General features: G+C 61.7%; 55 protein-coding genes and 1 tRNA gene (2 of these 56 only partly in view). 28 read left to right on the top strand and 28 right to left on the bottom strand.

What is annotated here, in order from left to right:
- Positions 1-280 carry the 5' portion of a PilZ domain-containing protein gene (locus BM216_RS27000; RefSeq protein ID WP_093002437.1) on the bottom strand. The gene continues 77 nt to the left of window position 1, outside the view, so only the first 280 of its 357 coding nucleotides appear in the window; it begins with the start codon at positions 278-280; its stop codon lies off the left edge, out of view.
- Between the two features lie 240 nt (positions 281-520).
- On the opposite strand from BM216_RS27000, the gene BM216_RS26995 reads away from it, so the two are divergent.
- From BM216_RS26995 to BM216_RS26960, 8 genes are all read left to right on the top strand, one after another.
- On the top strand, positions 521-1738 hold the full coding sequence (locus BM216_RS26995) for an NAD(P)/FAD-dependent oxidoreductase (RefSeq protein WP_093002435.1): 1218 nt from the start codon (positions 521-523) through the stop codon (positions 1736-1738).
- Between the two features lie 51 nt (positions 1739-1789).
- Positions 1790-2590: an aldolase/citrate lyase family protein gene (locus BM216_RS26990; RefSeq protein ID WP_093002433.1), complete on the top strand. Its 801-nt coding sequence runs from the start codon at positions 1790-1792 to the stop codon at positions 2588-2590.
- A 102-nt stretch (positions 2591-2692) separates the two neighbouring features.
- Positions 2693-2783 (top strand) — tRNA-Ser (locus BM216_RS26985).
- A gap of 391 nt (positions 2784-3174) precedes the next feature.
- A complete protein-coding gene (locus BM216_RS26980) occupies positions 3175-4221 on the top strand; it encodes a porin (RefSeq protein ID WP_093002431.1) in 1047 nt (348 codons plus the stop codon).
- A 782-nt stretch (positions 4222-5003) separates the two neighbouring features.
- On the top strand, positions 5004-6059 hold the full coding sequence (locus tag BM216_RS26975; protein ID WP_093002429.1) for a porin: 1056 nt from the start codon (positions 5004-5006) through the stop codon (positions 6057-6059).
- Positions 6060-6378: 319 nt separating this feature from the next.
- Positions 6379-7461, top strand: a complete 1083-nt coding sequence (locus BM216_RS26970; protein WP_093002427.1) for a porin — start codon at positions 6379-6381, stop codon at positions 7459-7461.
- 317 nt (positions 7462-7778) lie between these two features.
- Positions 7779-8852, top strand: a complete 1074-nt coding sequence (locus BM216_RS26965) for a porin (RefSeq protein WP_093002425.1) — start codon at positions 7779-7781, stop codon at positions 8850-8852.
- A 279-nt stretch (positions 8853-9131) separates the two neighbouring features.
- On the top strand, positions 9132-10196 hold the full coding sequence (locus BM216_RS26960) for a porin (protein ID WP_093002423.1): 1065 nt from the start codon (positions 9132-9134) through the stop codon (positions 10194-10196).
- Between the two features lie 113 nt (positions 10197-10309).
- Here BM216_RS26960 and BM216_RS26955 read toward each other — a convergent pair whose 3' ends face one another.
- The gene (locus BM216_RS26955) at positions 10310-12430 is read right to left on the bottom strand and encodes a lytic transglycosylase domain-containing protein (RefSeq protein ID WP_093002421.1); all 2121 of its coding nucleotides are present in this window, start codon (positions 12428-12430) and stop codon (positions 10310-10312) included.
- Between the two features lie 227 nt (positions 12431-12657).
- Between BM216_RS26955 and dapA the strand changes: the two genes are divergently transcribed.
- The 3 genes from dapA (at position 12658) to BM216_RS26940 (ending at position 14640) form a co-directional block, all read left to right on the top strand.
- Entirely contained in the window at positions 12658-13542 is an 885-nt protein-coding gene (gene dapA, locus BM216_RS26950; RefSeq protein ID WP_093002419.1) for a 4-hydroxy-tetrahydrodipicolinate synthase, read from the top strand.
- A 110-nt stretch (positions 13543-13652) separates the two neighbouring features.
- Positions 13653-14129, top strand: a complete 477-nt coding sequence (gene smpB, locus BM216_RS26945; protein WP_093002417.1) for an SsrA-binding protein SmpB — start codon at positions 13653-13655, stop codon at positions 14127-14129.
- Between the two features lie 154 nt (positions 14130-14283).
- Entirely contained in the window at positions 14284-14640 is a 357-nt protein-coding gene (locus BM216_RS26940; protein WP_093002415.1) for an HNH endonuclease, read from the top strand.
- Positions 14641-14805: 165 nt separating this feature from the next.
- Here BM216_RS26940 and BM216_RS26935 read toward each other — a convergent pair whose 3' ends face one another.
- The gene (locus BM216_RS26935) at positions 14806-15039 is read right to left on the bottom strand and encodes a hypothetical protein (RefSeq protein ID WP_093002413.1); all 234 of its coding nucleotides are present in this window, start codon (positions 15037-15039) and stop codon (positions 14806-14808) included.
- A gap of 321 nt (positions 15040-15360) precedes the next feature.
- Here BM216_RS26935 and BM216_RS26930 point away from each other — a divergent pair, with 321 nt between their 5' ends.
- Entirely contained in the window at positions 15361-16329 is a 969-nt protein-coding gene (locus tag BM216_RS26930; protein ID WP_093002411.1) for a lysylphosphatidylglycerol synthase transmembrane domain-containing protein, read from the top strand.
- Between the two features lie 69 nt (positions 16330-16398).
- Here BM216_RS26930 and BM216_RS26925 read toward each other — a convergent pair whose 3' ends face one another.
- Positions 16399-16974: a LabA-like NYN domain-containing protein gene (locus BM216_RS26925; protein ID WP_093002409.1), complete on the bottom strand. Its 576-nt coding sequence runs from the start codon at positions 16972-16974 to the stop codon at positions 16399-16401.
- Between the two features lie 281 nt (positions 16975-17255).
- Between BM216_RS26925 and rpoZ the strand changes: the two genes are divergently transcribed.
- Entirely contained in the window at positions 17256-17660 is a 405-nt protein-coding gene (rpoZ, locus tag BM216_RS26920) for a DNA-directed RNA polymerase subunit omega (RefSeq protein WP_093002493.1), read from the top strand.
- Between the two features lie 230 nt (positions 17661-17890).
- Positions 17891-20134: a RelA/SpoT family protein gene (locus BM216_RS26915; RefSeq protein WP_093002407.1), complete on the top strand. Its 2244-nt coding sequence runs from the start codon at positions 17891-17893 to the stop codon at positions 20132-20134.
- Here BM216_RS26915 and BM216_RS26910 read toward each other — a convergent pair.
- Both BM216_RS26910 and BM216_RS26905 read right to left on the bottom strand, forming a co-directional pair.
- Positions 20125-20643 carry a hypothetical protein gene (locus BM216_RS26910; protein ID WP_093002405.1) on the bottom strand — a complete coding sequence of 173 codons (519 nt, stop codon included), beginning with the start codon at positions 20641-20643 and terminating at the stop codon, positions 20125-20127. The genes BM216_RS26915 and BM216_RS26910 overlap by 10 nt on opposite strands.
- A gap of 222 nt (positions 20644-20865) precedes the next feature.
- A complete protein-coding gene (locus tag BM216_RS26905) occupies positions 20866-21909 on the bottom strand; it encodes an SMP-30/gluconolactonase/LRE family protein (protein ID WP_093002403.1) in 1044 nt (347 codons plus the stop codon).
- Positions 21910-22292: 383 nt separating this feature from the next.
- On the opposite strand from BM216_RS26905, the gene BM216_RS26900 reads away from it, so the two are divergent.
- The 8 genes from BM216_RS26900 to BM216_RS26865 all read left to right on the top strand — a co-directional run bounded on the left by BM216_RS26900 (position 22293) and on the right by BM216_RS26865 (position 29165).
- Entirely contained in the window at positions 22293-24221 is a 1929-nt protein-coding gene (locus tag BM216_RS26900; protein ID WP_093002401.1) for a methyl-accepting chemotaxis protein, read from the top strand.
- A gap of 277 nt (positions 24222-24498) precedes the next feature.
- Positions 24499-24654 (top strand): DUF3563 family protein, encoded by a 156-nt coding sequence (locus BM216_RS26895; protein ID WP_093002399.1) that lies wholly within the window; start codon positions 24499-24501, stop codon positions 24652-24654.
- A gap of 257 nt (positions 24655-24911) precedes the next feature.
- A complete protein-coding gene (locus BM216_RS26890; RefSeq protein WP_177230930.1) occupies positions 24912-25481 on the top strand; it encodes a DUF2062 domain-containing protein in 570 nt (189 codons plus the stop codon).
- Positions 25482-25520: 39 nt separating this feature from the next.
- Entirely contained in the window at positions 25521-25928 is a 408-nt protein-coding gene (gene acpS, locus BM216_RS26885; protein WP_093002491.1) for a holo-ACP synthase, read from the top strand.
- A gap of 136 nt (positions 25929-26064) precedes the next feature.
- Positions 26065-26814, top strand: a complete 750-nt coding sequence (gene lepB / locus BM216_RS26880; RefSeq protein ID WP_093002395.1) for a signal peptidase I — start codon at positions 26065-26067, stop codon at positions 26812-26814.
- Complete coding sequence (gene rnc / locus BM216_RS26875) at positions 26814-27524, top strand: ribonuclease III (protein ID WP_177230929.1); 711 nt, start codon at positions 26814-26816, stop codon at positions 27522-27524. Before lepB ends, rnc begins: the two co-directional genes overlap by 1 nt.
- Positions 27525-27534: 10 nt before the next feature.
- Positions 27535-28479, top strand: a complete 945-nt coding sequence (gene era / locus BM216_RS26870) for a GTPase Era (protein WP_093002394.1) — start codon at positions 27535-27537, stop codon at positions 28477-28479.
- 173 nt (positions 28480-28652) lie between these two features.
- A complete protein-coding gene (locus tag BM216_RS26865; RefSeq protein WP_093002392.1) occupies positions 28653-29165 on the top strand; it encodes a PAS domain-containing protein in 513 nt (170 codons plus the stop codon).
- Between the two features lie 100 nt (positions 29166-29265).
- Here the strand turns inward: BM216_RS26865 and BM216_RS26860 are convergent, their stop codons facing one another.
- A complete protein-coding gene (locus BM216_RS26860) occupies positions 29266-29658 on the bottom strand; it encodes a hypothetical protein (protein WP_093002390.1) in 393 nt (130 codons plus the stop codon).
- Between the two features lie 180 nt (positions 29659-29838).
- Here BM216_RS26860 and recO point away from each other — a divergent pair, with 180 nt between their 5' ends.
- Positions 29839-30591: a DNA repair protein RecO gene (recO, locus tag BM216_RS26855; RefSeq protein WP_093002389.1), complete on the top strand. Its 753-nt coding sequence runs from the start codon at positions 29839-29841 to the stop codon at positions 30589-30591.
- Positions 30592-30609: 18 nt separating this feature from the next.
- On the opposite strand, the gene BM216_RS26850 is transcribed toward recO, so the two are convergent.
- The 17 genes from BM216_RS26850 to BM216_RS26770 form a co-directional block, all read right to left on the bottom strand.
- A complete protein-coding gene (locus BM216_RS26850; RefSeq protein WP_093002387.1) occupies positions 30610-31839 on the bottom strand; it encodes an MFS transporter in 1230 nt (409 codons plus the stop codon).
- Positions 31840-31953: 114 nt separating this feature from the next.
- The gene (locus BM216_RS26845; protein WP_093002385.1) at positions 31954-32850 is read right to left on the bottom strand and encodes a DMT family transporter; all 897 of its coding nucleotides are present in this window, start codon (positions 32848-32850) and stop codon (positions 31954-31956) included.
- 158 nt (positions 32851-33008) lie between these two features.
- Positions 33009-33857 carry an MOSC domain-containing protein gene (locus BM216_RS26840; RefSeq protein ID WP_093002383.1) on the bottom strand — a complete coding sequence of 283 codons (849 nt, stop codon included), beginning with the start codon at positions 33855-33857 and terminating at the stop codon, positions 33009-33011.
- Positions 33858-33882: 25 nt separating this feature from the next.
- Positions 33883-34533, bottom strand: coding sequence for an HD domain-containing protein (locus BM216_RS26835; RefSeq protein WP_093002381.1), 651 nt, complete (start codon positions 34531-34533; stop codon positions 33883-33885).
- Positions 34530-37310 (bottom strand): DUF2339 domain-containing protein, encoded by a 2781-nt coding sequence (locus BM216_RS26830; RefSeq protein ID WP_093002379.1) that lies wholly within the window; start codon positions 37308-37310, stop codon positions 34530-34532. Before BM216_RS26830 ends, BM216_RS26835 begins: the two co-directional genes overlap by 4 nt.
- Positions 37311-37493: 183 nt before the next feature.
- Positions 37494-38288 carry an alpha/beta fold hydrolase gene (locus tag BM216_RS26825; protein ID WP_177230928.1) on the bottom strand — a complete coding sequence of 265 codons (795 nt, stop codon included), beginning with the start codon at positions 38286-38288 and terminating at the stop codon, positions 37494-37496.
- Between the two features lie 314 nt (positions 38289-38602).
- Positions 38603-39493: an alpha/beta fold hydrolase gene (locus tag BM216_RS26820; protein WP_093002375.1), complete on the bottom strand. Its 891-nt coding sequence runs from the start codon at positions 39491-39493 to the stop codon at positions 38603-38605.
- Between the two features lie 335 nt (positions 39494-39828).
- Positions 39829-40638 (bottom strand): mechanosensitive ion channel family protein, encoded by an 810-nt coding sequence (locus BM216_RS26815; protein ID WP_093002373.1) that lies wholly within the window; start codon positions 40636-40638, stop codon positions 39829-39831.
- A gap of 103 nt (positions 40639-40741) precedes the next feature.
- Positions 40742-41290: a tyrosine phosphatase family protein gene (locus tag BM216_RS26810; RefSeq protein WP_093002371.1), complete on the bottom strand. Its 549-nt coding sequence runs from the start codon at positions 41288-41290 to the stop codon at positions 40742-40744.
- The gene (locus BM216_RS26805; RefSeq protein WP_093002368.1) at positions 41287-41868 is read right to left on the bottom strand and encodes an HD domain-containing protein; all 582 of its coding nucleotides are present in this window, start codon (positions 41866-41868) and stop codon (positions 41287-41289) included. The genes BM216_RS26810 and BM216_RS26805 overlap by 4 nt, the downstream gene beginning before the upstream one ends.
- 32 nt (positions 41869-41900) lie before the next feature.
- A complete protein-coding gene (locus BM216_RS26800) occupies positions 41901-42743 on the bottom strand; it encodes a CAF17-like 4Fe-4S cluster assembly/insertion protein YgfZ (protein ID WP_093002366.1) in 843 nt (280 codons plus the stop codon).
- Between the two features lie 104 nt (positions 42744-42847).
- On the bottom strand, positions 42848-43930 hold the full coding sequence (locus BM216_RS26795; RefSeq protein WP_244530349.1) for a siderophore-interacting protein: 1083 nt from the start codon (positions 43928-43930) through the stop codon (positions 42848-42850).
- Positions 43927-45927: a Fe(3+)-hydroxamate ABC transporter permease FhuB gene (gene fhuB / locus BM216_RS26790; RefSeq protein ID WP_093002362.1), complete on the bottom strand. Its 2001-nt coding sequence runs from the start codon at positions 45925-45927 to the stop codon at positions 43927-43929. Before fhuB ends, BM216_RS26795 begins: the two co-directional genes overlap by 4 nt.
- Complete coding sequence (locus BM216_RS26785; protein WP_093002360.1) at positions 45911-46783, bottom strand: ABC transporter substrate-binding protein; 873 nt, start codon at positions 46781-46783, stop codon at positions 45911-45913. Before BM216_RS26785 ends, fhuB begins: the two co-directional genes overlap by 17 nt.
- A gap of 138 nt (positions 46784-46921) precedes the next feature.
- Positions 46922-49024 (bottom strand): TonB-dependent siderophore receptor, encoded by a 2103-nt coding sequence (locus BM216_RS26780; protein WP_093002358.1) that lies wholly within the window; start codon positions 49022-49024, stop codon positions 46922-46924.
- Between the two features lie 145 nt (positions 49025-49169).
- Entirely contained in the window at positions 49170-50054 is an 885-nt protein-coding gene (locus BM216_RS26775) for a helix-turn-helix transcriptional regulator (protein ID WP_093002356.1), read from the bottom strand.
- Between the two features lie 94 nt (positions 50055-50148).
- On the bottom strand, positions 50149-51864 hold the full coding sequence (locus BM216_RS26770) for an ABC transporter ATP-binding protein (RefSeq protein ID WP_093002354.1): 1716 nt from the start codon (positions 51862-51864) through the stop codon (positions 50149-50151).
- 121 nt (positions 51865-51985) lie between these two features.
- Between BM216_RS26770 and BM216_RS26765 the strand changes: the two genes are divergently transcribed.
- The gene (locus tag BM216_RS26765) at positions 51986-52798 is read left to right on the top strand and encodes an ATP-binding cassette domain-containing protein (RefSeq protein ID WP_093002352.1); all 813 of its coding nucleotides are present in this window, start codon (positions 51986-51988) and stop codon (positions 52796-52798) included.
- Positions 52799-52956: 158 nt separating this feature from the next.
- On the opposite strand, the gene BM216_RS26760 is transcribed toward BM216_RS26765, so the two are convergent.
- The 4 genes from BM216_RS26760 to BM216_RS26745 all read right to left on the bottom strand — a co-directional run bounded on the left by BM216_RS26760 (position 52957) and on the right by BM216_RS26745 (position 55077).
- Positions 52957-53685 (bottom strand): hypothetical protein, encoded by a 729-nt coding sequence (locus BM216_RS26760; protein WP_143102871.1) that lies wholly within the window; start codon positions 53683-53685, stop codon positions 52957-52959.
- A gap of 92 nt (positions 53686-53777) precedes the next feature.
- The gene (locus BM216_RS26755; RefSeq protein ID WP_093002348.1) at positions 53778-54035 is read right to left on the bottom strand and encodes a hypothetical protein; all 258 of its coding nucleotides are present in this window, start codon (positions 54033-54035) and stop codon (positions 53778-53780) included.
- A 102-nt stretch (positions 54036-54137) separates the two neighbouring features.
- Complete coding sequence (locus tag BM216_RS26750; RefSeq protein ID WP_093002346.1) at positions 54138-54587, bottom strand: TIGR02301 family protein; 450 nt, start codon at positions 54585-54587, stop codon at positions 54138-54140.
- Between the two features lie 76 nt (positions 54588-54663).
- Positions 54664-55077, bottom strand: coding sequence for an NUDIX hydrolase (locus BM216_RS26745; protein ID WP_093002344.1), 414 nt, complete (start codon positions 55075-55077; stop codon positions 54664-54666).
- A gap of 116 nt (positions 55078-55193) precedes the next feature.
- On the opposite strand from BM216_RS26745, the gene BM216_RS26740 reads away from it, so the two are divergent.
- The 4 genes in view from BM216_RS26740 to BM216_RS26725 are tightly spaced (at most 55 nt apart) and all read left to right on the top strand, a layout consistent with a single transcriptional unit that may run on beyond the window.
- A complete protein-coding gene (locus BM216_RS26740) occupies positions 55194-55454 on the top strand; it encodes a type II toxin-antitoxin system ParD family antitoxin (protein ID WP_093002342.1) in 261 nt (86 codons plus the stop codon).
- Positions 55438-55752 (top strand): type II toxin-antitoxin system RelE/ParE family toxin, encoded by a 315-nt coding sequence (locus BM216_RS26735; protein WP_093002340.1) that lies wholly within the window; start codon positions 55438-55440, stop codon positions 55750-55752. The genes BM216_RS26740 and BM216_RS26735 overlap by 17 nt, the downstream gene beginning before the upstream one ends.
- 8 nt (positions 55753-55760) lie before the next feature.
- A complete protein-coding gene (locus BM216_RS26730) occupies positions 55761-56087 on the top strand; it encodes a YnfA family protein (RefSeq protein WP_093002338.1) in 327 nt (108 codons plus the stop codon).
- Positions 56088-56142: 55 nt separating this feature from the next.
- On the top strand, positions 56143-56497 hold the start of the coding sequence (locus BM216_RS26725) for an SOS response-associated peptidase (protein ID WP_093002336.1). 410 nt of this gene lie beyond the right edge of the window; only the first 355 of its 765 coding nucleotides appear in the window; its start codon is at positions 56143-56145; the stop codon falls past the right edge of the window.

Here is a 56497-nt window from a genome sequence, read left to right as displayed (position 1 = left end):
TAACTTTTTCCTCCTCGCGTGAGACGACCGTGCAGCCGATATCGTCGCGAATGCCGAGAATATTCAGGAAGAAGTTCGTCGGCACCGGCACGTGCGGACTGACATCCAGCTCGGCGCCCTGCAGGGAGATCGTGCGAATCAGGCAGCGGATCGAGGTCGTCGTGCTGAGGTGATGGCCGACCAGCACGACCTTGCCCGGCCGGTCGATCGTGAACTTTTCGAACCGGCGCTCGGCGGCACCCTGCGCTTCGGTGTCTGTCTGTAGTGGCGTTGGGGCCATTCTATCCTCCCTTTTCTCTCCCATGGATGTGACTTTATTCCTTCCTCCGCTGACGCATTCTGAAACGGATTGGTAAATTTTTATCGAGCCGCGACATTTTGGCGTAGCTCAAACAGGCGGCACGGACCGCATCGGGCGTGCATGTCGCGTTGTTGACGGTTGGGCGTCGCGGCGATACCCCTTCAAGCCTCCTCATCGGTGCTATGCCGGTGGGAGACGAATTCGGAATGGGAGTGTCACGTGGCAGGCAGATTGGTGATCGTCGGGGCAGGGCAGGCGGGTTTCGCGCTGGCTGCGAAGCTGCGGGCTTTAAAGGATGCGCGGCCGATCACCATGATCGGCTCGGAGGAGGTCATTCCCTATCAAAGGCCGCCGCTGTCGAAGAAATACCTGCTCGGCGAAATGACCTTCGACCGGCTGACCTTCCGGCCGGACACGTGGTTTGCCGAGAACGACGTCGAGATCCGCCTCGCGACATATGTCGAGGAGATCGACCGCGAAGCCAAGCGAATCCGCATGCAGGACGGTTCGACGCTCGACTACGAGACGCTGGCGCTGACGACCGGTTCGACGCCGCGTACACTTCCAGCCAGCATCGGCGGTGATCTGGACGGTGTCTTCACTGTTCGCGACAAGCGCGACGCCGACAGGCTTGCCGACGAGATGAAGGCCGGCCGCCGGCTGCTTATCATCGGCGGCGGCTATATCGGCCTTGAGGCTGCGGCCGTTGCCCGCCATCTCGGCCTCGAGGTGACGCTGATCGAGATGGCCGACCGCATCCTCGCGCGCGTCGCATCGAAGGAAACAGCTGATATCATGCGCGCCATCCACGATGGGCGCGGCGTGGTGATCCGCGAAAAGATCGGCCTCACCCGCCTAATCGGTGATGACGGCAAGGTGCGCGCAGCCGAGCTCTCGGATGGTACGGTGATCGATGTCGACTTCGTCATCGTCGGTATCGGCGTGACGCCGAATGACCGCCTGGCCCAGGATTGCGGGCTGGGGGTCGGCAACGGCATCACCGTCGACGAATTCGCCCGCACCTCGGATCCCTCGATCTTCGCCATGGGCGATTGCGCCATGCTGCCCTGGCAGGGCGGCCGCATCCGGCTGGAATCGGTGCAGAACGCTGTCGACCAGGCCGAATCGGTTGCCGCAACACTTGCCGGCGGCAGCGAGGCCTATGATCCAAAACCCTGGTTCTGGTCCGACCAGTATGACGTGAAGCTGCAGATCGCCGGCTTCAATCTCGGTTACGACGAGACGCTGGTGCGCCCCGGCGCCCGCGAGGGCAGCGTGTCCGTCTGGTATTTCCGCGATGGCAGGCTGATCGCCGTCGACGCCGTCAATGATGCCAAGGCCTATGTCACGGGCAAAAAGATGCTGGAGAGCGGCATCAACCCGGACAAGTCCGTGCTGGCGGATCCGGCTGCCGATCTCAAGCAGCTGCTCGCCTGACGGCCACGCAACTCCTTCAAAAGACGAGAACGGGAAGAGGATAGAGAAAACATGCCCGCACCGAAGAACGCGTTCAAGGCAGCCCTGCAGGCCGGCCGTCCACAGATCGGCCTCTGGCTGAACACCGGCGAGGCTCTTCCGGCCGAGATTGCGGCGAGCGTCGGTTTCGACTGGCTGGTGATCGATTCGGAGCATGGCCCCAACGACCTGCGCAGCATCATCGACCAGTTGCGCGCCATTTCCCCTTCTGGCTCCGAGCCGGTCGTCCGCCCGCCCTCAGGAGAAACCTGGTTCATCAAGCAGCTGCTCGATGCCGGCGCACGCACGCTTCTTATTCCCATGGTCGATTCTCCGGAACAGGCGCAGGCCCTGGTTCAGGCCGTGCGTTATCCCCCACGCGGCGGCCGCGGCCTGGGTGCTGCCGTCGCTAGGGCGTCAGGTTTCAACGCGATTGCCGATTACGCACAGACCGCCGATGACGAGATCTGCCTGCTCGTTCAGGCCGAGACGAAGACGGCGATCGCCAACATCGAGGCGATTGCCGCGATCGACGGCATAGACGGCGTGTTCATCGGTCCTGCCGATCTCTCCGCCGACCTCGGGTTCCTTGGCCGAATCGAGGCGCCCGAGGTCCAGGAAGTCATCGAGAGCGCGATCGGCCGAATCGTTGCCGCCGGCAAGCCCGCCGGTATTCTGACCTTCAGCGAGACGCTCAACCGCCGCTATCTCGATCTTGGCGCGACCTTCGTGGCCGTTGGTGCCGACGTGACCGAGCTGGCTGTGGCTCTGCGAGGGCTTGCCGCCCGCTACGGTCGAGGGGCTGGAAGCGTCGGTTCCGGCGCCGGTTATTGAGCCCTGTTTTCGTCCTGCCCCCATAATCATCATGGGGTAGGGCGCTTCTTTTTATTAAAAGACCTTGCCATCGCAATTCTTTCGCAATAATCAGGCCGCACCGGAGAGGTGGCCGAGTGGTCGAAGGCGCTCCCCTGCTAAGGGAGTATACGTCAAAAGCGTATCGAGGGTTCGAATCCCTTCCTCTCCGCCATTGCTGCCCTGTTTGCACGGGTGCTCAATCTCTCGCTCAAGGGGTGCCGCTTTTTTCCTGATGTTGCCGGTTTGCAACGGAATCGCTCCCCGCTCCGCGACCTCCCCTGAATTTCTAAAGTGCTGCTGCGTAAGCGTTTTCTTAACGGAACGTAAAATTTTACCGATCCCGGCAAGCGGCTTTGTGTCCTTTTCGCAACATCCCGATCAGAAGCATGGTGGGCATCTGTCCGGACCACCACTTCACGATTGCATGATCAGCCGCCTTTTGTATTTTCGACCTCGGAAACGGCGGTGGTTCGTCAGTTTTCAAAGTCGTGGGGATGGGCAGGGAACAAACGCCTCTGGCAAAGTAACCCAACCTCGAATTAAACTTTGACTGGAGGTCAAAAATGAACATCAAGAGCCTTCTTCTCGGCTCCGCTGCAGCTCTCGCAGCAGTATCTGGCGCCCAGGCTGCCGACGCTATCGTCGCTGCTGAGCCTGAGCCCATGGAATACGTTCGCGTTTGCGACGCTTTCGGCACCGGCTACTTCTACATCCCGGGCACCGAGACCTGCCTCAAGGTCGGCGGCCGCGTTCGCTTCGACGCCAAGTACGGTGATGTTTATAACGGCGACGACGGCACCTTCACCAACACCCGCGCTGAAATTTACCTCAACACCGCTTCGGACACCGAGTGGGGTGCTCTGAAGACGAACATCGTTGCTCGTTTCGACTACAACCCGCATAACGATGACAGCAACGGCGGTGCATTCAACGATGCGACCCGCACCCGTCTGATCGGCGCTAACATTCAGCTCGGCGGCTTCCTCGTCGGTCTCGCTGACTCTTACTACTCCTCGTTCATCGGCTACGCTGGCGACGTCATCAACGACGACGTGATCTCCTACGGTCCGTTCGAACTGAACCAGGTCGCTTACGTATTCGACGCCGGCAACGGCTTCTCGGCTTACGTTGCTGCTGAAGACGACGGCCAGAACGACGACGACATCCCGGGCCCGGCCAGCGATTGGGTCGACGTAACGGCTGGTGTTAAGTTCGACAACGGTACGTTCATGGCAGGTCTCGTCGGTGGTTACGACGAGTCGGTCGAAGAGGGCGCTATCAAGGCTCGCATCGGTGGCAAGTTCGGCGCTCTGTCGGCCTTCATCATGGGTGGCTGGAACACTGATGGCGACTCCGCCAACAAGTACGCTGCTGCTACCTGGGGCGATTGGGCTCTTTGGGGCGGTGTTGGCTACCAGTTCACCGACGCTGTCAAGGCTAACATTCAGGTTGCCTACACCGATGAAGAAGTTCTGGCTGCTACTGCCAACGTCAAGTGGACCCCGGTTTCGGGTCTCCTGATCCAGCCGGAAATCTCCTACACGGACTTCGGCAACACTGCCGACGGTGACCAGTTCGGTGGCATGATCCGCCTGCAGCGCACGTTCTAATTCCGCGAGGAATGATGGTGGAAAGGCCCGGCTTTGCTGGGCCTTTTTGCGTTCGGGGATTTAATCTTGCGTTCTTCGCCTCGCTTCGGATGTCGCCTGCCTACGAGGGCGGAGGCCGCGCTGATGTCGTCGGAATTCTCCGAGGTGTGAGGGTGGCCATTGAATGGCTGCACTGGGGGAGACCGTTTAGCGGGCGGCAGCTGTGGTCCCGACCAGTCTCGATGAGCCAAGGCGCGCTTCCTGCCCCGAGGGTGGCCATCTTCACGCTGGCGACGCGTTATCGGTAGCGGCTGTGCCGTAGGCCGTCTGCCGCAGCACTCAGGCGGTGATGTTTGTCACAAAGTTCGCTGTAAACCGGCCGCGTGTCCAGGGCTAATGACGGCGCATCACCCAAAGGTTGAAAAAGCGACATCTGATCAATGGGTGGGCATCTGCGCAGATGTTGAGCGTCTATGAATCCATGGTTGTGCCGCTTGAGCGATTCTATAGTCGGGATACTCTGATACGGAACGGATCCACTCTTCTGCGCCCGTTTGTAAACAAGGCGTAAACGAAACCGGCCCGCGCTATGGTTGATAGCGGAAAGATTGCAACACTTTGCAAGAAACACCGCACGGAACGCCCGAATTGCGTGTTGACAATCTTGTCACAATTGCTCGGCCTCGGTTAGCTTGATTTCTGGAAGCGCGGCGTTCGCGTCGGTTTTCTTAGTTCGCGGATCTGGCTCAGAAGCGCTGGCAATAGCTGAGCCAAATCTCCTCAACTTTGACTGGAGGTCAAAAATGAACATCAAGAGCCTTCTTCTCGGCTCCGCTGCGGCGCTCGCAGCAGTATCCGGTGCTCAGGCTGCGGACGCTATCGTCGCCGCTGAGCCGGAGCCGATGGAATACGTTCGCGTTTGCGACGCTTTCGGCACGGGCTACTTCTACATCCCGGGCACCGAAACCTGCCTCAAGGTAGGCGGTCGCGTTCGCTTCGACGCTTGGTATGGTGACGTTTACGATAACGAAGACGGCACCTTCACCAACACCCGCGCTGAGATCTACCTCGATTCCGCTTCGGACACCGAGTGGGGCGCTCTGAAGACGAGTATCGTCGCTCGTTTCGACTACAACCCGCATAACGATGACGGCAACGGCGGTGCATTCAACGATGCGACCCGCACCCGTCTGATCGGCGCCAACATCCAGCTCGGCGGCTTCCTCGTCGGTCTCGCTGACTCTTACTACTCTTCGTTCATCAACTACGCTGGCGACGTCATCAACGACGACGTTATCTCCTACGGTCCGTTCGAACTGAACCAGGTTGCCTACGTGTTCGACGCTGGTAACGGCTTCGGCGCTTATATCGCTGTTGAAGACGACGGTCAGAACGACGACGACATCCCGGGGCCGGCGAGCGACTGGGTCGACGTAACCGCTGGTGTCAAGTATGACAACGGTACCTTCATGGCAGGTCTCGTCGGTGGTTACGACGAATCGGTTGAAGAAGGCGCGATCAAGGCTCGCATCGGCGGCACCTTCGGCGCATTCTCCGCTTTCATCCTCGGTGGCTGGAACACCGACGGCGATACGCTCAACAAGTATGCTCCAGGGGATAGCCTCGGCAATCCTTGGGGTGACTGGGCTCTGTGGGCCGGCGCTGGTTACAAGTTCTCCGACAAGATCGCTGCAAATGTGCAGGGCTCCGTCACGGACTTCGGTACCTGGGCGATCACTGGTAACGTTCAGTGGACACCGGTTTCGGGTCTCCTGATCCAGCCGGAACTCTCCTACACCGATTGGGAAGACGGTGGCGATCAGTTCGGTGGTCTGATCCGTATTCAGCGCACCTTCTAATTCCCCAGAGAATCACTTTGGAAAGGCCCGGCACTGCCGGGCCTTTTTTATGCGCGGTGAGGCTGTGGCGGGTGCATGAAGCATTCCTTTTACGTGCAGGAATGTCATCGGCCGGTCATAAACTGCGGAGTCTTTGCAACAGATCGTGATCCCTGTGTGGTCATAAAACGATTTGCGTAGCCGCCTCCGCTTGCGGTGGTGAGAGGCGCCGCATAGTTTCCGGCCCGAAGCCGAGATCACTTGTTCGGCTTTAAGTTTTCGGGTTTGACTTGGCGATCTAGCCCAACGTCTGCCTCACGAAGTTCGATTGGAGATTTCTATGAACATCAAGAGCCTTCTTCTCGGCTCCGCTGCTGCCCTCGCAGCAGTATCCGGCGCTCAGGCTGCCGACGCCATCGTTGCCGCCGAGCCGGAGCCGATGGAATACGTACGCGTCTGCGACGCGTTCGGCACCGGCTACTTCTACATCCCGGGCACGGAAACCTGCCTCAAGGTTGGCGGCCGCGTTCGTTTTGATGCCCAGTACGGCGATGTCTATAACGTCGACAGCGACGGCACCTACACCAACACCCGCGCGGAAATCTACCTGTCGTCCGCTTCGGACACCGAGTGGGGCGCTCTGAAGACGAACATCACTGCTCGCTTCGACTACAACCCGCACAACGACGATGCCAACGGCGGCGCGTTCAACGACGCAACCCGCACCCGTCTGATGGTTGCCACGATCGAACTCGGCGGCTTCACCGTTGGTCTGCAGGATTCCCTCTATGAATCCTTCATCGGCTACGCTGGCAACGTCATCAACGACGATGTCATCAACTACGGCCCGAGCGAGCGTAACATGGCTGCCTACACCTACAAGGGTGGCAACGGCTTCTCCGCTTACGTTGCTCTTGAAGACGACGGCCAGAACGATGACGACATCCCGGGTCCGGCAAGCGACTGGGTTGACGTAACGGGTGGCGTTAAGTTCGACAACGGCACGTTCATGGCTGGCGTCACCGCTGGTTACGACGAATCGGTTGAAGAAGGTGCGATCAAGGCTCGCCTCGGCGGCAAGTTCGGCGCGTTCTCGGCATTCGTCATGGGTGGCTGGAACACCGACGGCGACACCGTCAACGCTTACGCTCCGGGCAGCAGCTACAACGCTGGCAACGGCCCGATCGGCTGGGGCGACTGGGCTCTGTGGGGCGGTGCTGGCTACAAGTTCACGGACACTGTAGCTGCTAACATGCAGGTTGCTTACACCGATTCCGAAATCTTCTCTGCTGCTGCAAACGTGCAGTGGACGCCGGTTTCGGGCTTCCTGATCCAGCCGGAAGTCGCTTACACGAGCATCGACAACGGCCCGGTCGACGAAGACATGTGGTCTGGCATGGTTCGCATCCAGCGCACCTTCTAATCCTTATCCAAGGGTTAAGGTGGAAGGGCCCGGCATTGCCGGGCCTTTTTGTATCCAAACGTAAGGTCGCGCGTTTCTCGCGGTCCCGTTACCTAGCGTTGCTCCCCTGTGATGAAGTGAGGAAAGTCTGCAACACGCGATCGGAGACTTCTCCGTTTAGCCAGCGCAGGCAGTGCTTTATGACTGTCTTATTCGCAATCCCGGATTAAATTAACTGTCGAAGTGTAGGCCAGATAGGCTGAACATTTCTTACTATGGGTCTCTACCTCACTGGCCTTCGCCGAGGCACGCCCAATCAATGTCGATTGGAGATTTTAATGCACATCAAGAGCCTTCTTCTCGGCTCCGCAGCAGCACTCGCAGCTGTATCCGGAGCCCAGGCCGCAGACGCGATCGTTGCTGCCGAGCCGGAGCCGATGGAATATGTTCGCGTCTGCGACGCGTTCGGAACTGGCTATTTTTATATTCCGGGCACTGAGACCTGCCTGAAGGTCGGCGGCCGCGTTCGTTTCGACGCTCAGTACGGTAGCGTCTACGATGCAGATGCCGACGGCACCTACACCAACACCCGCGCTGAAATCTACCTCGATTCCGCTTCGGACACCGAGTGGGGCGCCCTGAAGACGAGCATCGTTGCCCGCTTCGACTACGATCCTCATAACGACGACGCAAACGGCGGCGCCTTCAACGACGCAACCCGTACCCGTCTGATGCAGGCCACCATCAGCCTCGGCGGCTTCACCGCCGGTCTGCAGGATTCGCTGTATGAATCCTTCATCAACTACGCTGGCGACGTTGAAAACGACGACGTCATCAACTACGGCCCGAGCGAAGTTAACCAGCTGTCCTACACCTTTGACGCCGGCAACGGCTTCTCGGCTTTCGTTGCTCTTGAAGACGACGGCCAGAACGATGACGACGTCCCGGGTCACGCGAGCGACTGGGTCAACGTATCGGGTGGCGTTAAATACGACACCGGCACCCTCATGATCGGCCTGACCGGCGGTTATGACGAGTCGATGGAAGAAGGCGCCATCAAGGCCAAGATCTCCGGTAACTTCGGCGCATTCAACGCCTTCGTCATGGGTGGCTGGAACACCGACGGCGACAGCTTCAACGACTACGCTCCGGAAGTTGCCGGCACGGACGGCGAAGGCTGGGGCGATTACGCTCTATGGGCTGGTGCCGGCTACAAGTTCTCCGACACGCTGGCTGCCAACGTGCAGGTTTCCTATGCCGATATCGACGTATTCTCGGCAGCGGCCAACCTTCAGTGGACCCCGGTCTCGGGCCTCCTGATCCAGCCGGAAATCGCCTACACCAACTGGGATACCGCGACCGTCAACGACGACGCTTTCTCGGGCATGCTGCGCTTCCAGCGCACGTTCTAATCCTTATTCAAGGATTATTTTGGAAAGGCCCGGCATTGCCGGGCCTTTCTTGCGTTTAGGCAGTCGCTATCACTCGCAGACCTAGGCGCGACGGATCCGTCCGGGCGACAATGGCGTAGTTGCGTCCAATACTTTTGCGATGGACGATTGCATTCTTTTCCCACGGGTGAGCGGGAGCAGCGTTTCTCAAAGTTCAGGCGTCCGCTTCGCGCCTCTCCGTTGGCCTGGCGCCATATTCGCGCAGGGCAAGACTATCCGCAAAAGTCATTGGAGACTGAGATGAGCGTAAAAGGCCTATTGATAGGGTCTGCGGCTGCCCTTGGCATGACGTCTGCGGCTCAGGCTGCCGACGCGATCGTCGCGACCGAACGCGAGCCGCTGGAATACATGCGTGTCTGCGATGCGTTCGGCCCGGGATATTTTTACATCCCAGGCACCGAGACCTGCCTCAGGGTCGGCGGTCGCGTTCGTTTCGATGCGACTGATAACTCTCCTCACGATCCGGACGTCGACGGCACCTTCACCAATACCCGCGTCGAACTCTACATATCTTCCGCCTCCGATACGGAATGGGGCGGGTTGAAGACTGACATGACGGCGCGCTCTGATTTCGACCCGCATCTCGACGATGCCAACGACGGCGATTTTCCCGATTCAACGCGCACCCGCCTGATTGTCGCCACGGTGGAGTTCGCAGGCTTCACTGCCGGTCTGCACGATTCCTTCTATGAATCCTTCATCGACTACGCCGGCAATGTCGAGTTCGACGACGTCATCGATTATGGCCCGAGCGAAGTTCCGATGCTTGCCTATACCTACGACGCGGGCAACGGCTTTTCGGCCTTCGTCTCCGTCGAGGATGACGGCCAGAACAACGATGACATTCCCGGCCACGCCAGTGATTGGCCCAATTTTGTGGGAGGCGTTAAGTTCGACAACGGCACGATGCTGGCGGGCATCACCGCTGGTTATGACGAGTCGGCCGAAGCCGCCGGGATCAAGGGACGCGTCGCCGGTAAGTTCGGCAATTTCAACGCCTTCCTCATGGGGGCCTGGAACACCGACGGAAACGAGCGGCATTCCTACGCGCCCGGCGATGGCCTTGCCAGCTGGGGGGATTGGGCCCTTTGGGCGGGCGGCGGCTACAAGTTCTCCGAGAAGCTCGCCGCCAACTTGCAGGTTGCCTATACGGACAACAAGACCATAGCGGCCACCGGCAACCTGCAGTGGACCCCGGTTCCCGGCCTGCTGTTCCAGTCGGAGCTTGCCTATACGAGCTGGGACAACTCGGTCCTCGACGAGGACACCTTGGCTGGCCTGCTGCGTGTCCAGCGGACGTTCTGATTGCGGCCATGGCGCAAGAAAAAGCCCGGCATTGCCGCGCTTTTTGCGTTGGGTCACCAGCTGGACTGGCGCGTATGTGACCACCTGAGCGAGCGCGTCGCGCCTTCGCAGGCCTATTGGCGTCCGTATCTCAGGTCGCTGACGATATCGGCCTTCTGGCCGAGCCTTGTCTTGTAGACCTGGTAATTCTCCAGCACGCGCTGGACATAGTTGCGCGTCTCGGGGAAGGGGATGCGTTCGACCCAGTCGATCACCTCGTCGAGCGATTTTCCGCGCGGATCGCCATAGCGCGCGATCCATTCGGGCACCCGCTTAGGGCCTGCATTATAGGCGATGAAGGTGAGGACATAGGAGCCGCCGAACGTATCGATCTGTTCGCCGAGATAATGGGCGCCGAGCGTCGCGTTATAGCCGGCGTCGCTGGTCAGCCTGTCGGCCTTGAAGCTCATCCCGTGACGCTTGGCGACGCCCTGTGCCGTTCCGGGCAGGAGCTGCAGCAGGCCGCGGGCATTGGCGGGCGAAACGGCGGCCGGGTTGAAGGCGCTTTCCTGCCGCGCGATCGAATAGGCGAGCGCCTTGCCGGATCCGGCAATATTGGCGGCGGCGGGGATGACGCCGATCGGGTAGGCGAGTGCCGCAACGTCGACGCCGCGTGAAAAGGCGGCCTTGCCGATCTTCAGCGACAGCGCATGGTCGCCCCGCGCTTCCGCGCGTGACGTGAGCAGCGCCAGTTCGCCGGGACTGTCGATCTGTTCGGCAAGTGCGGAATAGAGCGCCGCGGCCCGCCGGTCGTGGCCGACCGCATCGAGCCTTGCGATGGCACGCACCACGTCGCGGTTCTCGAAACGCTGCCGGTCCGCCGCCGAGGGGGAGGGGTAGCTGACGTCGAGCGTCGACTTGCCGAGTTTCGCCGCCGCAAGCTGGCCGTAGAAGGTGCCGGAATAACGGGCGGCGGATTCGTAGAAGGAGCGGGCCTGCCCGGGACCACCGGCTTCCGCCGAACGGCCGAGCCAGTAGAGCGCGCGGGAAGCTGAAAGCGGGCGGCTGGACGCTTCCTGGATCTTGCGGAAATGCGTCTCGGCGGCGGTCGGATCGTGCAGCGCCCGCAGCGCATACCATCCGGCATGAAACTCGGCATCAGCCTTGTCGACGGCCGTCTGCGCCACATGGGCGGCAACCAGCCTGTAGGCGGCCTTGAAGTCACCCTGATCGGCGAGGCCTCGAGCGATGATCCGCCGCTCGTTCCACCACTCGTTGGAATTGATCAGCTTGGCCGGGTCGCGCGGCACTTTTTCAAGCAGCTTCGCCGCTTCCTCGTATTTGTCGAGGCGACGGGCATATTCGATGCGGATGAACAGATAGGCGGGATCGCTGGCCCAGGATTTGTCGACCGCGTCGATCAGCGCGCTGGCATTGCGCGCGCCGCCCGCCACGGCGGTCCAGGCCTTGTAGAGCGACTGGGCATTGCCGAGGCCGGAGAAGCGCTTCGCCTGCGCTGTCCGGCTGCGATACATGAGATAGTCCATGCGCGACTTGTGGTCGCTCGCACCGAGCAGGCTGCCGAATTCGGCCATCACCTTGTCTTCGGTCGAAACATCCAGCGCCTCGGAGGTCCAAAGCCCGCGGATCGTCTTTGCAGCATCCGCCGCGCGGCCGCTTGCAACCTGCGCCCGTGCAAGGATGATCGCACCTTCCGGCGTCTGTGGCTTATATGGGCCAAGCGCCGACAGCACGGCCGCGGCCGGCGGATTTTCGCGGTAGAGCGCCCGTTCTTCCTTTTCCCGCAATCCGCCGAGCCCGGGCCAGCCGGTCAGCTCCTGCTGGGCTGCCGCGATCTCGCGATAAGGCACGTCCCGAAGGCCGGAATTGGCAATCGCCCAGGTAAGGATGCGTCGGTCGATCGAGCCCACGGGCAGCTGGTTGCGCACGGCAAGCGCCTCCGCCGCATCATTGCCGGACAGGGCATCGAGACCGGATTTCAGTGCGGTCGAGGCAAGTGGTCTGTCGATGCGCGGAATGGAGCCGGTAATATCCGGCACGGGCATTGCCGCGGGCACGGGGGCTGCGGACTGACCGGTCGAATTGTGGGGAGGTTGGATCGGCATCGGCACGCTGGTGGGCGCGTCCGGCCGTGCGAAAGGCAACGGAACGATGCCGTCGCCGGCCGCCGAGGCCAGGCTCGCTATACATGCTGCACCCAATCCCAAAGTGAGGACCAGCGCTGGCTTCTTCATCCGGCAACTCGCGAGAAAGACATTAACCCCTATCGGGCTCCCCCATTACGCTCCGCCTTGGTTAAGGGAACCTTACTACATTTCAGCAATGGTGCGTTTTCGGCACGTGAGCGTGATCATAAACCCGTGAGCTTTGCGCTTGTCGGCGATCTGCCACCGCTCTATGGTGCGCGACCTTATCTATTGATTGCGGCCGAAGCGTGGACTGCGGCCATGGGAGTTTATGCATGTTCAAGGGATCCATCCCCGCACTCGTCACCCCTTTTGACCAGAAGGGAGCCGTCGACGAGAAGGCGTTTGCCGCGCATGTCGATTGGCTGATCGCCGAGGGGAGCAGCGGTCTCGTTCCGGTCGGCACGACGGGTGAATCCCCGACGCTGTCCCATGACGAGCACAAGCGGGTAGTGGAACTCTGCGTTCAGGTCGTCGACAAGCGCGTACCGGTCATCGCCGGCGCCGGATCCAACAATACGCGCGAGGCGATCGAGCTTGCCCAGCATGCCGAACAGGCAGGCGCCGATGCGCTGCTCGTCGTCACGCCCTATTACAACAAGCCGACCCAGAATGGCCTGATCGCGCATTTCTCGGCGATTGCCGAGGCGACCGAGCTGCCGATCATCATCTACAACATCCCGCCGCGTTCGGTCATCGATATGCTGCCAGACACGATGGGCGCGCTGGTCAAGGCGCACAAGAACATCGTCGGCGTCAAGGATGCGACCGGCAAGATCGAGCGCGTCTCCGAGCAGCGCATCGCCTGCGGCAAGGATTTTGTCCAGCTGTCGGGTGAGGATGCGACGGCGCTGGGCTTCAACGCCCATGGCGGCGTCGGCTGCATCTCGGTCACGGCCAATGTCGCGCCGCGCCTCTGCGCAGAATTCCAGGCGGCAACCGCTGCCGGCGATTATGCCAAGGCGCTCGAATACCAGGATCGCCTGATGCCGCTCCACAAGGCGATCTTCATGGAACCCGGCCTCTGCGGCGCCAAGTACGGCCTCCACAAGCTGCGCGGCATGAACCGCACGGTCCGCTCGCCTTTGGTCTCGACGCTCGAGCCGGCAACGGAAGCGGCGATGGACGCGGCGTTGCGCCATGTCGGCCTTTTGAACTGAGCCGGCTGAGCTTCACTTTCGGCACATGCCGCATTACATAAACCTCATCAAACCCCGTCTGCTGCCCGCAGGCGGGGAATAATCGTTAGATAGGGGCACGGAAGAAGAAAATGGCACCCAAAGGCAGCCAGCGCGTGGTGAACAAGGTCGTGGCGGAGAACCGCAAGGCCCGCTTCAACTATGAGATCATCGATACCTATGAGGCAGGCCTGGTGCTGACCGGCACCGAGGTCAAGTCTCTGCGCGAAGGCAAGGCCAACATCGCAGAATCCTACGCCTCCGATGAAGGCGAGGAAATCTGGCTGATCAACAGCCATCTGCCGGAATATCTGCAGGCCAACCGCTTCAACCATGAGCCCCGCCGCCGCCGCAAGCTGCTTCTGTCGAAACGCGAGATTAACCGCCTGCGCAACAGCATCAACCGCGAGGGCATGACGCTCGTACCGTTGAAGATCTACTTCAACGACAAGGGCAGGGCGAAGCTCGAACTGGCGCTCGCCAAGGGCAAGAAGCTGCATGACAAGCGTGAGACCGAGAAGGAACGCGACTGGAACCGCCAGAAGTCGCGATTGCTGAAGACGGGCTGACGCCTCGTCGCGCCGTAACAGGCGCTTTTCTGCGCAGCGGCATCGCCGCCGTTTCTCGTCTTTGAGGCGGACGAATAATGGTTGTTTTTTGCCTTGAAGCGTTTGCAGATGCCGGCGGGCTAGTTTGGCTGGCACCACTTGGAAAGATCGACAGATGGCCCGCAAGAACAGAGATGACGTGGCTTCATGGCGCGTGGCGGAGCCGGAGCCGGTGCTTTGCCCGATCTGCGAGCGCGTGATACCGGACGAGCAGAAAGACGACCATCATCTTGTCCCGAAGAGCAAGGGCGGCAAGAAAACCGTTTGTCTGCACCGTATCTGCCACGACCAGATACATGCGACTTTCACGGTTTCCGAACTCGCGAAGAAGTTCTCGACGATCGAGGCCATCCTTGAAGACCCTGCCATGCAGAAATTCGTCGCATGGGTAAGAAGCAAGCCACCCGGTTTTTTCGACTCGGCAAAAGAACCACGGCATGCGCATGGTTCGGGCAGTGGGCGCAAACCGTGATCGATAAAACCTCCGCAATCAGCCGGGAGCTGCAGCGCCGTCTATCCAGATTCCGAAGCGGGCCGTGCCTCATTCACATCGGAAAGTCAGGGCTTCATGTCAGGACATCGTTGGCGGCGATCCGGCCAGCCTGATAGCTCAACCGGTCTGGCCTGTTAGGAGCCGCTAAGCCAGGAAGCTCACCTTGACGCCCCGCTGCCGAAAATAGGCCTGCATCAGTTTCCTGCCGGAGCGATTGTTCTGCACGAGCCTGGACGGGTCGAACACAGCTTCATTCATATCAGCTCGCGCCAGAGCTGCCTTGAGGGTCGCGATATGCGCGTCGATGTCAGCATTGTCGGCTTGGAGCGATTCATAAATACGGTCGGTTGCCTCTGCTACGGTCATTTCGCTCACTATTACGCTCCTGTCGCTGTTCGGCTGCGCCGCCGCTTTTTCCTGAACCTATCGAGGCTAAAAGTGCGCTCGTCAATGGCGGCGATGAGCCTCAGCATTTGGGGCATCATATAAAAGATGCGACATGGAAGGCAGAGCCGCACAACAGGCCCCTCGGCGGGCGAACCGGGCGCTCGACCTTCGCGATATCGCAGTGGGTGCCCGCTCGCGACACGGGGGAAATTTCTGCCGGATAGTCGGGTAGTCCGGCCGCGAGCCCTCCCATTTCGGAACAAAATCATGCTCATCGTCGTTTGATCCCACCTTGGCGTGGGCGCGTGAACGATGACGAAAAAGCAGATTTTCACCTATGCGATGCTGGTTGTGGGCTTCGGTCTTGCCGGCTATCTTCTCTATCAGGTGTTCCGCGAACATTCGCCCTCCGAGATCATCCAGTCGGTTCGGGACATTCCACTCGCCAATCTGGCGCTAGCGCTGCTCTTCGCCTTCGGTTCTTATCTATGCCTCACCGGCTTCGACTGGTGCGGCGTCCGATATGTGAAGAACGACCTGCCTTACCCGAAGATCGCGCTCGCCTCCTTCATCGCCCTGTCGATCGGCCAGAGCGTCGGCTTGTCGGGGTTAAGCAGCGGCGCGCTGCGTTATCGCTATTATGCCCATTGGGGCATGAGCACGGAGGATGTTGCGAAGATCGTGCTGCTCTCGGGCGTCACCGTCGGCATCGGTATGGCCATGCTTGCCGGCATCGTGATGATCGTCAACCCGCAGGATGCCGCCGGTGTGCTTCGCATGAGCGAAGCGGCCGTGATCGCGATCGGTGCCGGGTGCCTGGCCGCCACCGGCCTCTATCTGGCGCTGGCCGCCTTCCTGCGCGCGCCGCTCAGGATCCGCAGCTGGACCTTCCAGATGCCGACGCTGAAGATCGCCGTAGCCCAGGTCGTCATCGGTACGATCAACTTCGCTCTCGTCTCCGCCTGTCTGCGCGAGGTCATGGCCGCCAGCGCCGATGTCAGCTACCTTAAGGCGGCGACTGCATTCGTGCTCGCCAATGTCGCGATCCTCATCACCCACGCGCCAGGCGGCCTCGGCGTGCTGGAGGCGACCGTCGGCCATGTCATGGGCGATCAGGCTTCGATCGGCTCGCTGGTCGCTTTCCGGGTGATCTACTTCTTCATCCCGCTTTTCATCGGCCTGCCGCTCTCGCTTATCGTCGAGGCTGTGTTTCGGGCCCGCAAGTCCCGTGATGGCGGCTCCGGTGCCGGTCACGCCCGTGCTGCGGCAGAGGCCGTCTGATCGCGACGCTATCCCAACAAAAAAGGCGCCGTCTCCGGCGCCTTTTTTTGTTGGGATCATTGCTTCCGTTCAGACGTCTGCGGGTTCCGCAGGCTCGGCCGGACGTGCAGGCCTTTCGCTCGGGTCGCGTCCGACCTCCGCCTTCAGCGAGACGAGGTCGATGAAATGGTCTGCCTGGCGGCGCAGGTCGTCGGCGATCATCGGCGGCTGTGTCGCCATGGTCGAAACGACCGAAACCTTGCGTCCCCGACGCTGCAGCGCTTCCACCAGATTGGTGAAATCGCCGTCGCCGGAGAAGATGACCAGATGATCGACAGTATCGGACTGCTCCATCGCATCGATGGCCAGTTCGATATCCATGTTGCCCTTGATTTTGCGGCGACCCAGCGAGTCGGTGAATTCCTTCGCCGGCTTGGTAACAACCTTGTAGCCGTTATAGTCGAGCCAATCGATCAGAGGACGGATGGATGAATATTCCTGATCCTCGATGAGGGCCGTGTAATAATAGGCGCGCAGCAGGTAGCCGCGCTTTTGGAACGCTTTCAGGAGCTTCCTGTAATCGATGTCGAAGCCAAGGCTTTTCGACGCGGCGTACAGGTTGGCACCGTCAATGAAGAGAGCGATTTTCTCTCTCGGGTCAAACATTCTGTCTCCATCCCTTTGCAGTCTATGGTGCAGACGCTTCTTACAAAACGCAAGGTTGTGTCGGCAACCTGGAATAACTCTCTACATTAAGAACTATTCATATACATGTCATGTATGTCACGATTCGCGATAAGCCAAGCACGCTTTGATAGAATGTGCGTCTTTGTCCCCGCCCACTTTGGTAGGAGGTTGGGTGTACGGACAGGAAAAACTTGAATTTGCCGCCCAATGTCTATATCGGGCGTATCAATTCCAGAAATCACGACCGCAAAGGACATGCGATGGCCCGTGTCACAGTAGAAGATTGCATTGACAAAGTCGACAACCGTTTCGAGCTCGTGCTCCTGGCCAGCCACCGTGCACGCCAGATCTCGCAGGGCGCCTCGATCACGATCGACCGCGACAATGACAAGAACCCGGTCGTCGCCCTTCGCGAGATCGCCGACGAGACCCTGTCGCCAGACGACCTAAAGGAAGACCTGATCCATTCGCTGCAGAAGCATGTCGAAGTGGACGAGCCCGAGCCCGATCCGGCTTCGCTCATCGCTGCCGGCGGCGTATCCATCTCGGCCGACGCCGAAGAGGAAGACGCACCGGAAGCAATCAACTTCGACCAGATGTCGGAAGAGGAACTGCTGGCCGGTATCGAAGGCCTGGTTCCGCCGGAAAAGAGCGACGATTACTGATCTGAATGGCAAATGCATGAGCGGTTTCCCTGAAATCCGCTCATGTCTGTAAAAACGGCTGGAATAATCGTTCCGACCGTAACGATCCTGCTCCAAGGCAAGGTATCGTTCATTCTATCGCCCTAATCTGGTTGTCTCAATTATGATGGCTGCGCTAACCGATGGTTGGCGCGCCATTTTCTTTTCGTGCCATTTCCTGTGGCTGCGACGATCGAGGGACAAATCCGGGAATGATGAGGCAGTACGAGCTCGTCGAGCGGGTGCAGAAATACAAGCCCGACGCCAACGAAGCTCTTCTCAATAAAGCCTATGTCTATGCCATGCAGAAGCATGGCCAGCAGAAGCGCGCCTCGGGTGACCCCTATATCTCCCATCCGCTCGAAGTGGCGGCCATTCTCACCGACATGCATCTCGACGAGTCCACCATCGCGGTGGCGCTCCTGCACGATACGATCGAGGACACGACGGCGACCCGCGCCGAGATCGACGAACTGTTCGGCGAGGATATCGGCCGTCTTGTCGAAGGCCTGACCAAGCTGAAGCGCCTCGACCTCGTGTCGAAAAAGGCCAAGCAGGCGGAAAATCTGCGCAAGCTGCTGCTCGCCATTTCCGACGACGTGCGCGTCCTCCTCGTCAAGCTCGCCGACCGCCTCCACAACATGCGCACGCTCGACCACATGAAGGCCGAGCAGAAGGCGCGCATTTCCGAAGAGACGATGGATATCTATGCGCCGCTCGCCGGCCGCATGGGTATGCAGGACATGCGCGACGAGCTGGAAGACCTGTCCTTCCAGTATATCAACCCGGAAGCCTATGCGACCGTCACCCAGCGGCTCGCGGACCTCTCGGCCCGCAACGAAGGCCTGATCAAGAAGATCGAGGACGAGCTGCGCGATCTGCTGATTGCCAACGGTCTGAACGACGCCTTCGTCAAGGGCCGTCAGAAGAAGCCCTATTCGGTCTTCCGCAAGATGCAGTCGAAGTCGCTCTCCTTCGAGCAGCTGTCGGATGTCTATGGTTTCCGCATCATCGTCGACGATGTCGCCTGCTGCTACAAGGCGCTCGGCGTCGTCCATACCCGCTGGCGCGTCGTGCCCGGCCGCTTCAAGGATTACATCTCCAATCCGAAGCAGAACGATTACCGTTCCATTCACACGACAATCGTCGGTCCCTCGCGCCAGCGTATCGAGCTGCAGATCCGCACCCAGCTGATGCAGGAGATTGCCGAATACGGCATCGCCGCCCACGCGCTCTACAAGGACGGGCAGGGGCCTGTGAAGGGCGGCGAGCTGCTGCCCAAGGAAAGCAACGCCTATTCCTGGCTGCGCCACACGATCGAATCGCTTGCCGAAGGCGACAATCCAGAGGAATTCCTCGAGCACACCAAGCTCGAGCTTTTCCAGGATCAGGTCTTCTGCTTCACCCCGAAGGGCAAGCTGATCGCGCTTCCGCGCGGCGCCACCCCGATCGACTTCGCCTATGCCGTCCACACCAATATCGGCGACACCACGGTCGGCGCCAAGATCAACGGCCGCATCATGCCGCTCGTCACCCGCCTGAACAATGGCGACGAGGTCGAGATCATCCGCTCCGGCGTGCAGGTGCCGCCGGCCGCATGGGAAGAGATCGTCGTCACCGGCAAGGCGCGCTCGGCGATCCGCCGCGCCACACGCATGGCGATCCGCAAACAATATGCCGGCCTCGGCCACCGCATCCTGGAGCGCACCTTCGAGCGCGCCGGCAAGATCTTCTCGCGCGATGCGCTGAAACCGGCGCTCTACCGCCTCGCACACAAGGATGTCGAGGATGCGATCGCCTCCGTCGGCCGCGGGGAACTCTCCTCGCTTGACGTCCTGCGCGCCGTCTTCCCCGACTACAAGGACGAGCGCGTCACGGTAAAACCGTCCGCCGACGAAGGCTGGTTCAACATGCCGAGCGCTTCCGGCATGATGTTCAAGCTGCCCGCCAAATCGCAGACGGAGGTGGAGAACGCGCAGGCTGCCGGCCTGAGTTCGACGCTCCTGCCGATCCGCGGCCTGTCGTCCAGCACCCAGGTACGCTTCGCCCCGAGCGGCGCCGTGCCCGGAGACCGCATCGTCGGCATCATGGAAGAGGGCAAGAACAAGGGCATCACCATCTACCCGATCCAGGCCCCGGCGCTGCAGAAATTCGACGACGAGCCGGAACGCTGGATCGATGTCCGCTGGGATCTCGACGAGGCCAACAAGTCCCGCTTCCTCGCCAAGCTTGCGGTCAACACGATCAACGAGCCGGGCACGCTGGCGACGGTAGCGAAGACGATCGGCGGGCTCGACATCAACATCCGCACGCTATCGATGGGCAATAACCGCGCCGACGACTTTTCCGAGATCACCATGGAAGTCGAGGTCTGGGACCTGCGCCAGCTCAACCAGCTCCTGTCGCAGCTGAAGGACCTGGATTGCGTGGCAAACCTCAAGCGCGTCTACGATTGAGGCGGCTGGAGCAGCCGTGGGGATCGCAGCTGTTCCAGCTCCGCAAAACGCGGCCACTTTTCGCGCTTCTCCCTAAGGAGATCCTCGCGCAGCACGGCGAGCGCTAAGCCGATCTCGCTGTCATCACCGATCATCTCGAAATACGAGAGTGGCGCGTTCTTGAACGCCTTGTTGGTTCGTCCCTCGACTTCCCATTGAGCATCGGAAAAGACGAAGTCCCTCAGCCTGGTGCCGTCATGGAAGAACGTGGCGTGCAGTCCGTCCCAGGCAAAATAATCGGCACCGATGAACCACATGACTTCGCCGACGTCGGCCTTGCCGAAATCGGGCTCGTGAGGACCGAGGCCGTTGGCGCAGAAGCTTCGGATACATCTATACCTACTGCCGAACCGAAAGTGCTCATCATCGAGTTTACGGAATTCGATATCGAGGAACTTGAAATAGGGGTCGCTGCTGTAGAGTGCGCGGACTGCCTCTTTAAATTCGGTCGCTTCCGTGGAGAGTGTCATTTCTTCACTCCATCTATTCCTGCGGCAGACCGTTTTCTGGCTAGAGAATCGCCGCAGGGATGATCGCCTCCCATATTGTTGCACGGACGGGGTGCCCATGCCTCCTGCTTCGGAAAATAATGGTGACATGACGGTCGCAGCCGCTCTGGAGGCGGTGCTTGAAATCAAAACGGGCCGGATCACTCCGGCCCGTTTTCGTATTCAGCTTGCTACCTGATCCGATCAGACGGCGCCGCGGGTCTCGACGAACAGCGCGTAGACCGAGTGGCTGGAGGCCATGTAGAGGCGGTTCTTCTTCTTGCCGCCAAAGACGAGGTTCGGGCAGCGCTCCGGCAGTTTGATGAAGCCGATCGCCTTGCCTTCCTTGTTGAAGATCTTGACGCCGTTCAGGTCTTCCGGCTTTGCGCCGGCAGCGCCCGAAGAGCCCCAGCCGCACCACAGGTTGCCGTCGACATCGACCTTGAAGCCGTCGAGGCCGCCATTGTCGTCAGCCGCGATGAAGGCCTTCTTGTTGGACAGCGTCTTGCCGTCCTTGCCGACGTCGTAGGACCAGACAATGCGGTAGGGCTGCGCGCGGCCTTCGACCACGTAGAGCTTCTTCTCGTCTTCGGAAAACGCAATGCCGTTCGGGCCCTTCAGGTCGTCAGCGATGAGTTCCAGCTTGCCCTCCGGCGAGATGCGGTAGACGGAGTGCGGCAGTTCTGCTTCCGCCTTTTCGCCTTCCCATTCGCCGCCGATGCCGAATGGCGGGTCGGTGAACCACAGCGAACCGTCCGACTTGCAGACGATGTCGTTCGGCGAGTTGAGCTTCTTGCCCTTGTAGTTGTCGGCGAGAACGGTGATCGAACCGTCATGCTCGGTGCGGGTGACGCGGCGGGTCAGGTGCTCGCAGGCGATCAGGCGGCCCTGCAGATCGCGGCAATGGCCATTGGCGTAGTTCGAGTTGGCGTCGAAGACGCTCCAGGTCTCGTTCGTCTCATCGAACTTCATGACGCGGTTGTTCGGGATATCGCTGACCAGCAGATACTTGCCGTCGCCGAAATAGACCGGGCCTTCGAGCCAGCGGGCACCGGTGGCGACCTGTTCCAGCGAGGCGCTGGCGACGCGGTACTTGGCAAAGCTCGGGTCGAGGACCTGGATCGCCGGATCGGGATAGATCGGCGAGGGGGTGAAGCTGATCGCCTGTGCGGAGGCGATCTTGGTGGTGACGGCGGTCGCTGCTGCAGCAACGCCGAGCGTCATGATGTTACGGCGGGATAGATCCACGGGAAGGTCCTTCGGTGATGGTGTGCTGACTTCATATCAAACGGCCCGCATCGCGGGCTGGCCGGATCATGGCCCGTGCATCCTGTTAAGCGCAGCGCGTTGTGCGCCGCAACAAGAGCGGGCTCGGCTTAGCCCCTGATGGTTACGCGCTTATGAAGATTGCGGCGAAATAATGCTGCACTGCGGCATTTTGTCGAAAATCATAACGCGCCGCAGCAAGTGTAAGATTTTCTTATCCTAAAGCGGTTTAGGGTCCTGTCTTGAGGACATGCGGTCGGGTTCGATCGCGGCGCGTGCATGATGTTCGCCGTCTCCGTGACGATTCCTGTTTTTCCCCTTCGCAATGCGCGTCCGCCCGGACGGCGCATATCTGAGGCTTTCCGATGCTCAAGAATTTGAAGATCAAGACCAAATTTCTGATGGCGATCGCCATCCTCGGCGTCATTTCGCTCGCCGGCCTGCTTTTTGTCACGCAGCGCTTCAGCGCCGCCAACGATGCCTACTCCAGCTTCCTTATGAATGAAAGCAACGCCGCGACCTTCGGTCCGCGCGGTGCCGCCGGCATGTGGACGGCCACGACCTGGCTCAGCCGTGCGATGGCGCAGGACCCGCAGTCGGAAGCCTTCAAGGATCTGTCCGGCCGCTTCGGCAAGGAAATCTCGGGCGCCCGCGACCGTCTGTCCCAGATCCCGGGCATCGTTCCGAGCCGCAAGGCTGCCATCGACGAACTGGTTGCCGGTGCCGACAAGCTGAAGGCGATCGGCGATGGCCTGCTCGCCGCGCATGTCGCCGGTGACACCGCCAAGGTTGCTGCCCTCTCGGCCGACCTCGACAAGGCAATCGTCGAGCTGTCGCCGAAGTTCGGCGCCAACAACGGCGCAATGGCCGAGATCATCAAGAACGGCGCCGACCGTCTGTCGGCCGAAGTTTCCTCGACCATCCAGTACGCCATCATCGGCATGCTGGCCGGCATCGCCATTGCCATCGTCATTTCCATGACCATTGCCCAGAAGGGCGTCACCGCTCCGATGGCCCGCCTGCGCGAGCGCATGTCCTCGCTGGCTGCCGGAAACACGCAGGCCGAGATCGACGGTCTCGACCGCAAGGACGAGATCGGCCAGATGGCCGAAGCCGTCGCCGTCTTCCGCGATAACGCCCTGGAGCGTCAGCGTCTGGAACAGGAAGCCGAAGACAACCGCAGCCTGTCTGAAAGCGAGCGTATCGAGCGTGAAGCGCTGAAGACCCGCGAAGCCGCCGACGTCAAGTTCGCCGTCGACAATCTCGCCCAGGCTTTGAGCCAGCTCTCGGACGGCAATGTCTCCTACCGCATCGAGCAGCCGTTCACCGCGTCGCTCGACGGCGTCCGCGGCGACTTCAACGCATCCGCGTCGAAGCTGCAGGCCGCTCTCGAACAGGTCGCTGAAAACGCCCGCAGCATCGAGGCAGGTTCTGCCGAGATCAAGGCGGCCGCCGACGATCTTGCCAAGCGCACCGAACAGCAGGCAGCTTCGGTTGAAGAAACCGCAGCGGCTCTGGAAGAGATCACCACCACGGTGAAGGATGCCGCTCGTCGTGCTCAGGATGCCGGCGCACTCGTCGCCCGCACCCGTCAGGGCGCCGAACGTTCGGGCGAAGTCGTCCAGAACGCCGTCAAGGCCATGGAGCAGATCGAGAAGTCTTCGGGCGAGATCGGCAACATCATCGGCGTCATCGACGACATCGCCTTCCAGACCAACCTTCTCGCCCTCAACGCCGGTGTCGAAGCCGCGCGTGCAGGCGAAGCCGGTAAGGGCTTTGCGGTCGTCGCCCAGGAAGTGCGCGAACTCGCCCAGCGCTCCGCCAACGCCGCGAAGGAAATCAAGGCGCTGATCAACGCTTCCAACGAGCAGGTCCAGAACGGCGTTCACCTCGTCGGCGAAACCGGCAAGGCGCTCGAGACCATCGTCGGCGAAGTCCAGGAGATCAATCGTAACGTCAACGCCATCGTTGAATCGGCGCAGGAGCAGTCGTCCGGCCTCCAGCAGATCAACACCGCCGTCAACACGATGGATCAGGACACCCAGAAGAACGCCGCCATGGTCGAGGAACAGACGGCCGCAAGCCATGGTCTGGCCCGCGACGCAGCGGCGCTCAACGCCCTGCTCTCGCAGTTCAAGCTGTCCGTCCAGACCTACAAGGCGAACGTCCGCGTCGCGCAGGCCACCGAAGCCCCGACGGCTTCTCCCGCCCGCGCCCTCGGCCGCAAGCTTGCGACCGCCTTCTCCGGCAACGCCGCCGTCGCCGTCAAGAACGAGAGCTGGGAAGAGTTTTGATCCGGTCTCCGTTGCGGGCGGCATGAGGTAGCATCCTCGTCCGCCATGCGATCATCATCGACAACCGCGGCGGCTGTAACGGCCTCCGCGGTTTTTCTTTGCGCTGATGCAGGCGCAATTGGCGCCAGTTGCACTTTTTATAACCTGCCACTTGCCTGTCATTCAGCTCGCTATGCGTCTAATGCAGGGCTGCACAGCCAAGCCGGCGTTGGTAAAATGCCCTGCGAAATCGTATCTATCAGCCAACAGAAAGACACCGACCACCAAGGAAGACATCATGTTTACCACCGTTCGCAAGTTCGCCCGCGCGCTCCGCGTCCCTTCGGCCCAGGACCGCGAAATGGCATATCTCAACGAAGCCCGTGACCGCATCGATCTCGAATATCGCATGCGCCAGGTTGACCGCGGCATGTTCCGCAAGTCGCAGTTCTGATCTGCCGACACGACAGTTAGCGACGCCCTCCTGTAGACGGGGCGTCGATGCAGGATTGAGCGCGAGGCGTCGCTTGAATGTTCCTGCTGCTGCACTAGCCTGAAAGCCAATGCCAAGCGCTTGCGGCCCAATTTCGCCATTATTTTCCGTATCGGCTAGTTCACATTTGAACGAAGTCGCCGAAGCGGAGCCAGTCAAGACCGATTTGGCCTGACCAAGTTGGTTTGACCGGGATGGCCCGGCCGGGTTCCATTGAAATGACATTTCGCAGACGCACGCCTCTTTCTTTCCGCCAGAAAGTTCATGCCGCCCTCGTGCCTTCGCGGGGCTTCCGGCGCGTGCTCGGCTACTATCGGCTGAAAGTCATGCGCATCGGCGGCTCCCCCCATGCCGTCGCCGCGGGTCTTGCCGTCGGCGTGCTCAGCGCCTGGACGCCGTTTCTCGGCCTGCACATCCTGTTCGCCCTGCCGGTCGCGTGGCTGATCGGCGGCAGCATGGTTGCCGCTGCATTGGGTACCGCTTTCGCCAATCCGCTGACCTGTCCCATCATCTGGCCGCTGACCTGGGAGCTCGGCCAGGTCATGCTCGGCGGCGAGGCGACGTCCCGCCATATCGATCTCGAAAGCCTTCTCTCCCATCTCGACGTCTCGCAGCTCTGGCGGCCGATCTTGGAGCCGATGCTGCTCGGCTCGCTTCCGCTTGGCCTCCTCTGCGGCCTCGTCTTCTACGGTGTCACCTATCTCGGTGTGCGCAGCTTCCGCAATCGGCGGCTGGACCGCTTGACGCCGCGGGGCGAAGCCATCAAGTCAGTCGGGACCGGACACTGAAATTTGCCGGGTATTGAAATTGGAAGGACAGGCTTGGGCATGATCATCGGCATGGGCAGCGACCTCATCGACATCAGGCGGGTTGAAAAATCCATCGAACGCTTCGGCGATCGGTTCACCCACCGCTGTTTCACCGAGATCGAGCGGGCCAAGTCTGAGCGCCGCAAGAACCGCGCGGAATCCTACGCCAAGCGTTTCGCCGCCAAGGAGGCCTGTTCCAAGGCGCTCGGCACGGGGCTTGCGAATGGCGTGTTCTGGAAGGATATGGGTGTCGTCAACCTGCCGGGTGGCAAGCCGACCATGGTCCTAACCGGCGGCGCCGGCGAGCGGCTGGCGGAACTCATCCCGGCCGGCCATGAACCCGTGATCCACATCACCATCACCGACGAATACCCTTACGCCCAGGCCTTCGTCATCATCGAGGCCCGGCCGCTCGGGGCCGCCTGACGGGGCAGGGCGCATGCGGCGAGGCAGGCAGACTTAACCGGGGGCGCGACAACATTCCCGCTTCCATTTCCATTGCCGTGGCATTTGGAAGAGTTTAGACAAGGCGGCCACCCGCCAAGATAGAAAGAATTGAAACGTGTCCGACAAAGCCGAGACGAAGCAGCAGAATGCGCTCTGGGAAAACATCAAGGTCATCATTCAGGCCCTGCTGCTCGCCATGGTCATCCGTACCGTCCTGTTCCAGCCGTTCACCATTCCGTCTGGCTCGATGATGCCGACGCTGCTCGTCGGCGACTACATTTTCGTCAACAAGTTCGCTTACGGCTATTCGAAATATTCGCTGCCCTTCTCGCCGGATCTCTTCGACGGCCGAATCCTCGAATTCAGCGAGCCGAGGCGCGGCGACGTGATCGTCTTCCGCCTGCCGCAACAGCCTGACATCGACTACATCAAGCGTCTCATCGGCCTGCCGGGCGACCGCGTCCAGGTTCGCGAAGGCATTCTCTACGTCAACGGCACGGCCGTGCCGAAACAGGCCGACGGCAGCTTCACCTCCGATTATCGTCTCGACCCGGGCGCCAATGTTCCGGTCTTCCGTGAGACGCTGGACAATGGCGTTAGCTACGACACGCTCGACCAGTCGCCGGTCTCCCGTGGTGACAACACCCAGGAATTCGTCGTGCCGGAAGGCCACTACTTCTTCATGGGCGACAACCGCGACAACTCGCTCGACAGCCGCTTCGACGTTGGTTACGTGCCCGCCGAGAACCTCGTCGGTCGCGCCAGCGTCATCTTCTTCTCGCTCGGTAACGACACCTCGTTCCGCGAAATCTGGAAATGGCCGGCCAACATGCGTTGGGATCGTCTGTTCAAGGGCGTCCACTGATGAAGCCGCGGCCGCTCTCGGCTGAAGAAATGGGCCAGCTGGAAACGGCGATCGGTCACAGCTTTACTGACAGGCAATGGTTGGACCGGGCGCTAACCCATGCCAGCACCGGGACGGCCAAAAATGCCAATTATGAGCGTCTGGAGTTCTTAGGGGACAGGGTTCTCGGTCTCTGCGTCGCGGAACTCCTGTTCACGACGTTCCGGTCGGCGGAGGAGGGCGAGCTCTCCGTCCGCCTGAACCAACTGGTCAGCGCCGAAAGCTGCGCCATCGTTGCTGACGAGCTGGAACTGCACCGCTTCATCCGTACCGGCGCCGACGTCAAGAAGCTCACCGGCAAGCGGATGCTCAATGTCCGCGCTGACGTCGTGGAAAGCCTGATCGCGGCACTCTATCTCGATGGCGGATTGGAAGTCGCGCGCGCCTTCGTTTTGCGTTATTGGAAGGAGCGCGCCACCCAGCCGAACGCGGCAAGGCGCGATGCCAAGACCGAACTGCAGGAATGGGCGCATGCCAAGTTCGGCGTCACGCCATCCTACCGGGTGGATGACCGCGCCGGGCCGGATCATGATCCGCGCTTCACGGTGACGGTGGAAATTCCCGGTTGTGCGCCCGAGACGGGCACGGACCGCTCGAAACGGGCCGCCGAACAGGTTGCCGCAACGAAGCTCCTCGAACGCGAGGGCATCTGGCAGAAAAGCCAGGATTGATTGGACCGATATGACTGAAGACGAAAACATCGCCGGCGCAGCAGACGAAACCGCCGCAGGCCCGACCCATTCCGGTTTCGTGGCTCTGATCGGCGCGACCAATGCCGGCAAGTCGACGCTGGTCAACCGGTTGGTCGGCGCCAAGGTGTCGATCGTCAGCCACAAGGTCCAGACGACGCGCGCCATCGTGCGCGGCATCGCCATTCACGACAATGCCCAGATCGTCTTCATGGATACGCCCGGCATTTTCAAGCCGCGCCGCAGGCTCGACCGCGCCATGGTGACCTCGGCCTGGGGCGGCGCCAAGGATGCCGACCTGATCGCGCTTCTGATCGACAGCGAACGCGGCATCCGCGGTGACGCCGAGACAATCCTCGAAGGCCTGAAGGAAGTCCACCAGCCGAAGATCCTGCTTCTCAACAAGATCGACCAGGTCAAGCGCGAGGACCTGCTGGCGCTCGCCGCAAAGGCCAACGAGACAGTGGCCTTCGACCGCACATTCATGATTTCGGCGACGACCGGCTCCGGCTGCGACGACCTGATGGATTATTTCGCCAAAACCCTGCCGGAAGGTCCCTGGTACTACCCGGAGGACCAGATTTCCGATCTGCCGATGCGCCAGCTCGCGGCCGAGATCACCCGCGAAAAGCTGTTCCTGCGTCTGCATCAGGAACTTCCCTACGCCTCGCATGTCGAGACCGAGAAGTGGGAAGAAAAGAAGGACGGTTCGGTTCGCATCGAACAGGTCATCTATGTCGAGCGTGACAGCCAAAAGAAGATCGCGCTCGGCAAGAATGGCGAGGCGATCAAGGCGATCTCGACCGCATCCCGCAAGGAGCTTTCGGAGATCCTCGAGCAGTCGGTGCATCTCTTCCTCTTCGTCAAGGTTCGCGAGAACTGGGGCGATGATCCCGAGCGTTTCCGCGAGATGGGCCTGGACTTTCCAAAGGGCTGACATGAGCATCCCTAAGAGGTAACGGGAGACCTTTGTCCTTCCTCAGGTTGTGCAACTTTTTGCGGCGGGCTTGACACGCCGCAACTCCGGACATTTGATCATATTGGCGGGCCGCGCGATTCAGCGGTCGTTGCAGAGGTCATGAAACCGGGCAAGAGGGGGATTGAGACTGCATGGGAAGCAGCATGTATCAAAGGCGCAAGGAGGTCGACCTGAAGGAATCCGTAGGTTTCTTCAGCTGGGACCTCAGCGAAAACAAGGTCTTCGCCGACCCTGTCTTCGCCTATATCTATGGTCTGGCCCCTCGCGACCTTGAGGTCGGGGCGCCGATCGAAGACGTCATAAAGCATGTCACGGAGGATGACATGCCGCGTGTCGCAAAGGCGCTGCACGAGACGATCATCTCGGGCAAGCCGTGCTACCAGACCTACAAGATCAAGCATCCGAACGGTCGCGACATGATCGTGACCGGGCAGGGGCGCTGTCTGCGCAACGGAGAAGGCACGCCGTCCATCTATACGGGCTCCGTCACCGCCGAGGAATTCGGCAAGATGCCGACCGAGACCGATCCTCTGGCATCCCATTGCCTCGAGGCACTGAAGCTCGCCAAGCGCCGCCGTCATGCGCTTGCGGAACGCTATCTGACATCCGCTCTGGGCGCGCTCGGCCGTCGCGGCGACAACTGAACGCATGACGTGTCACCGCAAGGGCGGCTGATGGCGGCCCTTGCCCGGAACAAGCCCCGCACAGCGGGGCTTTTGCTTTTTGTCGAGACCTTCGCCGGGCTTACTTCTGGCGATCCATGATCGCCTTCACTTCCAGGAAGCGGCGGCGGTTTTCCGGCTCCTGCTCGTTGGCGCCGTAGCAGGTGCGCGAGATGCAGAAGCGCTGCAGGGTAAAGGGCGGCGTCGCCTTGTCGAATTCGCAATCGATCTCGTTGGTGAAATCTGTCGGCTTTGCGTCATCGCGGGTCGAATAGGTCAGGCGCGCGCCGGGCGGGTCGAGTTCCGGAAACGACTGCACGATCCCGGTCTTCAGCGTCGGCACCAGAAGGAAGTTCTTCGCGACCGTCATGCAGGCCTGTTCCAGCTGTGGTGACTGGGCGGCGGCCGGCGGCGCCTGGATGAAACCTGCCAGCGTGGCGGACAGGGTGGCTGCGGCGAAGAGGACGTATCTCATGGGAACTCCCTATGGCGACATTATATGTGGCGAGAGAATTCCGCTGCCGGGCAATTTGTTCCAGCCGAGCCGGCACCCGATCGCAGTTTTCGGCATTGCGTGGCAAAAGTGCAAAACTGATTCAGTCTGAACGACTTATGCGCTAAAACTGAATCACTTCGAAAAGGTCTTCACACATCGATGCAGTGGCAGGACGAGGCAATCATCATCGGCGTCAAGCGGCATGGCGAAACCAGCGTCATTGCCGAGCTGATGACCCGTGAGCGCGGCCGCCATCTCGGGCTCGTCCGCTCCGGCCGCTCGCGTTCCATGCAGCCGGTGTTGCAGCCGGGCAACCGGGTGGAGGCGGTCTGGCGCGCCAGGCTAGACGAGCATCTGGGTGATCTGAAGCTTGAGCCGGTGCGCCTGAGAGCCGCCAAGCTGATGGAGACGGCAACCGCCGTCTACGGCGTGCAGGCCATGGGTGCGCTGCTGCGCCTGCTTCCCGAACGCGATCCCCATCCGCATCTCTTCGACGCGCTCGATATCATCCTTGAGGCCATGGACGATCCGGCCGATGCCGGCGAACTCTTCGTCCGCTTCGAACTCGCCGTCCTGAACGATCTCGGCTACGGCCTCGACCTCACCGAATGCGCCGCGACCGGCGTGCGCAACAATCTCACCCATGTCTCGCCGAAAAGCGGCCGCGCCGTCTGCGGCGAGGCCGCAGCACCCTATGCCAATCGCATGCTGGCTTTGCCGGCCTTCCTGCGCGAAGGCCCGGCGCCTTCCGCCGATCGCGACAGCATGGCGGCGGCCTTCAAGCTCACCCAGTTCTTCCTGCACAGGCACGTCTACGAGCCGCGCGGCCTCACCGCTAACGATGCCCGCGAGGGTTTCGTTCAGGCAGCTCTAAAGGCGCTATCGAAGCCTGCAGATCGCCAGGCAAGCTGACTTTAGGCTAGGTTTCGCTTATTCCGCCGGCTGCATGGCGGCGGGCCGGTCGATCGCCTTTTCCTTGATCGGCCAGTGGACGATCGCGGCAAAGAGGCCGAGCGCCACGCCGAACCACCAGACGGCATCGTAGGAGCCGAGGCGGTCGAATAGATATCCGCCCATCCAAACGCCAAGGAACGAGCCGACCTGGTGTGACAGGAAGACGATGCCGCCCAGCATGCCGAGATGGCGCGTGCCGAACATGATCGCGACCAGCCCGTTGGTCGGCGGCACGGTGGAGAGCCACAGAAGCCCCATGACGATGGCGAAGACGATCACCGATGCCGGAGACGGCGGCAGGAGCAGGAACGCCGTTACGGCGACCGAGCGGGCGATATAGATATAGGCGAGGAAATAGGGCTTCGAATAACGCTGGCCGATCACGCCGGCCGACAGCGAGCCGATGATGTTGAAGAAGCCGATCAGCGCCATGGCGATCACCGCATAACGCGCGTCGATGCCGATATCGCCGAGATAGGCGGGAAAATGTGCGGTGATGAAGGCGACCTGGAAGCCACAGACGAAGAAGCCGCTGGTGAGCAGGAGATAGCTCTTGTGGCCGAAGGCCTCGCGCAAAGCCTCGCCGGCCGTCTGCTTGAAGGTCGCCTGGCGCTGCGTGCCCGACGACGAATTGCCGCGCAGTGGAATGGCAAGCACGGGGATGGCGAGCATCATCACTGCCATGATGACAAGGCTGTCGGACCATCCATAGGCGCTGATCAACGCCTGGCTGAGCGGTGCGAACAGAAACATCCCGGCCGAGCCCGCCGCGGTACCGATGCCGAAGGCAAACGAACGCTGCTCCGGCGTCACGTTGCGGGCAAAGGCCGACAGGATGGTGCCGAACGAACCGGCGCCGACCGCAAGCCCCACCATCACGCCGCCGGACAGATGCAGGATGCTTTCCGAATGCGCCGTCGACATCAAAAGCAGTCCCGCTGCATAGAGCAGGCCGGAAAATGCCAGCACCCGGCCGGTGCCCCACTTGTCGGCGATCGCGCCGAAGATCGGCTGGCCGAGACCCCAGGCAAGGTTCTGGATCGCCATGGCAAGACCGAAGGTGGACCGGTCCCAGCCGGTATCGGCAAGCATAGGCAGCTGGAAGAAGCCCATGGCCGAGCGCGGCCCGAATGTCAGAAGCGCCACCAGCGCACCGGCGGTGATGATCAGCCAGGGCATGGCCGGCCGGGACGTGGTGTGTGGCATGAAAACTCCCCCTGATGTCAGAAGGCGTTCATACTCTCTCTGCAGGCTTTGGTGAAACGACTTTTGCTAAAGCAATCCATCACGCCGGTTGATGAAGCGGGAAATAATTAGCGCCTAAAGCGAACCCGGCGGCTGCACCGGTGGGCGGCGCTTGCCGAGTTGTGCCTCACGCAGGATGGTGAACAGGCCGGCGCCGATGACGATGATGCAGCCGGCGATCATGTTCCAGCTCATCACCTCCTTGAAGATGAACGTGCCGATGATGCAGACCAGAACCGTCTGCAGATAGAAGATCGGCTGCACCACGACGGCGTCCAGCACGTCGAAGGCGCGGATCAGCAGGTAATGGCCGGTCATGCCGGTGACGCAGAGTGCCGCCATCCAGAACCAGTATTCCGGGGCGATGTTCGACCAGTAGAACGGTCCGACGAAGGTGATCGCCACGGCACCGGCAACGCCGGTGTAGAAGAAGCTGGTCTTCGACGTGTCGGACCGGCTCGCCATGCGCGTCAGCACCGAATAGAGGGCGAACATGACCGTACAGACGATCGGAATGATGATGTTGCTGTTGAAGGTCGCATGGGTCGGGTCGATGATCAGTAGGATGCCGAGGAGGCCGACGCCGATCGCCAGCCACCGGCGCCAGCCGACGGTCTCGCCGAGCAGAGGCACGGACAGACAGGCGACGACCAGCGGCGAGGCGGCAAAGATCGTGTGCGTCTGGGCAAGGCCGACATAGGCGAAGGAATAGATCGAGATGCAGATCTGGAAGACGAGCAGCGTACCGCGGATGATCTGCAGCACCAGCCTGTTGCTCTTTGCCGTTTCCTTGATCCCGCCGGGATTGCGCGTCGCAAGCGCCAGCACGAAGGCGGCGAAGAACCAGTAGCGGATCATTGCGACGAGGACCGGCGGATAGGCCTGGCCCAGATGTTTTGAAATTCCGTCCTGGATCGCGAAGATCGACACCGCGGTGAGTGCGAAGATGAGGCCCTGGCTGCGTGGTGTCATGAACGATATGTGCTCTTTGGCGTTGCTCGGCCGTCCTCACCCTCGGCCAAAAGTCCTGATGTTTGTTAAGTGCAATGGTTTTGACCGACTGGCGTCAAGGTCTGGTAAACGCGGCGCGGTACGGGAACTGCGAAATACGCCGCGCCGCGGCGATTTTGTCACGCCCGCCGCTTGATCGCCCAGGCGTCGCGCGTGGCTGTCACGCTCGCTTCGTCGCCGAGCCTGATCGTGCCTTGGCTGCGCGGCACGGCGTTCCAGCCGAACAGCGGGCCGGGCACGCGCCGGTCGGCCGACATGCGGATGCGGCCCATTGCGGGTATCGGGCTTGGCACATCGCGCGAACCTGTCTCCTGGTCCTGCGTGGTCATGATGCAGCGGGCGCAGGGTTTGACGAAATCGAAGCGGATGCCGCCGATCTCCACGCCGTCCCAATTGTCCTCGGCCCAGGCTTCGTCGTGGTCGAGCACGATATTGGGGCGGAACCGCTCCATGCCGATTTCACCCTCGCCATGCTTGTCCATGTCGGCGTTGAGTGCCGCAAGCGAGCCGGTCGTGGTGACGAGAACCTGATAGCCGTCGGCGAAGGTGACCGGCGTATCCGGTCCCGCCCATTCCGGGCTTGCAATGCGTTCGGCCTTTTCGTCGAAGAACACGAGCTTGACCTCGCGCTCCAGCCATGTGGAGAGGATCGCGTTCGCCCCGTCGTCGGCGACGGCCGCGTTGACGATCGATTTCCACACGGCGACATCCATGCGCCGGTCCTTCGGCGGCACGGCAACCATGATCTCGCCCTTGCCTTCGATCGCCAGCCTGACGCCGATATCCTTCGGCTCGACCTGCAACTGCGCCAGCGCCTGCAGTTCCCGCTGGGTGATGAAGTGGCCGGACGGATCGACGACCATCATCTGCCGGTCGCCGGGAATGCCGGACGCGGTGATCGCGGTCTCCGTCAGCGGAATGCCGCGGCCGCTCTTCAGCGGATAGAAATTCAGTTCGGAGACGCGCATCCTGTTTCCCCTCGGTTTTCCCGTATCAGATCTCATCCAGGAACATGTCCCGGATATCCTTCAGTCGCTGGTGCCGCGCATGGGCAAGATCACGGCCGGCCGCGGTCTGGAAACCATCGGCGAGCTTGAACAGCTTGACCTCGAAATGGTCGATGGCAAAGCTTTTGTCGTTGAGCGGCCGCTCCCTGGCAAGCGGGTCCACAGGATCATAGAGCCCGGATGCCATGCGGCCGGCAATGTAGAAGCAGCGCGCGGCGCCCACCATGCCGATCGCATCCAGCCGGTCGGCATCCTGCAGGATCTTCGCTTCCAGCGTCTCGGGCGGCAGATTGGCGGAAAATGAATGGGTGGTGATCGCATGGGCAACCGCCTCGACCGCCGCCTTGTCCCAGCCCATCCCGTAGAGAATGCCGCTCGCCTTTTCCGCCGCCAGCCGCGAGGCCTGGGCTCGTAGCGGCGAGTTCTTCTCCACCGAAACGCAGTCATGCAGCAGCACAGCGGCAGCGAGCACTTCGCCATCGCCGCCCTCGGTCGTGTGGATGCGCATGGCATTCTTGAAGACGCGCAGGATATGGGCGATGTCGTGGCTTCCATCGTCGCCTTCCGTCGCATGCGGGATCAGCTGTCCGGCAAGTGCCTCATAGGGAGCAAAGGCGGCGGCGAGGGAAAGCGTCATGTCGTGGCACCCGGAGAATCAGCGTCGGGTTCTCCGTTCTTCTTCAACAATATGCGTTGGTAGAAAAGCCCGATACCGATCAGCACCGCGCCGAGCCCGATGAAGGAGACCGCCCGCAGGATGCCTTCGAGGTTCGACATGTCGACCAGGAACACCTTGAGCACCGCGATCAGCACCAGCCCGGCCGAGGCAAGCCGCAGGCTCTTGGCGTCGAGCCTTGAGCCGAGCGCCAGAAGCCCGACGCCGATGACCAGCCAGACGACCGAATAGGTATAGGTCTCGCCCGCAATGAAGCCCTTCCAGTCGGCGATATTGGTTCCCTGCCAGAAGCGGCGGACCGAAAGCGTCGCCCAGAGGAAGCCGAGCACCGCGCCGGCAACGGCAAGCATGGCCACATAGGGCACCGGCCGCCGTCCGCGGGCGAGATAGGCGACGAGCGCATAGGCGAGCGCCGGCAGCAGATAGCCGAGCAGCAGCAGGTTGACGAACGGCCACGGCCCGGTGTCTTCGCCGGAGAAGAATGGGTTGAGCGCAAAGACATGCAGCGACAGCACGTTCACCGTCGCAATCACGCCGGCGATCATCGAGCCGAAGCGGAACACTGGCGACGGTGATTTCAGGTCGAGCGTCATCAGGATGCCCGAGAAGCCGATGGTGATCAGCGTATAGACCGACTGCTCGCCGAGCGTCGGCGTGTCGCCGGACAGCTTTCCGCCGTTCATCGCATGGTGGACCAGCACGGCGACGGTGATCAGGCCCGACAGCGAGGCGAGCGCCTGCATGACGTTGCGGACCCGGAAATCCGGCGAATTGCGCAGCATCCAGGCCGAGACGATCGCAAGCAGCGTCGGAATGCCGTAGCCGGGCAAGAGCGCGTTGAAGAATGGCGTGGTGCCGAGGCTGTTCTGCCCGATCAGCGTCGGCTCCCAGGTCATGCGTCCGAAGACGATCATGACCGCCGCAGCCATCATCCAGGGCAGGGCGGGCCATGGGCGAATGCGAAGCGCCAGGAGATAGGCAAAGCCGAGTATCGAGACGAGGATCGTCGTGACGATGCCGGTGGTCAGCGCATGCAGCGCCAGCGTCAGGCTCGCGAAGGATCCCGCGACGACGATATTGGCCGGCCAGTCGAGCCTGGCGTCGACGTTTTCGGCAGTCTTCCGAAACAGCCAGTCGGCCGCGACGAGCATGACGAGACCGAGGCCCAGGCCATACAGCCCATGCGTCCAGTCGCGGAAGAAATTGCCGAAGTTGAAGAATGAGATGAAGCCGAGCGTGACCGGCACGGCTCCCATCAGGAAAGCCCAGACGATCGAGAATTGCTTGTCCGCATGGCGGAAGCGCCTGAGGAAGCCGAAGCCGAGCAGGGTGAAGACGGCGCCGAGCAGCAGGAACATGGCGATCTCGCCAGTGAACGAAAGCGGCGCGGGCGACGGTTGGCCGTCCACCGGCATCGGCATTGCATAGTTCGCCCAGGTAAGCGCCGAGGCGACTATGGAGAGGAAGGCGGAGCCTGCGGCAATCAGCGTCGGCCAGACCGCATATGTTCGCGCACTGCCCAGCGCGGCGAGCGTCGCGATGATCGCGGCACCGGCAAATACCACCATGTCGCCTTCATCCGCCTGCCGCACTCCCATCATCAGCGCCGGCAGCGCGGCCATGATCGAGATGGACAGGGTGATCTTCAGGGGCGGGCGGCCGAGCAGTGCCCGGATGCCGGCCCTCGGCGGGCCGATGCGGCGAATGTAGGCGGCGCCCGGCCACAAGAAGGCTGTGCCGGCGATCATCACGATCAGCATCAGCGTCACCGGCATCGGATCGAACCCTTGCGGCGCGCCGGTCGCGTAGATGAGGGCCCATAGCCCTGTGCCGATATTGGCGAGCATCGGCACGACCGTCCAGCGGCGGATGCGCGAGGCGGCGCTGACCGCAAGCCATGTGACGCTGAGGAAAAGGAACAGCGCGTCGGGATTGGGATTGCCGGTGGACACCAAAAATGGCGTCACCAGCGATCCGAGCAGGCCGAGACCGGCCAGCGCCTGTCCGTGCAGCAGAGACAGCGCCACGGTGGCGAGCGACACGAGCGCCATCAGCACGAAGGCCGTGCCGGGACCGATGAAGCCGTAGAAGGCGTAAGACGCGAACACCGTGCCGAGCAGGGTGACACTGCCAGCCGCTGTCAGCGCACCGGGTATCATCGCATTGGCATAGAGTTCGGAAATCCGGGGCATCGCCCGGCGGCGCACGAGTTCACCGGCACCGATCAGGAGCAGGCCGAACAGCGCCGCCAGCGTCAGCCGCGTGCCGGGCCCGAGCAGGCCGGATTCGATCGAGTAACGGACGAGGAAGATGCCCCCGAAGGCGAGCGCCACACCGCCGACCCAGACCGGCCAGCGGGCGCCGAGATAGCTTTCCAGATTCTCACGCGTCGGCCTCTGGCGTGCCGGGAGTGGCGCGGGCGAGGGGGCGTCTTCGGCCTCGGGCGTCGTTTCGATCTTCCCGCCGGTCCCGGCATCGTGCGGCGATTGCGTCGCGGCATCGCTGTCGGGAGCGGATTGCGCTTCACCGAGCGCCATGTCGGCATCCTCGATGCCAGCCGGCATGGGGCTCGTCGCCGCCACCGCGGGAGCAACGCCCTCCACGACCAGCCGCTTCACCTCGCCGAGTTCCCTCTCCAGCCCGTCGACGCGCGCCGAGACCTTCCGGTTCTGCGAAACCAGGAAAAACACAAGGATGACCAGAAGGATATCGATCAGATACACGCGAACTCCCCGCATTTAGCCGTCGTGAATGTACAGGAACATGCGCGGGAAGAAAGAAGCCCCGGCAACCTTTGTGCAGGGCTATGTAAGGCCGCCGGAAGCGCTTGCGTGTTCGCAAGCGACCGTTTGACGGGGGAACGGCGATCTTGCGCGGCCTTGTTTCCTCGGGTCGCGGCATGATCCACTTGGGGCGCGGATCTATCGCATGCCGCCCTCGAAGGCGTCGGCGGTACCCTTGAGGAATTTCGAGACGATCGCCTGGAAGGTCTGCGGCTCTTCAGAAAAGAGAAAATGGCCGGAATTGGTGAACTCGACGAGTTCAGCACCTCTGATCCGCCGCGCGATGTCACGGCCGGCGCTCGGCGGGCATATCCAGTCGTAGCCTCCCACGAGAACGAGTGCGGGGCATGTGATGCCGCCGAGTTCGTCGCGGACATCATATGTAGGGGCGATGTTTTCGCGGAAATGCCGGTGCAGCTCGGGCGTGAACGAACTCAGCGAATAGAGCTTGTCCACCGATGCCATGTAATGCGGAGCGGCATAGAACGGATGGACGAGCCTTACGAAAGCCTCGCCCGTCTCCGCCGTCACGGGCGTGGTGAAATAACGTTCGGCGGCCGCGACGACCTCGGCCGGTGCGCGATCGGAAAGCCGCGGATCCGTCACGCTGTCGGCCGTTTCCGTCTTTTCCAGCGTGGCCAGGGTCTCGCACAGGATCACGCCGCCGATAAGATCGGGATGCCTGAAGGCCGCGATCATCGCGACGAACCCGCCGGCGGAATGGCCGAAGATGACGGGTTTCTCGATACCCAGCATGACCGAGAGATCGACGATGTCGTCTGCCATCTGCTCCAGGCTGCAGGTCTCGAGCGGTGGCCGTCCCGAGCGCCCTTGGCCGCGCAGGTCGACATAGACGATCCGGGCAACATCTCCGAGCGGACCGAGCCCCGGCCGCAGGTAGCCGTGATCCGATCCCAGGCCGCCGTGCAGCACGAAGACCGTCGGCTTGGCGGCAGGTCTTTGACGAGCGCCGATCCGCTGTTGACGATGTCGAAATAGATTTCCGTGTCGTTGATGCTTGCCTGCATGCTCTGATCCTGTGATGTCCTGCAGCGATGGGCTGCATTTATCCGGGGGCTGGGTTGCAAGCAGGCTTCCGCCGCCTCGATTCCGCTTGCATCTGAAACCGCTGCGCAACAAGGCGCTGCGCTTTACAAAATATTCGAAAGAGCGGCGGTCTGGTCGTGCGGCGGCTCCATGTAATGATCCCTATCGTCCGATCCGGCCTCTTGTCGGCAGGTTGGAATTCAGGCCATCTCTTCCGTGAATGCCTCGGCGAAGCCTTTGAGGAATTTGGATGCGGTGGTCTGGAACGTCTGCGGTTCTTCGGAAAAGAAGAAATGGCCGGAATTCGTGAACTCGACGTATTCCGACCCCTTGATACGGCTCGCAATGTCGCGCCCGGCGCTCGGCGGGCAGACCCAGTCGTAGCTTCCCGAAAGCACCAGCGTCGGGCACCGAACGGCTGAGAGCGCCTCCCGCACGTCATATGTCGGCATGAGGTTGTTGCGGAAGTGCTGCAGCATCTTGAACTCGACTGTGCTCAGCGACATCAGCTTCGTGACCGAGTCGACATAATGCTGGGCGGCGTAAAGCGGCCGTACATGGGTAAAGAAATCCTCGACGGTTCTGGGTGTCAGCGGCGTCGTGTAGTAACGCTCCGCAGCGGCGAGCGCTTCGGCCGAGGCGCGGTCGGAAAGTTTCGGATCCGCCGGATCCTTCTCACCCTCCGACCTCTTCAGTGTCGGCACCGTTCCGGCCAGGATAAGTCCGCCGACCAGCTCGGGATGCCTGACGGCCGCCTTCATGGCCACGAAACCGCCTGCCGAATGACCAAGGATGATCGGCCTTTCGACATCCAGCATCACCGCGAGATCGACGACGTCGTCGGCCATCTGTTCAAGGGTGCAGGTCTCAAGCGATGGGCGTCCAGAACGTCCCTGTCCGCGTAGGTCGACATAGACAATCCGCGCGATGTCTGCGAGCGGATCGAGGCCCGGCCTCAGGTAGCCGTGATCGAGGCCGAGGCCGCCATGCAGGGCGAAGACGGTCGGCTTGGGAACAGGCTTCTCGACCATCGCCGATCCGCTATTGACGATCTCGAAATAGATGTCCGTGCCGTTGAAATTTACACGCATGCTCGTCCCCTGTGATGCCGTGCGGCTTGCAGGCCGCAGTCATCCGGGAGCCGGGTTTCAGGCGGGCTTCCGCCGCGCCCATATCGCCTACATCTGAAATCGCAGCGGCGCGGCATGAACGGCCGGCCCGGCAAGTTTTTGAAGCTGCGTGGGACAAGTGGAGGAGTATTGGTATCGGACCCGGTTCCTCGTAAACCGGATCCGATACATCCTTGACCATCAAGCCCGTCTGGTCCCGGCTCGTCCGCGCTCGAATGGAGCTGCGGAGGTCCGCTCTCACCGGGACGCGCCACACGGGGGCTGATGGATAGGAATCTCTTTCAGGGCTGATACCCTTAGGCCGTCGTTTCCTCCGGCGTCTTGTGGAAGGCTCTTTTTACAGCCTTGGTCATGTCGCGGCTGACGTCCCACCACTGCTTGCCGTTGATCCAGTAGCGGAGGGTGACCTTGGCACTGCCGGAATCGAATTCGGAGACATAGGTGCTGGGCTTCGGGTTCTTCAGCACCTTGTCGTTGGCCGCTGCGAGCTTCAGCAGCTCGCTCTCGGTCTTGTCGACATCCTCGTTCGCGCCGATCGCGATGGTGATCTCGTGGCGACGGGTGGCAAGACGGCTGTAATTGGTGATCGGAACGTTCCAAAGCGTCGAGTTCGGCGCCAGGCGATAGACGCCATCGGCGGTGCGCAGCTCGGTCGCGAACAGCCCCACATCGACGATCGTGCCGGTAACGCTGCCTGTCTCGATCGACTCTCCCACGCGGAAGGGGCGAAGGACGAGAAGCATGATGCCGGCTGCGATATTCTGCAGCGTGCCCTGCAGGGCCAGGCCGACGGCCAAGCCGATCGCGCCCAGTGCCGCAAGGATCGAAGCCGTCTGCACGCCGAACTGGCCCAGCACCATGACGACGACGAGGATCAGTGCCGCGTAACGGACGATGTTGGAGAAGAATTGCGAGAGCGTCGCGTCGATGCCGCTGATATGCGACAGGCCGTTATAGACCCAACGGCTCAGGAGGCCGGCAACGATCCAGCCGATGATGAGAAGTATGATCGCGCCAATGACGGAGAAGGAATACTGCACGCCCAAGGCCGTCAGCTGCGCGAGAGCCGCCCGCGTTGCGACGACGAATTCCGATGCCTGATCCATGCTCGACCCGCTCCTTTCGTTGCGCCCCTAATTGGCGCATGGGGCGGAGAGGTCAAGGTAAAACGTCAGTAATTTTTCTATTTCTATATAGAAAACGAAGATTTCAACTTTGCGGAGAAGTAAAGTCCGTCACAGCTATTGAAAACGAGGCGCGGCCGTCCGTTTCCGCGCCGCGGCCGATTGCCTTCATCGCCTCGACCAGCCGTCCGCTGCGTCCGAGCATCCTGTCGCCGATCTCGATCAGCCGGCTGTTCGGTGTCGCATGAGGCGCGACCTTGCGCAGGCGTTTGGCCAGCGCGAAATCATCCTCGTCCGGCTGCAGCGCGAGGACGGTGATGGCTGCCGCTGCCGGCGAGCGGGACACGCCCATCCAGCAGTGGACGATCAGCGGCGCAGACTGGTCCCAAGCGCGCACGAATTCGATCAGCTCCGCCACATGCGCCTCGCTCGGCGCAATCAGCCCGCCGGTGCCGGCAAAGCCGATATCGTTCATCGCAAGTTTCAGATGCCGGTCGGCGCGGATCACGCCCGGTCGGTGAAAGTCCTGTTTTTCCGCGATCAGGCTGACCATTTCCCTGGCGCCGTTGCGCACCGCCGTCTCGGCAATGCTTGCGAGCGGGCAGACGATGATGCGGGCGGATGTCTCCGTCATGGCGCCTTCACCGCCAGGCGCTCGGCTTCGATCGCCTCGAAGCGCTCAACGAAAAGGCGCTGTGCCTCGACCGCCGCAAGCGGCTCGATCGGCAGCATGTCGCGGGTGATGCCGCGCGGCTGACCGAAGAATTTTCGCGCCTCCACCGCCGTGAAGCCGGCAAGCTCGGTCGCCTCGAAATAGGCGGCGATCGTATCGGCCTTCTTGATCAAGGTCTTGAGTTCTTTAGCCGGATGCGGCGGCAGGCCGAAGCGGATATGCACGGCCGCTTCCAGCCGCGCCTCCACCAACTTGTAACCGCCGCCGACCACCGACTTGAACGGCGAGATCATGTCGCCGATCACATATTCCGCCGCGTCATGCAGCAACGTCATCTGCAGCGCGTCGGGTGCTGCGCCGACATTGCAGCGACGAAAGATCTCTTCCACGACAAGGCAGTGTTGGGCGACGGAAAAGGCGTGGTCGCCGCGTGTCTGGCCGTTCCAGCGGGCGACGCGGGCAAGGCCGTGGGCAATGTCGGAAATCTCGACATCGAGCGGCGAGGGGTCGAGAAGGTCGAGCCTGCGGCCCGACAGCATCCGCTGCCAGGCACGGGTGCCGGGGGTAAGGCTCACGTCTCGGCCTCGTGGGTGTCGGTCGGAAAGGCAAGACCCGTCCAAGCGGGCAATTCAATGGAGACGGGAGTGTCTCCGGCCATCAACGGCACGCCCGCCGCAAGCGCATCGCCGACGCGGTCGATGCGCACGATGGCGAGCGCTTGTCTACCCGAGACCGAACCGAGCGTCCCGATCGGCTTGCCGCCTGCGGTGATCTCGGTGCCGGCTGCCGGGAGGGAGGCTTCTGCCGTCACGGTCGCGACGCGCCGGCGTGCCGTGCCTCGATGCTGCATGCGCGAGACGACTTCCTGGCCGACATAGCAGCCCTTCTTGAACGAGAGCCCGCCATTCTTGTCGAGCAGGATGTCATGGGGAAATGCGTCCTGCAGCGCGTAGTCGTCGCCCGACGTGGCAAGCGCGGCCGTGATCCTCAATGCCTGATAGCCTTCCGCTGTGCCATCGGCATGCCGCCCGGCTGTGCGGGACACCGCAATGCCCGCCTTGGCGAAGCCGCTATCGACGACCGCGCCCTTGTCCGTCTCGTCATCCCAGTAGACCGTGACGCCTTCGTCGGGGAGCGCTGCGAGTTCGACGGCCGCGCGCAGCTTGTACATGGTCAGCCGCTTGATCAGCGCGTCGCGCTGGCTCTCTTCGATCTCGATGATGAAACCGTCGCCGCTTTTCCAGATGAGAAAGTCGAACAGGATCTTGCCCTGTGGCGTCAGAAGCGCGCCGGGCCGAGCCTCGTTTTCGGCGAGACCCTCCACGTCGGTGGTGATCAGCGAATGGAGGAAATCCCGCGCGTCCGCACCCGCGATGCGGATGAGGCGCCGTGTCGGCAGATAGGCGTTGGTCATGGCAGCCGAATCCCTTTGTCTACGCCTCGGAGATAAGTCTTCGCGGGAGACGAGGCAAGCCGCGAGCGGCGGCCGGACGGGCGGTTGCCAAAGGCCGGTCGGCCTCAGTCCGTGTAGCCGCGCCGCCAGTAGGTGATCGAGCTCATCCGGCTGCGGTCGAGGCCGTGTTCCTTTAGCCGCGCCCGGATCGCCTGGGCCTCGGTCTTCTCGCAGGCGACCCAGACGAATGCGTCCGGCCCAAGTCCTTCGAGCTTGGCTGTGACCGCCGGTTCCAGCAGCCCGGCGGTGCTTGCCTCGGCGCCGTTGCGATGTAGCCATTCGATTGAGAAGTTTTCTGAGGCACAGGCGAGCGTTTGTTCTTCCGCCTTGTCCGCCACCTCGATGATCGCGTGAACCTTCATGTCCGGTGTCGCCAGCTCGATCATCCGCGCGATGGCGGGAAGGGCGGTCTCGTCGCCGGCAAGGACCAGATCCTTGGAAACCGGCATGCCGCCGGCACCCGGCCCGAGCAACGCGGCGCGGTCGCCCGGCTGGGCGTTGAGACCGAATTCCGCACCCGGCATCCGCTTGCCCCAGTCGTCATGCAGCACGAAGTCGATCGTCATCTGCCTGGCTTCGAGGTCCAGGCTGCGGATCGTGTAATAGCGGACCGAGATCTCGTCCTCGCCTTCCGGCCAGCCGATGCGGCCATCGGCAAGCGTCACCGGCCAGACAGGTGCACGGCCCTTCGGCGGCATCAGCAGGCGCACATGCAGGCCATCGGTCGTGTCGAAGCGTTCCGCATCCTCGCAGGATACGATCAGCCGGCGCATGCGCGGCGTGACATTCTCGGCTGAAACAACGGTAATCTCGCTGAGGTTCGAAAGCTTCGCCGGCTTCGGCTTGTCGGCCCATTCCAGCGTCAGCGGATCGTCGCCGGCGAACATGAAAAGATGCTCGGCGATGATCGCCCGCGTCATCGACAGCATGTCGACCGTCGGGCAGGCAAGCCGGATGTCGAGCTGTTCGCTGACCTTGGAGATATGCGCCTCGCCGATCTCGCTCGACAGCGTCACATGATCGCCATCGCGAAAAACCTCGGCGTGGTCGACGAAATGCTCGCAGATTTCGGCCAGCATCTCGCTAGCATCCGCCGGAACGGCAGTGCCTGACAGGGTGAAGGCCAGGGGTGAGGTGACAGCATTCACGATCGTTTCTCCATGCGTGCGAGAAGCCATAGAAGATAAGGTCCGCCGATCAAAGCGGCAAATACGCCGACCGGCACCTGATAGGGGTAGATGACGACCCGCGAAAGCCAGTCGGCGAAGATCAGCATGGCGGCACCGATCATCAGCGAGGCAAGCAGTTGCTGGCGCGCGCCGGTTAGCCCGATCAGCCGCGCCAGATGCGGGGCGACGAGGCCGGCAAGGCTGAGCGGCCCGACGAGGAAGGAAGCGACCGCCGTCATCAGCGCAGACAGTATGGCAAGCGCGAGACGTGAGGAGGTGAGGCCTATGCCGACGCCCTTGGACATCACCCCGCCGAGCGGCAGCATTGTCAGCCAGCGGCTCATGAAGAACAGCGGCGCGGTGAACACGGCAAGTGCTGCAAGCGAGGTCCAGGCCTCGAACACGCCGGCGCGGTTGGTCGATCCGGCCATCCACATGAGCAGGATGAAGGAATTCATGCTGCCCTGGGCAAGCACGATCGAGACAATCGCCATCGAGATCGCGCTCATGGCTATGCCGGACAGCAGCAGACGTTCGGCGGAGAGCTCGCGGCTTGCGGCAATCGCGATCATGACGATGAAGACGACGAGCGCGCCGATCGCCATGCCGATGAGCATCACCATCTGCGATGCGGCGCCGAAGATATAGAGCGTTGCCGCGAGCCCGGCCCCGCCGCCGGCCGAAACGCCGAGCACTTCGGGGCTGGCGATCGGATTGCCGGTCACCCGCTGCATGATGAAGCCGGCACCGCCCAGAAGCGCACCCGCGCCACCGGCCGCCAGAATGCGCGGCAGGCGGAAGGGCACGAGTTCGGAAAGCTGCGCGCTCAAGGAGAGAGCTATGCCGGTGGGCGAGGGGCCGATGATCAGCGCGGCGAGGACCAGCAGCGCGATCAGCACGGCCATGCCTGTCACCCAGACGTTCGGCCGGGCAAGGCGCCTTTCCGTCGGGTTGGCATCGGCGGTGACCGGTGACATCGCGTGCAGCCGCGGCAGGAGCAGCAGCAGGATCGGCCCGCCCATCAGTGCGGTGGCGGCGCCGGCCGGTGCCAGGTCGTTGAAGCCGGGGCCGAGCAACTGGCTTAGCCCATCGGTGAGGAAGAGCAGGGCCGCACCGACAAAGGGCGCCGCGGCGAGCACCTGGCCGGTGGTGCGCGCACCGCAGAGCCGCGCCATGGCCGGTGCCGCAAGGCCAAGGAAGCCGATCACGCCGACGGTCGCCGTGACCGACGCGGCGAGCCAGACGGCGAGCAGCAGGATCGCCAGGCGCACCGCCATGATCGACATGCCGAGGCTCTTGGCGCTCGCATCGTCCAGCGCCAGCACGTTGAGCGGCCGGACGAGCACGAGGGCGGCAATAGCGCCGATCAGGAGGCGGGGGCCGAGCGAGATCACGCCCTGCCAGTCCTGCTGGCTGAGCGAGCCGGAGCCCCAGATGCTGACCGACATCGCATATTCGCCGCGTGCGAGAATGAGCGTGATGGTGATCGAGGCGACGATCATGCTGACGATCAGGCCGGATACGGCGACGGTGACGGGATCGAAGGCCTGCCGCCAGGAGAGCGCCAGCACGAGGGTGACGGCGGCAAGCCCGCCGCCGAAGGCGACTACATCGCGGGAAAGCCCGGCGAGCAGCGGCGAGATGGCAAGGCCTGCGACAAGCGCAAGCTGCGCGCCGGCGGCGATACCGAGCGTCGAGGCATCTGCGATCGGATTGCGCAGCACCCGCTGCAGCAATGCGCCGGCAAGCCCGAGTGCCGTGCCGCAGATCAATGCGATCACCGCGCGGGGCAGGAGACTGTTCCAGAGCAGGATTTCGCCGAGCATGGCGGCGGTGGCCGGGTCGCCCGGCACGGTCGGACGGGTGATGACGAGCAGTGCCAGCATCACGATGCAGGCGACGCCGATGGTGATCGCCGACAGGAGAGGCCGACCGGTGCCGGTTATCGGGGCGGGCAGACTAACCGTTCCAGACATTGGTCAGGCCTTTCGCGATTTCTTCGGCAAAGCGGTGTGCGGCAGGCAGGGCGCCGAAGGGATTGAGCGAACCGAGGACGATGACGCGCTTGTCGCGCACGGCCGGCAGCGCGTTCCAGAACGCGCCGCGTTCCAGCGCCATAAAGGCGTCGAGCGGATGCGGCGGGATCATCACGATCCAGGCGTCGGGCATCGAGGCGAGCGTCTCGATGCCGACGGGAGCCGAGGCAGAATAGGCGGTCGCTCCCGTCCAGGCGTTTTCGAGCCCAAGCCGCGTCAGGACCGAACCGAACATGCTGTCCTTGCCGAATACCCGGTAATGCCGCGCATCGCCGAGATTGATGAGCAGGACGGGACGCCCGTCGCCGGCGGAAAGCTGCCGGCGAAGCGTATCCAGCCCGCCGTTCACCTCGGCGACATAGGCGGCCGCATTGGACGTGCCGAGACGGTCGCCGATCGACATCGTCGCCTTCTGGGCCATCAGATACGGGTCTTCGCCCTGCCTGTAGATGGCGTAATTATAGGTCGGTGCGATGCCCGAAAGCAGCGGGTCGGCCCAGGCATAATAATTGGAATTGAAGATCATGTCCGGCTTGGCAAAGGAGAGGGTCTCCAGATTGGGCAGGCCACGCAGGCCAATGTCGGCGACGGTATCCGGTACGGGCGGCTCGACGGCGATATCGCGGAACTGCCTGAGTTCCGTCCCGGCCACGACAGTGGTCCCAAGCGCCAGCAGCGTTTCCAGATGCGCCCAGTCGAGCGTCGCGGTTCGCGGGCCGGGCTTGGAAGGTGCCGTCTGCGCGGAGGACATGCCCGCAGTTGTGGACGCGACCGCCAGCGTCGCGGCAGCCATCATGAAGGTTCGCCTGGAAAGCCCGGCATGGGAGAACGGGTAGGGACGATGCAAATCGATCTCCGATGACAAAAAGAAAGGCCCACGAGAGGCCTTCCTTATAAGCTTGAGTTGAGTTGTCAACTTTCCCTGCGGGCTCGATTACCAAGTGAAGGAAACCTTGCCCATTACTGTGCGGCCATCACCGTAGGAGCAACCGAAGCCACCGCAATATGCGACATATTTTTCGTCTGCCAGGTTTTGGAAGTTGAGCGAAGCCTTGTAGCCATTGCGCTCGTATTTGAGTGCGAGGTCAAGAAGCGTGTTGCCGTCGAGCTCTATAGTATTTGCGTCCGTTCCGTACCGGCTGCCGACGTAGCGCACGCCACCGCCAACTGTGAAGCCCTGGAGGGCTGTGTCCTCGGCAAAAGTATAGTCCAGCCAAAGGCTCGCAGCGTGCTCCGGCGTATTTGCCGGGCGGTTGCCGTCGTTAACGCGGCCAGAGATTTCCGCGTTCATGTAGGTGTAGGCCGCGCGCAGGTTGAGCCCCTGGGTCAGGGTTGCAACGCCTTCGAGTTCGATGCCCTTGACGTTCACTTCGCCGGTCTGGGTCGTGACGACCCCTACCGTATTCAGGACGTTCTTCTGCGTAAGGTCATAGGCGGCGATGGCGAAATAACCGTCAAAGCCCGTCGGCTTATATTTGACGCCGATCTCGGTCTGCTCGCCTGTCGTCGGATCGAACGGCCCGCCGGTTGCAGTGGAAACCACAGGTTCGAACGAAGTCGCATAGCTGATATAGGGGGCTATGCCATTGTCGAATAGGTAGCTGAGACCCGCACGGCCGGTAAGCTTTTCGTCCCGCTGGGTGTCGGAACCTCCCTCGGTCTCGATTGATGCCCAGTCGTAGCGAAGGCCAAGGGTGGCGCGCCAGTTGTCGTATTTGAGTTCGTCCTGGAGATAGATGCCTGTCTGCCAGAGGTTCTGAACGGTCTGCGTACCGGCAACACTGCCGATTGGCTGCTCATAATCAGGATCGAAGATATCGAGGCCGGGAGCAGCGAAGTTGAAGGCTGCTGTGTTATCGCTGTGGAAATAACGAACATCGACGCCTGCGACGACCGTATGCTCGACCGGTCCGGTAGAGAATTCTGCCTGAACCTGATTGTCGAAATTGATGCTCCACAGGTCCTCGTCCTGGACGCTGCTGTAGCGGTTGAGAGTGCGCCCGTCTGCCGCCAACGAAAGCGGAAGTACGGCCCGATAGTCCCAGTCGAACTTTGAGTAGCGGGCATTCTGACGGAAGGTGAAGACGTCGTCGAACCTGTGCTCGAATTCGTAGCCGAGATTGAACCAGCGCCGGTCGGAATCGTCAAAGTTCTTATCACCACCGTAGAAGTCGCGAGACAGAGTGTTCGAATCTATGATCAATTCCGGCGGAATGAAGGTTGGCGTGCTGGGATTGTCTTTCTGGTAGCTGGCGAGAATGGTCAGCGAGGTATCTTCGTCCGGCTTCCAGGTGAAGGCAGGCGCGATGTAAAGACGGTCGTTGTCGAGTTCATCTGTCTGCATGCCGGCGAGTTTGCCGAGCCCAGTCAGGCGATAGGCAAAGGTATCGTCTACCGGTCCGCTAAAGTCGAAGAAGGCACCGTATGTGTCATAGCTGCCGATAAAGGCGCCGACTTCGTTGATCGGGGTGAACGTCGGGCGCTTGCTGACCAAGTTGATCATGCCGCCGGGGTTGCCTTGACCGTAAAGCACCGAAGCCGGGCCGCGCAATACTTCAACGTTCTCCAGACCATAAACCTCGAAAGCGGGCGCCCCGATGTTGCGCATGATCTTGAGGCCATTGAGGTACTGGCTCAGACCGCTGTCGAAACCGCGGATGTTCGGAGCGTCAAATCGGGCGTCGGAACCGAAAGGCTGACCCACGACACCGGGAACATACTCTACGGCTTCGCCGAGTGTGGACACGGCCTGAGTGTCCATCTGATCACGGGTTACTACCGATATCGACTGTTGTGTCTCGACAATTGGCGTCCCAGTCTTGGTGGCGCTCTGCGTTCCCTTGGCTACGTATCCGTCGACATGCCCGGTGCCGCCTTGTTCCCCTTGGCCCTGCAGCACAATCGGCGCGAGTGTTGTGCTGTCCTGGCCCTGCGCTGCATCCTGTGCCTGCGCGGCCCATGCCGCTGCTAGGCTTAGCGCGGCGACGCCTGTCCACAGGCCATTTCTGATTGCGGAAGACTTGATCGATTTCTTCATTCTGTGCCCCACTCGCGCCGCGTTTTAATGCGGCCTACAATAAGATGAGTGGTTAACTCAGATTTCACTTATTCGCTTGCTCTAATTGGCGACACTTGAATGATTTTGGGCAAAATTCACTGCTTTGCGCGCTTGCTCGCATCTTTTATGCGAACTGTGACTTTTTCCACTGCGACGGCGCCACACCGACATGCTTGCGGAACACGCGGCTGAAATGCGCATGGTCGGCAAAGCCTGTCTCCGCGGCGATTGCCGTCAGCGGCTGCTCGCCGGATTTCAACAGTTCCTTGGCGCGGCAGAGCCTGGCATTCATCTGCCAGTCGTGCGGCGCCATGCCGGTGGAAGCCTTGAACGAGTGGCTGAAGTGGGACTGCGACAGGCCGACCAGGGTGGACAGTTCCTCGAGCCTGATATTGCGAAGGCAATGGGCATCGATGAATTCGGTAACCCGCCGGATCTGCCAGGGCGCTAGGCATCCGCGCTTGCGCGGCGCGATCTTGGCGAGCTTTATCACGTCGATGAGAAGCGCCAGCGCCAGCCCGTCGCCATAGAGATCGTTGAGAGGTGCGGGATTGTCGATCTCGGCCGCGATCAGCTCCGCCAGCGCCGTGATTCGCGTATCTGCGAAAAGCAGCTGCGGCTCTTTCAGCCTTTGCGGGTCGAAATCCTCGCCAAGCCGGCGTGCAACCGTATCGGCGTGAAAATGGATATCGAGGTGGCGGACGAACTCGACGTCCTTGATATCCGCCCAGAGATCCATTTCCGCCGGAATGTAGGAGATCGGGCTGAGCCTTGAATCCTGCGGCAGGCCTGCTTCGCGAGCCGTCCGCTTGATCGCGGGGCGGCCACGGCCGCGCTGGTCGAGCAGGATGAAGAGCCGCGGGTCGCGGGCGACATAATAGCCACCGGCATAACTGGCGCATTCGACGTCCCACAGATCAGCGGTAATGCCGTTCCAGTACCGTCTGCGCAGGCCACCGATGACTGAGAAGCCCTCGATCTTGTTGCGCATGCTCGGTTGAAACGTCATGCCCCAGCCTCCACGGTCGCGGCGTTGCGAAAACTTTCTCTGTTTTATCAAGTTTTTGGCCTGCATTCAACTGTGGCCCTCAACCGGGGGGAAATCACGCCCCGACCTGCGCCGCATGGAGGCGGTTATAGGCGCCGCGCCGGGCGATCAGCTCCTGATGAGTGCCCTGTTCCAGAATGCCGCTGCCGTCGATAACGACGATGCGGTCTGCGCCCTGGATCGTCGCCAGCCTGTGGGCGATGATGAGCGAGGTGCGGCCGACTGCCAGTTCAGACAGCGATCGCTGGATCGCCCGTTCGGTCTCGGTGTCGAGCGCCGACGTCGCCTCGTCGAGGATGAGGATCGGCGGATTCTTCAGGAACATGCGGGCGATCGCAACGCGCTGTTTCTGTCCGCCGGACATTTTAACGCCGCGCTCGCCGACCACCGTATCAAGCCCTTCTGGCAGGGCGGCAATCATGTCCTCGAGCCGTGACCGGCGGGCCGCCTCCATGATCTCGGCATCGCTGGCGCCAAGACGGCCATAGGCGATGTTTTCCCGCATCGTACCGCCGAACAGGAAGACGTCCTGCTGCACAATGCCGATCTGCTGGCGCAGCGACGTCTTGGTCATCTTGCGGATATCGATGCCGTCGATGGTGATCGCGCCGCCGCCGATCTCGTAGAAGCGCGGCAGAAGCGAACAGATCGTCGTCTTGCCGGCGCCCGACGGGCCGACGAAGGCGATCGTCTCGCCGGGACTGATCGTCAGGCTGACATCCTTCAGGATCGGCTTGCCCTCCGCATAGCCGAAGGAGACGTTGCGGTATTCGATGCCGCCCTTGAGGTTGTCGACGGCGACCGCATCCGGCGCGTCGGCGATATCCGGCTCGGTATCGACAAGCTCGGTGAAGCGGCGGAAACCAGCAATGCCCTTGGGATAGGTCTCGATGACCGAATTGATCTTTTCCACCGGGCGGAAGAATACGCCGACGAGCAGCAGGAAGCCGATGAAACCGCCCGCCGTCAGCTCGCCATTCAGCACGAAATACGCGCCAGCGATCATCACGATCATCTGCGTCAGGCGCATGCTCATGTAGCTCAGCGAAACGCTGGCGGCCATGATCTTGTAGGCTTCCAGCTTCACGCTGCGGTAATTCTGGTTGTCGCGCTCGAACAGCGTGCGCTCATGGGTCTCGTTGGCGAAGGCCTGCACGACGCGCATGCCGCCGACATTTTCCTCGATGCGGGAATTGAAGTCGCCGACGCGCTCGAAAAGCTTGCGGAAATTTCGGCTCATCCGAGCGCCGTAGCGGCTCGTCACCCAGGCGGTGAGCGGCACGACCAGCGCGGTGATCAGCGCCAGCTGCCAATTAACCGAGACCATCAGAGCCAGCGCGCCGATGAAGGTCATGATGGCGATGAACAGGTCTTCCGGTCCGTGATGGGCCACTTCGCCGATTTCTTCCAGATCCTTGGTCAGCCGGCCGACCAGATGGCCGGTCTTCTGGTTGTCATAATAACGGAAGGAAAGCTTCTGCATGTGGTTGAAGGCTTCCCGGCGCATGTCGGTCTCGATGTTGATTCCGAGCATGTGGCCCCAATAGGTGACGACCACCATCAACCCGGTATTGATCGCATAACAGATGAGCAGCGCGACCGATGCGAGCGTGATCAGCACCCATTCCTGCGTCACCAGCAGCCGGTCGACGAACAATTTCACCGCCATCGGGAAGCCGAGCTCCAGCAGGCCCGACAGGATCGCGCAGCTGAAATCGAGAAGAAACAATCCCTTGTAGGGACGGTAATAATTGAAGAAACGGCTGAGCATTATTGGATCTCTGGAAGGCTTGGGCGGAAGGCAGGGCGCTGTGGTTGACCGCCTGCGATAAATTGGCCAAACATGAGCCGCGTTCTCCATATTCGAATTAAAGCCTCTTCGGAAAGTCAAAATGCACGTTGATGCCCAGCAAAAGTCGGCGGATGTTGCCGTGCCGCTTCTGTCCCTCTCGGACCTTACCTTTGCTGTCGAGGGCCGCACGCTGCTTCATCCGCTGACGCTCGAGCTTCAACCCGGCCGCTCGATCGCCCTGATCGGCCATAACGGCTCGGGAAAATCGACGCTTCTGAAGCTGATCGGCCGTCAGCAGCCGGCGACCGGCGGAAAGATCGTGTTCGAGGGCAAGGCGCTCGACAAGTGGGGCAATCGCGATTTCGCCCGCAGGCTCGCCTACCTGCCGCAGCGCACGCCGTCCGCCCCCGGCATGCTGGTCAAGGAACTGGTTGCGCTCGGCCGCTATCCCTGGCACGGCGCGCTCGGCCGCTTCGGCGATACTGACAAGAGGAAGGTCGAGGAAGCGATCGAACTGACAGGTATCGGCGATTTTGCCGAACGCATGGTTGACAACCTTTCCGGCGGCGAGCGCCAGCGGGTCTGGCTCGCCATGCTGGTGGCGCAGGATGCGACCTGCCTCCTGCTCGACGAGCCGATCTCGGCGCTCGACATCGGCCATCAGCTGGAAGTCCTGTCGCTGACCCATGATCTGTGCCGCGAAAAGGGCATCAGCATCATCACCGTGCTGCACGACATCAACATGGCGGCGCGCTTCTGCGACGAGATCGTCGCGCTCCGCGGCGGCCGCCTGATCGCCCACGGCACACCGGCCGAAATCATGACGACGGAAGAGCTGGCGCGAATCTACGATGTCCAGATGGACGTGCTGCAGCAGCCCTCGAGCGGCCGCATGATCGCGATGGCGCAGTAGGAAAGGGTGCGGTCGTCAGGTTCTGGCGCCGCCCACGCCGTCATCCTAGGGCTTGTCCCGAGGATCAAGTCACGTCGAAGCCTTTGCGGCGTCGCAGATGCTCGGGACAGGCCCGAGCATGACGAAAGATCAGGCGCGAGATGCTGTAAAAGTGGGGCTCAATCCCCGCCGGCCACGAATTTCCATTGGCCATCCGGCGCAATGCCGATGCGGTAGAAATTGTAGTTGCCGGTCTCTTCCATTCCCATCAGGTCGCCGGCGGTGACGATGCGCAGCAATTCGACGCGTTCGGGCGGCGTGAGCGAGGAAAGCTGCTTGCCGACGAAATAGGGCCAGACATAGGTCTCGTCGGGCGTACCGGCATCGATGCGGGCAACGCCGGTGGACAAGACATCCAGCATGATGGCGAGGATTTCCTGGCCGTCCGGGTCGCCGGAAAAATTCTTCAGCGTATCGATTGGGTCGTCGCTCTCATTGCTCATGATCTGCGGCGGCTTCGGCGTGCCCTCGATCAACGGGCGCAGGCGCTCGATATCACCGGAAGCGGCGGCCTCGACGAGGCGCTCGCGCATTTGGCGGACCGGTTCGGGCAGGGTCGAGAGGTCGCGGATGATTTCTGCTGCAGGTGCGTCGGTTCCATCCGATGCCGGTTCCGCGGACTGGGGCGTCGGCTCGCTGGGAGTCGCGGGCTTTTCCTCGGCGGCCTCGCCTTCAGTCGGCGCACCTGACGTCGTGGAGCCTTCGAAGGCTTGGCGCAAGGGAGCCTCGGCTGGCGCCGCGGCATCATCGATCTGCGGACGCAGGGCATTGTCGGAAAGCGCGAGCTTATCGGACGTCAGACCCCGAAGCGCGGCATCCTGGGATGCCAGGGCCTCAGACGAAAGCATCTGCGGCACAAGGCAAAGCAACGCTGCCGAAGCCAGCGCCCGAGAAAGAGAGAATTTCGGTCGAAACACGTTCCTCATGGGAGGCCCGGATATTACTGAACGATGCGCTCTGGGGAGAACTCGCCCGCCAGCATGCGATCGCGAAGTGCTTCAAGCATGGCTTCTGCACCCTGCTCGCCATGGATGCGAATCGTCTCGCGCATGGCGAAGGCGATCGCGGCGTCCGCGATGATTTCCGGTTCGATGCCGTCCGCGCGGCCGTCGGCCCAGGCGTCATTCTGGTATTCCAGGGCAACCTGCATCTTTTCGTGGACGATCATGTCATCGATGTCGTTGCGGCCTGTCTGCATACTCACTGTCCTCGGTGCGTGTTTGATTACTGCGCCGTTAATGACTCTAACAGCCTTTTACCAAAACGACACGGCCTCCCGGCGAAAGAGGTAAATAATCCTCTAATTTCCGAAGCGTGCGGCAATTTCGGTGGCAAGTGTTGCGCCTTCGGCACGGTATCGCTCTTCCGCCGTACGCGCAGACGCGCTGCATGTGGTATGGAGGGATGCAAAGGAGCGATAGCCGCGATTGTAGGATGCGGTCAATCGCTCGCGCCGGGCCGGTTCATTGCTCGCATCAGAATCAAGCAGTTGCCGCATCGATGTCCGCCAGTCCTCCTGCGGTGCGCCGCAGAGTGTCCGCAAGTAACTGATAGAACCGAGTATTTCGGCGAGCCGCAGAAGCTGCGCGTCGTAGGGAGCAGGTTTGCTCGCATCCGTTGCCGGAGCCGGACTTGCCGGAACCGACGTCGTTGCGCCCGCAGCAGGCGCCGGCTGCTTCGACTGCTGTGCGGCCAGCGGCGAACTCAGCGCAAGAAGCAGGGGCAGGACAAGGCAGGCGACGGATTTCAAGCGGCAGTCCTTAGGCAGTTAAAGTTAACGATCGGCCTTTGGCTCGGCGATAGGGTTATGCACGTCGGATACGATTTTACCCGGTGCACCGCTCCTTCTCCAGCCTTTCGGCACATTCGAGCACGCTGGCCGGCACCGGCAATGCGCGAATCTCCTCCACCGTATACCAGCCCGGATCAGCCGCGTCGTCAGCCGCGATGGCTTCCGTCTGGATATCCGCTTCTACTTTGAAGACTGACAGGAAGAAATGCCGGGTATCATCCTTGTCGCCTTTCAGGTCGTAGGTGGCAAAGAGCACAGGATTGCGTGCTCTGATCCCGGTTTCCTCGTGAAATTCGCGCAATGCGGTCTCCGCCGGCGTCTCGCCCGGCTCCGCCCGTCCGCCGGGAAAGGCAAAGAGGTCCGCCGACGGCGGTTTCATCCGCCGGATCAGCAGAAAGCGGCCATCGCGTTCGAGGATGGCGGAGGAGGCGGCCTGGGGAGAGGACATGGCGGGCTGATCCGTCTTTCGGCTGCTTGCTGCACGATGGTCAGGTCATAAAGGATTTCACTGATATTGTAAAAGTATTGTAAATTACCGTATTCTTCTTGCGAAGGAGCTTCCCCATGGCCCGCGCAAAAACCTTTTCCCTCGGTGATACCTATGACGGCATTCTGGCCGATCTTGTAAAAAACGGCCGCTTCGGAACGGAAACGGAAGCGGTTCGTGCCGGCATCCGCATGCTGGCCGACTATGAGATGCGCGTACAGTCACTCCGACAGGCGATGCACGCCGCCGATGACGAGATCGAGGCGGGGCAGGGGATCGAATATCCGAATGCCGATGCTCTTCTCGCGGACGTGATAGGCGATGGCGACGAGCGTTAGCCGGGCCAAGCGGCTTATCGTTTCACCTCTCGTGCGGGCTGGCCTGCGCGGCATCCGGCGGTTTATCGCGGAGAGCAGCCCGTATTATGCTCAGGAATTCCTGGCCGATCTGACGGCAAAAATCGCCTGGATTGCCGAAGCCGACTTCACTGGCGCGCCCCGGGATCATGTTTCTCCGGGTCTCAGGGCGTTTCCCTATCGCCGACGATGCACCTATCACCGTACCTATCCCGACCGGATCGTGATCTTGCGCGTGATGCATATGGCGCAGGACGTCAAACGCCAGGACTTCGAGTAAAGAACGCCATGAAAACCTATCTCCTCTACGCCTTCGCCGCCCTTGCCGAGATTGCCGGCTGCTTCGCCTTCTGGGCCTGGCTGAAACTCGACAGATCGGTCTGGTGGCTGGCTCCGGGAATGGTGTCGCTGGCGCTGTTTGCCTGGCTTCTGGCACTGGTGCCAGCCGAAGCGGCGGGTCGCGCCTACGCTGCCTATGGCGCGATCTATATCGTCGCATCCATCCTCTGGCTCTGGGCAGTGGAAGCACGGTCGCCGGATCGCTGGGATGTCACCGGCGCGCTTGTCTGCCTGGTCGGCGGTGCTATCATCATCTTTGCACCCCGCAGCGCCTGATTTCAGGCGTGCGCTCTTCTTGACCGCCTTCAAGCCCGGTGCCATCTAGAATTCCATGTGTGGACGTTATGCCCTGACCCAGAAACCGGCTGATGTGCTTGGCGCTCTCGATGTCGTCGATTTCGAGGCGGATTTTCCGGCGCGGTTCAATATCGCGCCGACGCAGCCCATTCTCGTCGTCACGCAGGCGGATCGCCTGCCGGGCTCCAACCTGCCGGAGCGCAAGGCGCAACTGGCCCGATGGGGGATGATCCCCGGCTGGGTCAAGGACATGAAGGATTTTCCGCTGCTCATCAATGCGCGTTCCGAGACGGCGATCGACAAGGCGTCCTTCCGGGCCGCGATGCGCCATCGCCGTGCCCTCATACCGGCTTCGGGCTTCTACGAGTGGAAGCGGCCGGCCAAGGAAA

This window comes from Rhizobium sp. NFR07 (assembly GCF_900111905.1).
Taxonomy (GTDB): Bacteria; Pseudomonadota; Alphaproteobacteria; order Rhizobiales; family Rhizobiaceae; genus Neorhizobium.
This window is presented reverse-complemented; position numbering and strand designations above follow the sequence as displayed.

Coding starts and splice junctions, on each gene's coding strand:
- BM216_RS26955 (WP_093002421.1), bottom strand. CDS start 12,430: ATGAAGAAGCCAGCGCTGGTCCTCACTTTGGGATTGGGTGCAGCATGT.
- BM216_RS26840 (WP_093002383.1), bottom strand. CDS start 33,857: ATGCGCGTCTCCGAACTGAATTTCTATCCGCTGAAGAGCGGCCGCGGC.
- BM216_RS26770 (WP_093002354.1), bottom strand. CDS start 51,864: ATGCTCAGCCGTTTCTTCAATTATTACCGTCCCTACAAGGGATTGTTT.
- BM216_RS26990 (WP_093002433.1), top strand. CDS start 1,790: ATGCCCGCACCGAAGAACGCGTTCAAGGCAGCCCTGCAGGCCGGCCGT.
- BM216_RS26910 (WP_093002405.1), bottom strand. CDS start 20,643: ATGACACTCTCCACGGAAGCGACCGAATTTAAAGAGGCAGTCCGCGCA.
- BM216_RS26940 (WP_093002415.1), top strand. CDS start 14,284: ATGGCCCGCAAGAACAGAGATGACGTGGCTTCATGGCGCGTGGCGGAG.
- BM216_RS26900 (WP_093002401.1), top strand. CDS start 22,293: ATGCTCAAGAATTTGAAGATCAAGACCAAATTTCTGATGGCGATCGCC.
- BM216_RS26965 (WP_093002425.1), top strand. CDS start 7,779: ATGCACATCAAGAGCCTTCTTCTCGGCTCCGCAGCAGCACTCGCAGCT.
- era (WP_093002394.1), top strand. CDS start 27,535: ATGACTGAAGACGAAAACATCGCCGGCGCAGCAGACGAAACCGCCGCA.
- BM216_RS26925 (WP_093002409.1), bottom strand. CDS start 16,974: ATGTTTGACCCGAGAGAGAAAATCGCTCTCTTCATTGACGGTGCCAAC.
- BM216_RS26980 (WP_093002431.1), top strand. CDS start 3,175: ATGAACATCAAGAGCCTTCTTCTCGGCTCCGCTGCAGCTCTCGCAGCA.
- BM216_RS26915 (WP_093002407.1), top strand. CDS start 17,891: ATGATGAGGCAGTACGAGCTCGTCGAGCGGGTGCAGAAATACAAGCCC.
- BM216_RS26760 (WP_143102871.1), bottom strand. CDS start 53,685: ATGCTTTCGTCTGAGGCCCTGGCATCCCAGGATGCCGCGCTTCGGGGT.
- rpoZ (WP_093002493.1), top strand. CDS start 17,256: ATGGCCCGTGTCACAGTAGAAGATTGCATTGACAAAGTCGACAACCGT.
- BM216_RS26820 (WP_093002375.1), bottom strand. CDS start 39,493: ATGCGTGTAAATTTCAACGGCACGGACATCTATTTCGAGATCGTCAAT.
- BM216_RS26785 (WP_093002360.1), bottom strand. CDS start 46,783: ATGATGGCTGCCGCGACGCTGGCGGTCGCGTCCACAACTGCGGGCATG.
- BM216_RS26810 (WP_093002371.1), bottom strand. CDS start 41,290: ATGACGGAGACATCCGCCCGCATCATCGTCTGCCCGCTCGCAAGCATT.
- BM216_RS26800 (WP_093002366.1), bottom strand. CDS start 42,743: ATGACCAACGCCTATCTGCCGACACGGCGCCTCATCCGCATCGCGGGT.
- BM216_RS26745 (WP_093002344.1), bottom strand. CDS start 55,077: ATGTCCTCTCCCCAGGCCGCCTCCTCCGCCATCCTCGAACGCGATGGC.
- BM216_RS26930 (WP_093002411.1), top strand. CDS start 15,361: ATGACGAAAAAGCAGATTTTCACCTATGCGATGCTGGTTGTGGGCTTC.
- rnc (WP_177230929.1), top strand. CDS start 26,814: ATGAAGCCGCGGCCGCTCTCGGCTGAAGAAATGGGCCAGCTGGAAACG.
- BM216_RS26740 (WP_093002342.1), top strand. CDS start 55,194: ATGGCCCGCGCAAAAACCTTTTCCCTCGGTGATACCTATGACGGCATT.
- BM216_RS26775 (WP_093002356.1), bottom strand. CDS start 50,054: ATGACGTTTCAACCGAGCATGCGCAACAAGATCGAGGGCTTCTCAGTC.
- BM216_RS26730 (WP_093002338.1), top strand. CDS start 55,761: ATGAAAACCTATCTCCTCTACGCCTTCGCCGCCCTTGCCGAGATTGCC.
- BM216_RS26975 (WP_093002429.1), top strand. CDS start 5,004: ATGAACATCAAGAGCCTTCTTCTCGGCTCCGCTGCGGCGCTCGCAGCA.
- BM216_RS26735 (WP_093002340.1), top strand. CDS start 55,438: ATGGCGACGAGCGTTAGCCGGGCCAAGCGGCTTATCGTTTCACCTCTC.
- BM216_RS26780 (WP_093002358.1), bottom strand. CDS start 49,024: ATGAAGAAATCGATCAAGTCTTCCGCAATCAGAAATGGCCTGTGGACA.
- fhuB (WP_093002362.1), bottom strand. CDS start 45,927: ATGTCTGGAACGGTTAGTCTGCCCGCCCCGATAACCGGCACCGGTCGG.
- BM216_RS26805 (WP_093002368.1), bottom strand. CDS start 41,868: ATGCTGTCGGGCCGCAGGCTCGACCTTCTCGACCCCTCGCCGCTCGAT.
- BM216_RS26860 (WP_093002390.1), bottom strand. CDS start 29,658: ATGAGATACGTCCTCTTCGCCGCAGCCACCCTGTCCGCCACGCTGGCA.
- acpS (WP_093002491.1), top strand. CDS start 25,521: ATGATCATCGGCATGGGCAGCGACCTCATCGACATCAGGCGGGTTGAA.
- dapA (WP_093002419.1), top strand. CDS start 12,658: ATGTTCAAGGGATCCATCCCCGCACTCGTCACCCCTTTTGACCAGAAG.
- BM216_RS26970 (WP_093002427.1), top strand. CDS start 6,379: ATGAACATCAAGAGCCTTCTTCTCGGCTCCGCTGCTGCCCTCGCAGCA.
- BM216_RS26815 (WP_093002373.1), bottom strand. CDS start 40,638: ATGGATCAGGCATCGGAATTCGTCGTCGCAACGCGGGCGGCTCTCGCG.
- BM216_RS26960 (WP_093002423.1), top strand. CDS start 9,132: ATGAGCGTAAAAGGCCTATTGATAGGGTCTGCGGCTGCCCTTGGCATG.
- recO (WP_093002389.1), top strand. CDS start 29,839: ATGCAGTGGCAGGACGAGGCAATCATCATCGGCGTCAAGCGGCATGGC.
- BM216_RS26765 (WP_093002352.1), top strand. CDS start 51,986: ATGCACGTTGATGCCCAGCAAAAGTCGGCGGATGTTGCCGTGCCGCTT.
- BM216_RS26835 (WP_093002381.1), bottom strand. CDS start 34,533: ATGACGCTTTCCCTCGCCGCCGCCTTTGCTCCCTATGAGGCACTTGCC.
- BM216_RS26830 (WP_093002379.1), bottom strand. CDS start 37,310: ATGCGGGGAGTTCGCGTGTATCTGATCGATATCCTTCTGGTCATCCTT.
- BM216_RS26895 (WP_093002399.1), top strand. CDS start 24,499: ATGTTTACCACCGTTCGCAAGTTCGCCCGCGCGCTCCGCGTCCCTTCG.
- BM216_RS26755 (WP_093002348.1), bottom strand. CDS start 54,035: ATGCAGACAGGCCGCAACGACATCGATGACATGATCGTCCACGAAAAG.
- BM216_RS26850 (WP_093002387.1), bottom strand. CDS start 31,839: ATGCCACACACCACGTCCCGGCCGGCCATGCCCTGGCTGATCATCACC.
- BM216_RS26845 (WP_093002385.1), bottom strand. CDS start 32,850: ATGACACCACGCAGCCAGGGCCTCATCTTCGCACTCACCGCGGTGTCG.
- smpB (WP_093002417.1), top strand. CDS start 13,653: ATGGCACCCAAAGGCAGCCAGCGCGTGGTGAACAAGGTCGTGGCGGAG.
- BM216_RS26890 (WP_177230930.1), top strand. CDS start 24,912: ATGACATTTCGCAGACGCACGCCTCTTTCTTTCCGCCAGAAAGTTCAT.
- BM216_RS26865 (WP_093002392.1), top strand. CDS start 28,653: ATGGGAAGCAGCATGTATCAAAGGCGCAAGGAGGTCGACCTGAAGGAA.